The sequence below is a fragment of the Streptomyces sp. NPDC048566 genome, from assembly GCF_043199735.1.
Classification (GTDB): Bacteria; Actinomycetota; Actinomycetes; order Streptomycetales; family Streptomycetaceae; genus Streptomyces.
Genome location: NZ_JBICWL010000019.1, coordinates 57,672 through 115,342 on the forward strand (window position 1 = coordinate 57,672; position 57,671 = coordinate 115,342).

The window sequence follows — 57,671 nt, forward strand, 5'->3', positions numbered from 1 at the left end:
CGTCGACTCGGTGCGGGCGATGATGCAGCAGTCCATCGGGGCGGTCCCCGAGGGGCTGCCCGTCTCGACGGTCGCCATGTCGGACCTGTTCGACCCGGTCGCCATGTGGCTGCGCTCCCAGGCCCGTCCGTTCTACGACCGCGAGGCCCACGCGGCCCCGGCCCAGGCCCCGGTGGCGGGCGGCTACGGCTATCCGCCGGCCCGCGGCGGATACTGAGCGCGTCCCGCATCCCGGACCTGTCGTACGGCAGTACGAGCGCTGCTGGCATCATGTCCTCACGCGCGGCCATCCCGTGTCGTGCGCGCCATGGTGCTGACCTGCGGGGGAGCAGGAGCATGCGGTGGTTGTCCCGATTCGGGGCTTTCTGTGGTCATAGGGGTCGGCGTGGACCCTTCGTGCCCAACTGCCCCTCGTCCGGCTGTCGTTACCCACTGTTCGGATAACGGAATCCACCTACAAGCATCACGGTTGCGCATACTTTCTCCATCAGACCTGGCACGTGATCGTGGCGGCACTGAAGACTCGCCCATCAGACGCGGGGTCATCGATTCCGCGAGCGAGTGCAAGTCGAAGGATCAGCCGGGTCATCGGGCCGCACCATCTGCGGCCGGCTTCCCGGCGAGCAAGTGAACCAAGCCGCAGACAGCGGCAGGCGTAGGCCGGTCACCACCGGCGAGAAGGGTCGGGTCACTGTGACCGCACCGATCGAGACCACCGGGGCGGCGTCGGAGGCACAGCCGGAGGCTGTGCCGACCGGAGCCGACAAGGGGCGGATCGAGGGTCGTTCCCTGGGGCAGATCGCCTGGACGCGCTTCAAGCGCGACAGAGTGGCGGTCGCCGGCGGTGTCATCGTCGTGCTGCTCATCCTGATGGCCGTGCTCGCCCGGCCCATCCAGGCGCTGTTCGGACTCGACCCGAACGCCTTCCACCAGGACCTGATCGACCCCAACACCTCGCTGCCCACCGGTGGGTTCGGCGGCATGAGCGCGGATCACCCGCTCGGCGTGGACCCGAAGTTCGGGCGCGACGTCGCGACCCGCATCCTCGAGGGTTCCTGGGTCTCCCTGGTCGTCGCCTTCGGCGCCACCATCCTGTCGAACGTGATCGGCGCGATCCTCGGCGTCGTCGCGGGGTACTACGGCGGGCGGGTCGACGCGATCATCAGCCGCATGATGGACACCTTCCTCGCCTTCCCCCTCCTGCTCTTCGCGATCGCCATCTCCGCCACCCTCCAGGGCGGCGCGTTCGGCCTCGAAGGGCTCCCGCTCCACCTGAGCGTGCTGATCTTCGTGATCGGCTTCTTCAACTGGCCCTACCTGGGCCGCATCGTCCGAGGCCAGACGCTCGCCCTGCGCGAGCGGGAGTTCGTGGACGCCGCCCGGGGCATGGGCGCCAAGGGCCCCTACATCCTCTTCCGGGAGCTGCTGCCCAACCTGGTCGGCCCGATCATCGTCTACTCGACGCTGCTCATCCCGACGAACATCCTCTTCGAGGCGTCCCTGAGCTTCCTCGGCGTCGGCATCCAGCCCCCGCAGGCGTCGTGGGGCGGCATGCTCCGTGAGGCGGTGACCTTCTACGAGGTCGACCCGCAGTTCATGATCGTGCCCGGCCTCGCCATCTTCGTGACCGTCCTCGCCTTCAACCTGCTGGGCGACGGTCTCCGCGACGCTCTCGACCCGCGCAGTCGCTGATGCCCGACGCGCACCGAGAGACCACCAAGTTTCCGACAATGGAGGGGAACCCGCCCATCATGCGAAGGTCAGCGCTGGCCGCAGTTGCGGCCATCGGCTCCGCGAGCCTGCTCGTCGCAGGCTGCAGCAAGGCCGATGACAACAAGAACGACGACACCGCCAAATCAGCTGGGGCCAACGCAGCGACCAAGGACGTCGTCAACGCCTCCACGAAGAAGGGGGGCACGGTCACGTACGAGTACTCCGACGTGCCGGACTCCTTCGACCCGGGCAACACGTACTACGCGTACATGTACAACCTCAGCCGGCTGTACGCCCGCCCGCTGATGACGTTCCAGCCCGGTGCCGGCGAGAAGGGCAACACCCTCGTCCCCGACCTCGCGGCGAGCAAGGGTGTCCCGAGCGACGGCGGCAAGACCTGGACGTACAAGCTGCGTGCGGGCCTGAAGTACCAGGACGGTTCCCCGATCACGTCCAAGGACGTGAAGTACGCCGTCGAGCGCTCGAACTTCGCGCGTGACGTCCTCTCCCTCGGCCCGAACTACTTCCAGCAGTTCCTGGTCGGCGGCGACAAGTACAAGGGTCCCTACAAGGACAAGAGCGGCAAGGGCCTCTCGTCCATCGAGACCCCGGACGACACCACCGTCGTCTTCCACCTGAAGACCGCGTTCCAGGAGTTCGACTACCTCGTCGCCTCGCCGCAGACCGCTCCGGTCCCGCAGGCGAAGGACAACGGCGTCGACTACGTCAAGAACATCGTTTCCTCGGGCTCCTACAAGTTCAAGAGCTACGCCGACGGCAAGCAGGCCGTCCTGGTGCGCAACGAGAACTGGGACGCCAAGACCGACCCGCTGCGCAAGCAGTACCCGGACAAGATCGTCGTGAACCTCAAGGTGAACGCCGAGACGATCGACAAGGACGTCCTCGCGGGCGACGCGATCGACCTCGGCGGCACCGGCGTCCAGGCCGCCACGCAGGCCCAGGTGCTCGCCTCCGCCGACAAGAAGGCCGACACCGACAACACCTACGGTGGCCGTCTCGTCTACATGGCGATCAACTCCAAGGTGAAGCCGTTCGACAACGTCGCGTGCCGCAAGGCCGTGCAGTTCGCGATCGACAAGGTCTCGGTGCAGACCGCCGAGGGCGGCCCGGTGCGCGGCGACATCGCCTCCACCGTCCTCCCGCCGGACATCCCGGGCTACGAGAAGTCGGACGTCTACGCGTCGGCCGACAACAAGGGTGACGCGGCCAAGGCCAAGGACCAGCTGAAGGCCTGCGGCAAGTCGACCGTCAAGACGAACATCGCCGCGCGCAGCGACCGCCCGCAGGAGATCGACGCCGCCACCGCGATCATCAACTCGCTGAAGAAGGTCGGCATCGACGCCAGCCTGAAGCAGTACCCGTCGGGCAAGTACTTCACCGACTACGCGGGTGTCCCGAAGTTCACCGAGAAGAACAACATCGGTCTGATCATGATGCAGTGGGGTGCCGACTGGCCCTCCGGCTACGGCTTCCTGCAGCAGATCCTGAACGGCAGCGCGATCGGCTCCTCGGGTAACACCAACCTGTCGCAGTACGACAACAAGGACGTCAACTCGCTCCTCGAGAAGGCCATCGGCACGCAGGACGACGCCGCGCGCAACGCCCTGTACACCGAGATCGACAAGAAGACCATGGACGACGCCGTCATCGTCCCGCTGACCTACTTCAAGGTGCTCCTCGCCCGCCCGAAGTACGCCACGAACCTGGTCTCCTCGGCTGCCTTCAGCGGTCAGTACGACTACCTCAACATCGGCACCACGAAGAAGTAGTAGCCCCGGAAGGCAGGTGAAGGCATTGGTGCCCGCGGGCTTTGCGGCCCGCGGGCACCAGCGCCGATCCCCGTGATCTCGTACATCCTCCGTCGGACGGCAGCGGCAGCGATCCTGCTCCTGGTCGTCTCCGCGGTCACCTTCGCCATCTTCTTCCTGCTCCCCAGACTGGCCGGTCAGACCCCCGACCAGCTGGCCCAGCAGTACATCGGGAAGAGCCCGTCGAAGGCCGACATTCTCGCGGTCAAGCACAACCTCGGTCTGGACCAGCCCGTCTACGTCCAGTACTGGCACTTCATCAAGGGGATCGTCACAGGCGCTACCTACGACCTCGGCCCCACCACGGCCCACTGCAGCGCGCCGTGCTTCGGGTACTCCTTCAAGACCCACCAGGCGGTCTGGCCGGAGCTCACCTCCCGCCTTCCGATCACGCTCTCGCTGGCCGGCGGCGCCGCCGTGCTGTGGCTCGTCTCCGGTGTCGCCATCGGCGTCGTCTCCGCGCTCAAGCCCCGCTCGGTCTTCGACCGCACCTTCATGGGCGTCGCGCTCGCCGGTGTCTCGCTGCCCATGTTCTTCACGGGCAACCTGGCGCTGCTGCTCTTCACCTACCAGTGGCCCATCTTCGGCCGCACGTACGTGCCGTTCACCGAGAACCCGGCGCAGTGGGCCAACACCCTCTTCCCGGCCTGGTGTTCCCTCGCTCTGCTGTACTCCGCCATCTACGCCCGGCTCACCCGCTCGGGCATGCTGGAGACGATGAACGAGGACTTCATCCGCACGGCCCGCTCCAAGGGCCTGCGGGAGCGCAGGGTGGTGGTCCGGCACGGACTGCGCGCCGCGCTCACCCCGATCATCACCGTCTTCGGCATGGACCTCGGTCTGCTGCTCGGCGGTGCCGTGATCACCGAGACCGTGTTCTCCCTGGCCGGAGTCGGGCAGTACGCGGTCCAGGGCATCACCGACAACGACCTGCCGAAAATCCTCGGCGTGACGCTGCTCGCCGCCTTCTTCGTCGTCATCGCAAATCTCCTGGTGGACCTGTTGTACGCCGCCGCCGACCCGCGGGTGAGGCTCTCGTGACCGAACTGTCCAAGACCGGCGCCGCGGTCGGCGAGCCCGTCTCCTCCCCCTCGGCCCCGCCGAGCGCCTTCCTCGAAGTGCGCGACCTCAAGGTGCACTTCCCGACCGACGACGGTCTGGTCAAGTCCGTCGACGGCCTGACCTTCTCGGTGGAGAAGGGCAAGACCCTCTCCATCGTGGGCGAGTCCGGCTCCGGCAAGTCCGTCACCTCGCTGGCGATCATGGGCCTGCACCGGCTCGGCGCGCGCGGCAAGAACGTGCGCATGTCCGGCGAGATCTGGCTGGACGGCAAGGAACTGGTCAACGCCGACCCGGACGAGGTGCGCAGGCTGCGCGGCCGCGAGATGGCGATGATCTTCCAGGACCCGCTGTCCGCGATGCACCCGTACTACACGATCGGCAACCAGATCGTGGAGGCGTACCGCGTCCACCACCGGGTCGACAAGAAGACCGCCCGCCGGCGGGCGATCGAGATGCTCGACCGGGTGGGCATCCCCGAGCCGGCCAAGCGCGCCGACAGCTACCCGCACGAGTTCTCCGGCGGTATGCGGCAGCGCGCGATGATCGCCATGGCGCTCGTCAACAACCCCGAACTGCTCATCGCGGACGAGCCGACGACCGCCCTGGACGTCACCGTCCAGGCGCAGATCCTCGACCTCATCCGCGACCTGCAGAAGGAGTTCGGCTCCGCCGTCGTCATCATCACCCACGACCTCGGCGTGGTCGCCGAGATCGCCGACGACGTGCTGGTGATGTACGGCGGGCGCTGCGTGGAGCGCGGCTCCGTCGAGCGGATCTTCGAGCAGCCGCAGCACCCCTACACCTGGGGTCTGCTCGGCTCGATGCCGCGGATCGACCGCGAGACCTCCGACCGGCTCATCCCGGTCAAGGGCCAGCCGCCGAGCCTCATCAACGTCCCCTCGGGCTGCGCCTTCCACCCGCGCTGCCCGTACGCGGACCTGCCCAAGGGCGATGTCACCCGCACCGTGCGCCCCGAACTGCAGCTGATCGGCAGCGGTCACTACACCGCCTGCCACCTCTCGCAGGAGGACCGCACGCGGATCTGGACCGAAGAGATTGCGCCGAAGCTGTGAGTGAGACGAAGAAGACGGACGCCGCCGAAGCGGTGATCCCGCAGCAGGCAGCGGACTCCGACGACCGCGCGGCCGGCGCGAAGTCGCTGGAGGACCGCGAGGTCCTGCTGCGGGTCCAGGGGCTGAAGAAGCACTTCCCGATCCGCAAGGGCGTCCTCCAGCGCCAGGTCGCCGCGGTCAAGGCGGTCGACGGCATCGACTTCGAGGTCCGCAAGGGCGAGACGCTCGGTGTCGTCGGCGAGTCCGGCTGCGGCAAGTCGACCATGGGCCGGGTCATCACCCGGCTCCAGGACCCGACGGGCGGCACCATCGAGTTCGAGGGCCGGGACATCACCCGGCTCAGCGCCTCGGGGATGCGTCCGATGCGCCGCGACATCCAGATGATCTTCCAGGACCCGTACGGGTCGCTGAACCCCCGCCACACCATCGGCTCGATCGTCTCGGCGCCCTTCCGGCTCCAGGACGTCACGCCGGAGGGCGGGGTGAAGAAGGAGGTCCAGCGCCTCCTGGAGCTGGTGGGTCTGAGCCCCGAGCACTACAACCGCTATCCGCACGAGTTCTCCGGCGGCCAGCGCCAGCGCATCGGCATCGCCCGGGCGCTCGCGCTGAAGCCGAAGCTCGTCGTGGCGGACGAGCCGGTCTCGGCCCTCGACGTGTCGATCCAGGCCCAGGTCGTGAACCTGATGGACGACCTGCAGTCCGAACTCGGCCTCACCTACGTGATCATCGCGCACGACCTCTCCGTCGTCCGCCACGTCTCGGACCGCATCGCGGTGATGTACCTCGGCAAGATCGTCGAGCTGGCCGACCGCACCTCGCTGTACGAGGCGCCCATGCACCCGTACACCAAGGCCCTGATGTCGGCCGTGCCGGTGCCGGACCCCAAGCGCCGGGGCGCCAAGAGCGAGCGCATCCTGCTCAAGGGCGACGTGCCCTCGCCGATCGCGCCGCCGAGCGGCTGCCGCTTCCACACCCGCTGCTGGAAGGCCACGGAGATCTGCCGGACGACCGAGCCGGCGCTCGTCGAGCTGAAGCCCGGTCAGCAGGTGGCCTGCCACCACCCGGAGAACTTCGAGGACCAGGCCCCGCACGACACGGTGCTGCTGTCGGCGGCGCGCGAGGCCGTCGAACTCGTCGGTGAGAGCGCGGACGGCACCTCCGGGGAGAAGGCCGTGGCGGAGGCCGAGGCCGCGTCCGCGTCCGTGCCCCCCGCGCGGGCGGCGGCGGCCGGGACGATCGCCGAGGCGCCGAGGGCGGCCGACACCCTGAAGGTCGCCGAGGCCCCGACGCCGGTCGAGCCGGCCGAGGCGGCTGACCCGGTCGAGCCTGCCGAACCGGCCGAGGTGCCGGAGGCGGCCGTCGCCGAGCCCGCCGAGGCTCCCGAGTCCGCCGGGCCGGCGGAGGCGGCGGAGGCTCCGGAGGACGGCAAGAAGTAGCGTGACCGGCCGCCGGGAGTCACCGGGCACAGCCCGTGACGACTTGGCAAAGTCATGAACATGCCCGAACGGGAGAGTGCAGAGTCCTGCGTGTCCGTCTGATCGCATCCGATCGGCACACGTACGAAAGGGACGCTCATGGCACTCTCCCGTTCGGCACGTTTAGGCGCCCTCGCCACCGCGGCGGTCTCCTTCCTCCTGGTCGCCGCCTCCTCCGCCCCCACCCCGGGCGCCGACGGCATCGGTGACACCTATTTCCCCCACCTGGGCAACGGCGGCTTCGACGCCCGCCACTACGCCCTCGACGTCGCGTACGACCCGGCCACCGACCGCCTCGACGGCCGGACCACGCTCACCGCGCGGGCCACCCGGAACCTCTCCTCCTTCGACCTCGACCTCCAGAAGCTGGAGGTCGCCAAGGTCGTGGTGAACGGCAGACGCGCCCGCTTCACGCGGTCCGGCGACGAGATCCGCATCACCCCGCGCGGACCGCTGGCCAAGGGCAGGACCTTCACCGTCGCCGTCACCTACGGCGGTGTCCCCGAGCCCCTCAACGGCCCGATCGTGTTCGGCTCCGACTACGGGTGGATGAAGACCGCCGACGGCGTGTTCGTCGCCTGCGAACCCAACGCCGCCTCCACCTGGTTCCCCTCCAGCGACCACCCGTCCGACAAGGCCACCTACGACATCCGCATCACCGCCCCCAAGGGGCTGACGGCGATCTCCAACGGACGTCTGGTCTCGACGCGCACCAAGGGCGGTTCCACCGTCGCCCACTGGCGCGAGGCCCGGCCCATGGCCACCTATCTCGCGACCGCCACCATCGGGAAGTTCGACGTGCGGACGGGCCGGACGCCCGGGGGGACGCCGATCTACGTGGCCGTCGACCCGGTGCTCGCCGACAGCAGCAGCGTCGACGTGTACGCCGTCACCGCCGCGGCGACCGACTACTGGTCGCGGGTCTTTGGCCCCTACCCGTTCGAGGAGACCGGGGCGATCGTCGACGACATGCCGCAGGCGGGCTTCTCCCTGGAGGTCCAGTCGAAGCCCGCGTACTCCGCGGTGCGCTCGGAGTCGACCATCGTGCACGAGCTGGCCCACCAGTGGTTCGGCGACTCCGTCTCGGTCGCCCGCTGGAAGGACGTCTGGCTGAACGAGGGGTTCGCGACCTACGCCCAGTGGCTGTGGGCGGAGCACCAGGGCGTCCGCTCCGCGCACGACTCCTTCGTCGCCGGGTACGACGCCCGGCCCGCGGGCTCGTCCTTCTGGCAGACCACGGTCGGCGACCCGCAGCGGGACACCATGTTCGCGTCCGCCGTCTACCAGCGGGGTGCGATGACCCTCCAGATGCTGCGCGAACGGATCGGGGACACCGCGTTCTTCAGGCTGCTGCCCGCCTGGACGAGGCTCCACCGCTACGGCAACGCCGACACCGCCGACTTCGTCGCGCTCGCCGAGAAGGTCTCCGGCCGGCAGCTCGACGACCTCTTCCGGACGTGGCTGTTCACTCCGGGGAAACCGGCTCTGTAGACCTTGCTATGTAAGGCGCACGCCCCACGACGGGTGAGAATGTGGGGGTGTTCCAGCAACTGTTCAGCCCCTCCGTCCAGCACACGCTCGACCTGATCGGCATTTTCGTCTTCGCGATCTCCGGCGCCCTGCTGGCCGTCCGGAAGAACTTCGACGTCTTCGGCATCGCGGTCCTCGCGGAGATCACCGCGCTGGGCGGAGGGCTGCTGCGCGACCTCGTCATCGGCGCCGTGCCCCCGGCCGCCTTCACCGACCTGGGGTACTTCACCACGCCGTTCGTCGCCGCGCTGCTGGTGTTCTTCCTGCACCCGCAGGTGGAGCGCATCCAGGTCGGGGTGAACGTCTTCGACGCGGCCGGACTCGGACTGTTCTGCGTCACCGGCACCGTGAAGGCGTACGACTACGGACTCGGCCTCACCGCCTCCGCCGCCCTCGGCCTCGCGACCGCCGTCGGCGGCGGAGTGCTGCGCGACGTCCTGGCCAACGAGGTGCCCTCGCTGCTGCGCTGGGACCGCGACCTGTACGCGGTGCCCGCGATCGTCGGCGCCACCATGGTGGCGCTCTGCATCCGCTACGACGCGCTCACCCCCTTCACCAGCGGCCTCGCCGTGGTGACGGCGTTCGTGCTGAGGCTGCTCGCGATGCGGTTCCACTGGCGTGCACCGCGGGCCTGGAACCGCCGCTCCACGGTCAGCGAGGAAGAGGCCGAGACCCCCTGAACCGGCCTGTTCCGGGAGGCTCCGGGGAGCCGGGAGCGCCGGGGATTCCCCGGGGCCCGTCGGGCGGGTGACCGCCCCGCGTCCGCCCCGCGCACCCCCCCCGTCCGTGTCCGGGATCAGCCCAGCCGCGGCCCACGGGTCCCGGTCTCCTTCGAGAGGGCCCGAGCCCGCTCGTCCACCCATCAAAGCTACCGCTTAGTAATTTCCTGTTGTACCGTTCGGGCATGCCAGAAGCAGCTTCGGTACAGGCCCCGCGGGCCACGATCGGCGACAGCGAGTTCGACCGCGACACCGCGGTCAGCGAGCGCGCCCCCGGCGTCTACGACGTGGACCTCTCCGCCGGGTGGACGATCATCACCGCCGTCAACGGCGGCTACCTGCTGGCCGTCCTCGGCCGCGCGCTCGCCCACGCCCTGCCGCACTCCGACCCGTTCACGGTCTCCGCGCACTACCTGACCGCGTCCCAGCCGGGCCCCGCGACCGTCCGCACGGACGTCGTCCGCACCGGCCGCACCCTGTCGACGGGCCAGGCGTCCCTCTTCCAGTACGACGAGCAGGGCCGCGAGGTCGAGCGCATCCGCGTCCTGGCCTCCTACGGCGACCTGGACGCACTGCCCGACGACGTCCGGACCACCGCCCGGCCGCCCGTCCTCCCGCCGATGGACCAGTGCTTCGGCCCGCAGGACGCGCCCGCCCCGATCCCCGGCAGCTCGGCGATCACCGACCGGCTCTTCCTCAAGCTCGACCCCGCGACGCTGGGCTGGGCGCTCGGCGCACCGTCCGGCAAGGGCGAGATGCGCTCCTGGTTCGGGCTGGCCGACGGCCGCGACGCCGACCCGCTGTCCCTGCTGCTGGCCGTCGACGCGCTCCCGCCGACGGCCTTCGAGATCGGCCTGTCCGGCTGGGTGCCGACCGTGGAGCTGACGGTGCACGTGCGCTGCCGTCCGGCCCCCGGCCCCCTCCGGGTGTCGATCACCACGCGCAACCTCGCGGGCGGCTTCCTGGAGGAGGACGCGGAGGTCTGGGACAGCGCGGACCGGCTGGTCGCGCAGTCCCGGCAGCTCGCCCGGGCGCGCCTCGCCTGACGCGCCGCCCCGGGGCCGTCGGCGGCGCGACCCGCGGGGCGGGACCCCGGTCGGGGGGTCCCGCCCCGCCGGCGCGCCGCCGACGGCGGTCCACCCGCCCGCGCCCTCATCGGGCGTGCGGGGCCTCGTTCGGGTGGGATGCCGTGGCCGCCCGGGTGTGCGGGGCGGGCCGTGTGCCGGTCTGACCGGGCCGCAGGAGGCGCTGTCGCGCGCGCCCCGACGGCCGTTTCAGCCCGTTGCCCGTTGCCCGTTGCCCGTTGGCCGGTCATCGTCCGCCGTTCGCCCGGATCGGCGGCCTCGCGGCGTGTGATGGCCCTGCCGCGTCGGCGTTCCCCGTTGGGCCGTTGGTTGTTGGCCGTTCGCCGGTCATCGTCCGCCGTTCGTTCGGGTCGGCGGCCTCGCGGCGTGTGACGGCCCCTGCCGCGTCGGCGTTCCCCGTTGGGGCGTTGGGGCGTTGGGGCGTTGGGGCGTTGGGGCGTTGGGGCGTTGGGCCGCTGCGCCGCGGGCGCGGCGAGACTGCCGGCGCGGGGGCCGGCCGCCGAGGCCGGTCCGGTCAGCCGAGCCAGTGCCGGCGGCCGATGCTGATCAGCCGCATCTGCCGGCTCGCCACCCGGGCCACCCGTTCCCGCTCCTCCTCGGAGGCGTCCAACGCCTCCAGGAACGCCGAGGCAGCCATGAGCATGTGGTCGACGTACAGGCCCGCCAGCATGAGCAGGTCGTCCGCGCTCCACCCGCGCGACTCGGGATGCCGGGCGAGCGCGTCCCTCACCTCCTCGGCGAACCGCGCCAGTTGCTCGCGGATCGCGTCCCGCACCGACTGCACCCCGCCGTGCCGCTCGCGCGCGATGAAGCGGACGTGCGCGGGGTGCGCCGCGACATGACGGGCAATCAGTTCCACTGCCCGGGCGATGCGTTCGTCGCTGTCGCCGGCCGCGGACACGGTGTCGCCGATCATCGGGTGCAGGCTGCCGAGCGCCTCCTCCACCAGGGCCACACCGAGATCCGCCGTCGAGCGGAAGTGCCGGTAGAAGGCGGTAGGGGCGACTCCCACGGCGCGGGTGACCTCGCGCAGGCCCAGGCTGCTCAGGCTCTGCTCCTCCAGAAGCGCCAACGCGGCGTCCAGCAGCGCCTGTCGGGTCTTCTGCTTCTGCGCCTGCCGGATGCCCAGGGTGTGACTCATGCCATGCAGTTAACAACTGTTCTCCGGAAATTCAAAGCCCCGGACGCGCTAGACTCATAAGTCAGTGAACAACTGTTACTACAACCGTTCACTGAGTCGTCAAGTCCCGGAAACAATGGGGCCTCATCGTCGAGGCACGGGCCCGGGACCGGACCACGAGACTTCTCCGAGAGGCACCTCATGCTGTTCCTCGTCGCCACACTCCTGCTGCTCGGCGTCGTGATGGGCACCGTGGCGCACGCGCCGCTGCCCGTCACGCTGGTCGCCGCGGCCGCCATCGGCGTCTGGCTGGCCGTCTTCGCGCTGCGCGAGCGCGGAGCCCGTCGCCGCCGCGCCTCCGCCGGCTGACCGCCGCGCCGCACCCCCGCCTACCGGCCCGTGATCACCTTCCCGCACCAACCGACCGTTGGGAGCTGACGTCCCTCATGGCACTCACCACGCACACCACCGGCACCACCCGATCCGCCGGCACCACGCACACCACCCGTGACTCCGGCGCCGGCCGCCACGAGGGCGACGCGCGCCCCGCGGCGCCCGCCCCTTCCGCCGCGCCCGAGCGCACCGCCCGCCGGAGCCGCGTCCGCGACGCGGACGGCATGGCCGTGGCCGCCTTCATCCTCGGCCTCGTGGGCCTGCTGGTCCTCAACGTGGTCCTCGGCCCGCTCGCCGTCGTCCTCGCCTCCGTCGCCCTGTGGCGCGGGACCGCCCGCAAGGGCCGCGCCCTCCTCGGCCTCGGCCTGGGCATCGCCGACCTGGTCGTCCTGATCGCCTTCATGCAGGTGGACAGCACGCTGTCCTGGAGCTTCTGACCCCGGCCGCGCAACGCGACGGCCTCCGCGCCCGGCCGGCCGGCGCCGCAAGGACGCGGGAACCACGCCGGTGAGCGGCCTCCGCGGACGTGCCCGGCCCGCGGACCGGGGGAGCGGAACAACCCGCTCCAGGCGGGCGCGCGACACCCCGGCCACCCGCCGGGTCACCGTCGCCGGGGTCCCGCCGGTGGGGGCGGCGGCAGGCGGGCGACGGGCCCGTAGAATCGGGCCCACCATGGCTTACCTCGACCACGCCGCGACCACCCCCATGCTCCCCGAGGCGGTAGAGGCACTGACCGCCCAGCTGAGCGTCACGGGCAACGCCTCCTCCCTCCACGCCGCCGGCCGCCGCGCCCGCAGGACGGTCGAGGAGTCCCGCGAGACCCTGGCGGACGCCCTCGGCGCCCGGCCCAGCGAGGTGGTCCTCACCTCCGGCGGCACCGAGGCCGACAACCTCGCGGTGAAGGGCCTCTACTGGTCCCGCCGCGCCGCGGAGCCGGCCCGCACGCGGGTGCTGGCGAGCCCCGTCGAACACCACGCGGTCCTCGACGCCGTCGACTGGCTCGGCGAGCACGAGGGCGCCACGGTCGAGTACCTCCCCGTCGACGGGTACGGCCGCGTCCACCCCGACGCGCTGTGCGAGGCGATCGCCCGCAACCCCGACGACGTCGCCCTCGCCACCGTGATGTGGGCCAACAACGAGATCGGCACGCTGCTGCCGGTCCGTGAACTGGCCGACGTGGCAGCCGAGTTCGGGGTTCCGCTGCATGCCGACGCCGTCCAGGCATTCGGCCAGGTCCCGGTCGACTTCGCCGCCTCCGGGCTCGCCGCCATGACGGTCTCCGGCCACAAGATCGGCGGCCCGTACGGGATCGGCGCGCTGCTCCTGGGGCGCGCCTACACCCCGGTGCCCGTGCTGCACGGCGGCGGCCAGGAACGGCACGTCCGCTCCGGCACGCTCGACGTGCCCGCGATCGCCTCCTTCGCGGTCGCCGGACGGCTGGCCGCCGAGCGGCGCGCGTGGTTCGCCCGCGAGATCGGCGCCCTGCGCGACGACCTGGTCGACGCCGTCCGCAAGGCCGTGCCCGACGCCATCCTCGGCGGCGACCCCGCACCCGGCGGGCGGCTCCCCGCCAACGCCCACTTCACCTTCCCGGGCTGTGAGGGCGACTCGCTGCTCCTGCTGCTCGACGCACAGGGCATCGAGTGCTCCACCGGCTCGGCCTGCACGGCGGGGGTGGCGCAGCCCAGCCACGTCCTGCTCGCCACCGGCACCGACCCCGACCTCGCCCGCGGCACCCTGCGCTTCTCGCTCGGCCACACCTCCACGGCGGACGACGTCGACGCCGTGGCCCGCGCGATCGGCCCCGCCGTCGAACGGGCGCGCAGCGCGGGCCTCAGCTGACCCGCCCGGCAGGGTCCCGGCGCGCGTCCCGGGGGCACGGACTCCGGGGCGCCCAAGCCGAGAGCCAGGGCCCCGGCGGACGCACGCGCGGCGGGAACCCGGGCGCGCGGACCGGGGCCGCCGCTTCGGGGTCCGGGGCCCGCCGCTGCGGGGTCCGGTCCCGGCGCGAAAGGTCCCGGGCCGCGCTCAGGCCGCAGCCGTCCGCGCCCGCCGCACGAGCCGCAGATACCGGTCCCAGTCCCAGTGCCGGCCCGGGTCGGTGTGATCGGTGCCCGGCACCTCGACGTGGCCGATGATGTGCTCGCGGTCCACCGGAATGCCGTACCGCCCGCATATCCCGGCCGTCAGACGCGCGGACGCCTCGTACATCGCGTCCGTGAACGAGGAGGCCCGCTCGACGAATCCCTCGTGCTCGATGCCGACACTGCGCTCGTTGTAGGAGCGGTTGCCCGCGTGGAACGCCACGTCCAGCTCGCGGATCATCTGGGTGACGTGACCGTCCTTGCGGACGATGTAGTGCGCCGCCGCTCCGTGCCCGGGGTCCTGGAAGACCCGCACCGCGCTCGCGAAACCGCCCTGGGTGACGTGGATGACCACCCGGTCGATCGGATAGTCGTCGGGGCGGTCCGCCCGCCGCCAGTTCGCCCGGGACGCCGCGATCCACTGCGCGCCCCGGAAGTCGACGGCCCCCGCGACCCTCGGCTTGTCCACACCGGGAAGCCGCCACCACAGATGCGACAGGGCCTCCCGCGCGATCGCCGCCGTGCCCACCGCGGCCGCCAGGCCGCCGACGAGCACCACCCGGCGCCCGACCGATCCGTCCGCGTCCTTCGCCGACCCGGCACCACGGGCCCGCGGCGTCCCCTTTTTCTCCCCCATGCGATCTTCAACGGATACGCGCGGGATCCGGTTCCCGCCGCCCCGTACCCTGGAGGCGTTATGACTGACACCTCGCAGCGCCCCCTCCGCGTCCTCGCCGCCATGTCGGGCGGCGTGGACTCCGCCGTAGCCGCCGCCCGAGCCGCCGAGGCCGGGCACGACGTGACGGGCGTGCACCTCGCCCTGTCGGCGAACCCCCAATCGTTCCGGACCGGGGCGCGGGGCTGCTGCACCATCGAGGACTCCCGCGACGCCCGCCGCGCGGCCGACGTCATCGGCATCCCCTTCTACGTCTGGGACCTCGCCGAGCGCTTCCGCGAGGACGTGGTCGAGGACTTCGTCGCCGAGTACGAGGCGGGCCGCACCCCGAACCCGTGCCTGCGCTGCAACGAGAAGATCAAGTTCGCCGCCCTGCTGGACAAGGCGCTCGCGCTCGGCTTCGACGCGGTCTGCACCGGTCACTACGCGCAGGTGATCGTCCGCGAGGACGGCACGCGCGAGCTGCACCGGGCCTCCGACATGGCCAAGGACCAGTCGTACGTCCTCGGCGTCCTCGACGACCGCCAGCTCGCGCACGCCCTGTTCCCGCTCGGCGACACCGTCACCACCAAGGACGAGATCCGGGCCGAGGCCGAGCGCCGGGGTCTCGCCGTCGCCAAGAAGCCCGACTCGCACGACATCTGCTTCATCGCCGACGGCGACACCCAGGGCTTCCTGGCGAACCGCCTGGGCAGGGCCGAGGGCGACATCGTGGACGAGTCCGGTGCGGTCGTCGGCTCCCACGAGGGCGCCTTCGGCTTCACCATCGGCCAGCGCAAGGGCCTGCGCATCGGCACCCCGGCCCCCGACGGCAAGCCGCGCTACGTCCTCGACATCTCGCCCGTGGACAACACCGTCACGGTCGGCCCCGCGGCCTCGCTGGACGTGTCCGCCCTGACCGCCCTCCGCCCCCGCTGGTGCGGGGCCGCGCCCACCGGCCCCGGCACGTACACGGCCCAGCTCCGCGCGCACGGCGGGGAGACCACGGTGGCGGCCGAACTGGTCGACGGCTCGCTCCGGGTGACCTTCGCCGAGCCGGTCCGCGGGGTGGCCCCCGGACAGGCGATCGTGCTGTACGAGGGGACGCGCGTGGTGGGCTCCGCCACCATCGCCACGACCACGCGCGCGACGGCGGGCGTCTGACCCACCCGTCCCGCCCGGTGCTATGGGCGTCCCGCCGGTCCGGCCGTGCGGGCCGCCGCGGCGTCCGTCCGGCGGCGCGACGTCCCGCACGCCGCCCCCCGGCGACGACTCCCGCGCGGCGCCCGGTGGTTCGCCTCGCGCACCCGCGCGCAGGCCGTCCCCGGCGAGGCCGCGGTCCCGCAGGTGGTCCTGGCTCGCGCACCCGCGCGCAGGCCGTCCGGACCGGCGGTCGGGCCGCCGGTTCCGGCGGGGCGCGCGCAGGTCCCGTCCCGCCCCCGGCACACCGCCGGGACGGCCCGGGGTGCGGTGTCCCGGAACCACCCCCGCCGCCCGCACGGCACGGCCCGGACGACCGCACCGCCCGGACGGGGCGAGCGCACGGCTGGACGCACGATCGGCGCGCGGAGCGGCCGGTAAACGCGCGGCCACGCGCAGGACGCGCCCCGCACGGCCAGGCACAGGACGCCCCGGGCCCGCGCCCGCGCGTGACCCGGGTCAGGAGTGGGCCGCGAAGAACTCCGCGAGCACCGGTGCCAGCACCAGGGGGTCGACCATGTGGGTCTGGCCCGCGAGGGAGCGGTACGAGCCGCGCGGGGCCGCGTCCGCGACGACACGGGCCGCCTCACGCATCCACCCGGGGCCGGCGTCGCCCGCGACCGACAGCAGCGGCACCCGCACGGCGGCCAGCGAGTCGAGGGGCACCGGACCGTCCCCCAGCGCGGCGTTGTCGTAGGCCAGCGTCGGTGCGACGGCCTCCAGCGCCGGCCACGCGTGCGACAGCCGCATACCGGCGATCGTCTCCGCAGGCGTGCCGACCCGGGTCAGGAACAGCTCGACCGCGTCGCCCCGCCGGCCCAGGGAGAGCAGTTCCGTCAGCCGCTCGGTGTAGGCGGCGCGCTCGGCGCCGCCCCCGCCGTCGACGGCGAACGGCGTCTCGTAGACCGCGACGCCGCGCACCGGCAGCCCCTCGGCCGCCGCCCTGAGGGCCAGCGCGCCGCCCGACGAGATGCCGTAGAGCCACGCGCCGCCCCCCGCGATCTCGATCAGCGCCGCGATGTCCTCGATCTCGCGGGCGACCGCGAAGGGCGCGGTGTCGCCGCTGGCGCCGCGGCCCCGCCGGTCGTAGCTCACGGCACCGAAGCGGTCCGACAGCGCCCGCGCCAGCGGGGCCAGCGTGGCGCCGGTGCACAGGGCGCCGCCCACGAGGACCACCGCCGGACCGTCACCGAAGCGTTCGTAGGCGATGGGGGTCCCGTCGCGCGAGAGGGTCTTGTCGTCCATGCCGGACAAGACTGCCGCGCGCGCGGGAACTCATCGCGCCGCCACGCCCGCGGGGCGCGGCGCCCACCCGACCTCGGGCCGGGGCCCCGGACGTCAGACCACGTCCGTCTCGTAGAAGCAGAGATGGTCCTTGATCCCGGCGACGCCGGGCTCGGGGTCGGGGTAGGCCCACGCGAGGTCCGCGCCGTCCGGGCGCGACCAGTACGACGCCGTGCCCTTGAACGGGCAGTGGGTGCGGGTGCCGGAGGGCGTCAGCAGGTCGAGGCGGACGTCCTCGGGCGGCAGGTAGTAGCGCACCGGGCAGCCCGTCTCGCGCAGCACCAGGGGGCGTTCGCTCTCCGCCAGGACCTGGCCGCCGTGCACGACGCGGACGTGCCGGGTGCCCTGTTCGATGGTGATCGTGTGTCCTTCAGCCATACCGGGAAAGCGCTCGCGGGCCGTGATTCGTTCCCGCGTACGGTGAGGAACATGAACATCTGCGTCTTCCTCTCCGCCGCCGACCTCGACGACCGCTACACCGGCCCTGCCCGGGAGTTCGCCGAACTGCTCGGCAAGGGAGGCCACACCCTGGTGTGGGGCGGTTCCGACGTCGGGCTGATGAAGGTCGTCGCCGACGCCGTGCAGGAGGCGGGCGGCCGGCTCGTGGGCGTGTCCGTGGACTTCCTCGCCGCCAAGGCCCGCGGCGGCGCCGACGAGATGGTCGTCGCCCGGGACCTGGCCGAGCGCAAGGCGCTGCTGCTGGCGAAGGCGGACGCGGTGGTCGTGATGGTCGGGGGCACCGGCACCCTCGACGAGGCGACCGAGATCCTGGAGCTGAAGAAGCACGGGAAGACCGACATGCCGGTGGTCCTGCTGAACACCGCGGGGTTCTACGACGGCCTCAAGGAGCAGTTCCGCCGCATGGACGCCGAGGGCTTCCTGCCCCGCCCGCTGACCGACCTCGTCCTCTTCGCCGAGGAGCCCGCCGTGGCCCTGGCCCACCTGGAGGAGAGCGTCGGCACGCGGTGACCCCCCGGGCACGGGGCCGGACCCGCCGCCCCGGCAGGACCCGGTGTGGCACCGGCGCGCACTGATGCGAGCATGGCGTCCATGGCTACCCATGTGATCACCGGCGCCGGTTCCGGCATCGGCGCGGCCGTCGCCCGCCGGCTCCACGCGCGCGGGGACGACCTCGTGCTGCACGCGCGCGACGCCGGCCGCGCCAAGGAACTCGCCGCCGCGTTCCCCGGCGCGCAGACCCTGGTCGGCGACCTGGCGGACCCCGACAAGCTGTCCTGGGCGTTCTCCCACCAGTCGCTGCCCGGCCGCGTCGACTCCCTGCTGCACGTCGCGGGCGTCGTCGACCTCGGTCCGGTCGGCGAGCTGACCCCGAAGACCTGGCGCCACCAGCTGAACGTCAACCTGATCGCGCCCGCCGAGCTGACCCGCCACTTCCTGCCGCAGCTCCGCCTCGCCCAGGGGCACGTGCTGTTCGTGAACTCGGGCGCGGGTCTGAGCGCCCACGCCGACTGGGCCGCCTACGCCGCCTCCAAGCACGGCCTGAAGGCCCTCGCGGACTCGCTGCGCCACGAGGAGCACGCCGCCGGCGTGCGGGTCACCTCCGTCTATCCGGGCCGCACCGCGAGCCCCATGCAGGCCAAGGTGCACCGGCAGGAGGGCAAGGAGTACGACGCCGAGCGCTGGATCGATCCCGAGTCGGTCGCCACCACCGTCCTGATGGCGCTCGACCTGCCGCGCGACGCGGAGGTCAACGACCTGATGGTCCGCCCGGGGCGCTGACCGCCCCGCGGGATTCCGTAGGCTTCCGGGGTGAGCGATAACAGCGTGTTCAGCTTCGGTGCGGCCACCGGGGTCGGGTCCATGCCTGGCGGTGACGCCCGGGAGGCCGCGAAGACCGTCACCGGGTCCCTGGAGGACTTCCCCCACCTCGCCGAACTCCCCGCGCGCGGACCGGGCGCCGACATGATCGGCCGGACGGCAGGAATGCTCGTCGAGCTGTACGCGCGCGTGGAGCCCAGCGGCTGGCGGATCGGCGACCGGCCCGGCCGGGACACCCGGCGGGCCCGGTCCTGGCTCGGCGAGGACCTCGACGCCCTGGAGGAGTTCACCCAGGGCTATCAGGGCCTGCTCAAGGTTCAGGCGGTCGGCCCGTGGACGCTGGCCGCGGCCCTGGAGCTGCGCAACGGGGAGTCCGCCCTCTCCGACCCCGGCGCCTGCCGCGACCTGGCCGGCTCGCTGGCGGAGGGACTGCGCGGCCACCTAGCCGAGGTGCGGTCCCGGGTGCCCGGCGCCCGCGTCGTCCTCCAGCTCGACGAGCCCTCCCTCGTCGCCGTGCTGCGCGGCCAGGTCCGTACCGCGAGCGGCTACCGCACCCACCGCGCGGTGGACCGCCAGATCGCCGAGGGCACCCTGCGCGACGTGCTCGGAGCGCACGAGGGCGGCCCCGTCGTGGTCCACTCCTGCGCCCCGGACGTCCCCTTCGCACTGCTGCGCCGGGCGGGCGCGTCGGCGGTCTCCTTCGACTTCTCGCTGCTCACCGAACGTGACGACGAGGCGATCGGCGAGGCCGTCGAGGGCGGGACACGGCTGTTCGCCGGTGTCGTGCCCGGCGTGGACGGCCCGTTGTCCGACCCTGCCGGTAGCGTCAGGGGTGTCAGGACGCTGTGGCGCAGGCTGGGGCTGCGGCCGGGGCTGCTCGCGGAGACCGTCACGCTCACTCCGTCGTGCGGGCTCGCCGGGGCTTCCCCCGACCACGCGCGCAGGGCGCTCGCCCACTGCGTCCGGGCGGCGAGATCCCTCGCGGACAACCCTGAGTAACGGGAGGACACAACGGTGGCCGGCGACAAGCACGCAGAGCCCACATCGGTAGCGGCCGAGGCACGGGAGAAGCACGCGCAGCTCGCCGAGCAGATCGAGGAGCACCGCTTCCGGTACTACGTGAACGACGCCCCGGTCGTCAGCGACGCCGAGTTCGACCGGCTGCTGCGCTCCCTGGAGGCGCTGGAGGAGGAGCATCCCGAGCTGCGCACCCCCGACTCGCCGACCCAGAAGGTCGCGGGCGCGTACGCCACGGAGTTCACGTCGGTGCGGCACCGGCAGCGCATGCTGTCGCTGGACAACGCGTTCTCCGACCTGGAGCTGGCCGCCTGGGCGGAGCGCGTCGCCAAGGACGTCGGCAGTTCGGACCACCACTTCCTGTGCGAGCTGAAGGTCGACGGCCTCGCCGTCAACCTGACGTACGAGCGCGGCCGTCTCACGCGCGCGGCGACCCGCGGCGACGGCCGGACGGGCGAGGACATCACGCCCAACGTCCGCACGATCGAGGAGATCCCGGACCGGCTGACCGGTGAGTGCGTCCCCGACCTGGTGGAGATCCGGGGCGAGGTCTACTTCCCGATGGAGAAGTTCGAGGAGCTCAACGCCCGCCTGGTGGCGGCCGGTGACAAGCCCTTCGCCAACCCGCGCAACGCGGCGGCCGGTTCGCTGCGCCAGAAGGACCCGCGCGTCACCGCGACCCGCCCGCTGCACATGGTCGTCCACGGCATCGGCGAACTGGAGGGCTTCGACGGCCTCGGCCGGCTGTCCGAGGCGTACGAGCTGCTGCGTTCCTGGGGCCTGCCCACCACCCGGTACGCCCGGGTGGTCGACGGCCTCGACGGCGTACGGGAGTTCATCGCCTCCTACGGCGAGAACCGCCACTCGGTGGAGCACGAGATCGACGGCGTGGTCGTCAAGCTCGACGAGATCCCCCTCCAGGGGCGCCTCGGGTCCACCTCGCGCGCGCCGCGCTGGGCGATCGCCTGGAAGTACCCGCCCGAGGAGGTCAACACCCGGCTCGTCGACATCCGGGTGGGGGTGGGCCGCACGGGCCGCGTCACCCCCTACGCCCAGGTCGAGCCGGTCACCGTCGCCGGTTCCGAGGTGGAGTTCGCCACCCTGCACAACCAGGACGTGGTGAAGGCCAAGGGCGTCCTCGTCGGGGACACGGTGGTGCTGCGCAAGGCGGGTGACGTCATCCCGGAGATCCTCGGCCCGGTCGCCGACCTCCGGGACGGCAGCGAGCGGGAGTTCGTGATGCCGGCGCAGTGCCCCGAGTGCGGCACGCCGCTGCGGCCGATGAAGGAGGGCGACGTCGACCTGCGCTGCCCGAACGCGCGGACCTGCCCGGCGCAGTTGCGGGAGCGGCTGTTCTACCTCGCGGGCCGCAAGGCGCTGGACATCGAGCACTTCGGATACGTGGCCGCCGCGGCCCTCACCAAGCCGCTGGAGCCGTCCGAGCCGCCGCTCACCGACGAGGGGGACCTGTTCGACCTCACCATCGACCGGCTGCTGCCCATCAAGGCCTACGTCCTCGACCAGGACAGCGGGCTGCCCAAGCGTGATCCGAAGACCGGCGAGGAGAAGGTCGCCACCATCTTCGCCAACCAGCTGGGCGAGCCCCGCAAGAACGCGCTTGCCATGCTCGACACCATCGCGGCGGCCAAGGACCGGCCCCTGGCGCGGGTGCTCACGGGCCTGTCCATCCGGCACGTCGGGCCGGTCGCGGCCGAGGCCCTGGCCCGCGCGTTCCGCTCCGTCGAGCGGATCGAGCAGGCCACCGAGGAGGAACTCGCCACCACCGAGGGGGTGGGGCCGATCATCGCCGCCTCGCTCAAGGAGTGGTTCGCGGAGGACTGGCACCGCGAGATCCTCCGCAAGTGGCGGGCGGCCGGCGTCCGGATGGAGGACGAGGGCGCGGGCGAGGACCAGGGGCCGCGCCCGCTCGAAGGACTGACGGTCGTCGTCACCGGCACGCTCGAACACCACACGCGGGACGGGGCCAAGGAGCAACTGCAGGGCCGCGGGGCGAAAGTGACCGGTTCTGTCTCGAAGAAGACGTCGTTCGTCGTGGTGGGCGACAATCCGGGATCGAAGTACGACAAGGCGATGCAGCTGAAGGTTCCGGTTCTGAACGAGGACGGCTTCGCGGTGCTCCTCGAACAAGGGCCCGACGCCGCGGCGGACGTCGCACTTCCGGTCGAGGAGTAGCGGTTGAAGGGCACCCGTTCGGCGCATATCAGATGCATACGGGTGACCGGGTCGCATTCGGGCAACCGTGGACGACCGCTGCCCCTGGAAGCCTTCTGCGGCCTACTGTTGAGGTGTGCGCCCGCCGTGCCCGTACGCGGCCGGCGCACCCCCTGCTCCCCGGGAGCCGGGGGAAGGGTTTTCCGACGCGGCTCCGCCCGCAGTTCTCGCCGGCGGCGGACCGCGTGGCGTGGGCACCGCCGGCTGTGAGAGGGACGGGAATGGAACCGACCGAGAGCGCCGCCCCGGACTCCCGGCTGCGCCTGAGCCGGACGACCGGAGGATGGCTGACCGGACTCCGGACCGGGCGGTCCGCGCGGCGTCCCGCCCCCGGCGCCCCGCCCGGAACCCAGGCCCGGCCCGGCACCGGCCCGCACACCGCCGGCCGGCCCGGCGGCGACGCCGAACGCCACCTGCCCCGGCACGCGTTGCCCGCCACCGTCGTCGGCGCGGCCGGACTCGTCCTGGGCGCCGGCTTCCACCGCGCCTTCAGCGACGACCACGCGCTCTTCCCCAGCGGTGCCGTCGGGTGGGCGCTCGCCCTGCTGACCGGCATCATCGTCGGCCACCTGGTCGCGCTCGGCCGCGCCCGCTGGTGGGGCGGCACCGGCTCGGGCGCCGCCCTCACCCTCGCCGTCCTGCTGCTCTACGGCTGGGTCCCCGCCGGCATGGTCAGCCTCACCGTCGTCGTCCTGGTCGGCACCGCCCGCCGCAACCGCTGGCGGCAGGGCGTGCTGCACGGCGCCGTCGACATCCTCGGGATCGGCGCGGGCGCCCTCGTCCTCGCCGCGTTCGGACGCTTCCCGAGTGTCGAGGCCCCCTGGGACGCCACGACCTGGACGTTCTCCGCCGCCCCCGAGGTGGTCCTCGTCGCGGGCGCCTATCTGGCGGTCACCCGTGCCCTGCTGTGGTACCTCCAGGCCCCGCGCGGCGGCGGCCTGCCCACCGTCGCCCGCACGGCGCTGGTCCGGCAGGGGCTCGTCGCGGTGGCGCTGCTCGGCATCGCCCCGCTCGTGTGCGTCGTGGCGACGGCCCAGCCGATGCTGCTGCCCCTGTTCTCGATCCCGCTGATCGCCCTGGACTCCACCCTCTGGATAGCCCGCGCGCGGGCCGAGGAGCAGCTCCGCGACCCGCTCACCGGACTCCCCAACCGGCAGTGGCTGCTGGAGCGGACCTGGACGGCCCTGGACGACGCCGAGCGGATCGGCGCGCGGTCCGCCCTGATGCTGATCGACCTGGACCGATTCCGCTCGGTGAACGACACGCTGGGCCACCTCGCCGGTGACCGCCTCCTGCTCCAGATAGCCGACCGGCTCCGGCTCGCCCTGCCGCGCGGAGCGGAGGCCGCACGGCTCGGCGGGGACGAGTTCGCGGTGTTACTGCCGGTCGCCGACTCCACCACCTCGGCGACCCGCGTCGCCCGCACCCTGGTGGGCGCCCTCGGCTCGCCGCTCGACCTCGACGGCCTCACCCTCGTGCTGGAGGCCAGCGCCGGTCTCGCCGTCTTCCCCGACCACGCGCTCGACGCGGAGGGGCTGCTGCGCCGCGCCGACGTCGCGATGTACCAGGCCAAGCGGGACCGCACCGGCGTCGAGGTGTACGAGTCCAAGCGGGACTCCAACACCCCCGACCGGCTGGGCCTGCTCGGAGACCTGCGCCGCGCGCTCGACGCCGGCGACGTCGAACTGCACTACCAGCCCAAGGTCCGCTTCGACGGCCAGGTCGCCGGCCTGGAGGCGCTGGTTCGCTGGGTGCATCCCGAGCGGGGCAAGGTGCCGCCGGACGAGTTCATCGCCATCGCCGAGTCCTCCGGGCTGATGCCCCACCTCACCGAGTACGTCCTGGAGACCGCCCTCGCCCAGGTCGCCCGCTGGCGGGCCCAGGGACTGCTCGTGCCGGTCGCCGTCAACGTCTCGCCCCGCGACGTGCACACCCCCGGCTTCGCCGGCTCCGTCGCCGCGCGGCTCGCCCGGCACGGCGTGCCCGCGGGAGCGCTCCAACTGGAGATCACCGAGCACGTGCTGCTGGAGGACCCCCAGCGGGCCGCCGACACCCTGGCCGCGCTCACCGGCCACGGCGTGAAGATGTCGCTCGACGACTTCGGCACCGGGTACTCCTCGCTCGTCCACCTGCGCCGGCTGCCCGTCAGCGAGCTGAAGATCGACCGCTCGTTCGTCGCGCGGCTCGCGGTCGACACCGAGGACGCCGAGATCGTGCGCTGCACCGTCGACCTGGCGCACTCCCTCGGGCTGCTCGTCGTCGCGGAGGGTGTCGAGGACGACGAGACGTGGGAGCGGCTGCGGGACCTGGGCTGCGACGCGGTGCAGGGGTGGCTGGTGGCCGCCGCGATGCCCCCGCAGGAGGCCACCGCGTGGCTGCTGGCGCGTGGCTCCCGCGGCTGGCAGCGGCCCCGCGCGGCGCTGCCCGCGGCGGAGTAGCCTCCCCGACCCGGCCACGGACCCGACCCGGACCCCGGTCGGCGGGTGCCGCGGGTGACGCCCGGCAAACCCGGGCGCGGGCATCGGCCCGGGCCCCATAGGATTGGGCCACACCACACGCACTCACCCCAGAGGATCGCTGCATGCCTGGCATCACGCGCGAGGAGGTCGCCCACCTCGCACGGCTGGCGCGTCTGGAGCTGAAGGGCGAAGAACTCGACCACTTCGCAGGCCAGCTCGACGACATCATCGGCGCGGTCGCCCGCGTCAGCGAGGTCGCCGACCAAGACGTACCGCCGACCTCCCATCCGCTGCCGCTGACGAACGTCATGCGCGTGGACGAGGTCCGTCCGTCGCTCACCCCCGAGCAGGCGCTCTCCGGCGCCCCGGCCCAGGAGCAGCAGCGTTTCAAGGTGCCGCAGATCCTGGGGGAGGACTAATCACCATGACGGACACCAACACCGCCATCATCCACCTCACCGCCGCCGAGACCGCCGCGAGGATCGCCGCGGGCGAGCTCACGGCCGTCGAGGTCACCGAGGCCCACCTCGCCCGGATCGAGGCCGTCGACGAGAAGGTGCACGCGTTCCTGCACGTCGACCGCGAGGGCGCCCTCGCGCAGGCCCGCGCCGTGGACGCCAAGCGCGCCGCCGGCGAGAAGCTCGGCCCGCTGGCCGGCGTGCCGCTCGCGCTGAAGGACATCTTCACCACCGAGGGCATCCCGACCACCGTCGGCTCCAAGATCCTCGAAGGCTGGATCCCGCCGTACGACGCGACGCTCACCAAGCGGCTGAAGGCCGCCGACGTCGTGATCCTCGGCAAGACCAACATGGACGAGTTCGCCATGGGGTCCTCCACCGAGAACAGCGCCTACGGCCCCACCGGCAACCCGTGGGACCTCACCCGCATCCCCGGCGGCTCCGGCGGCGGCTCGTCCGCGGCCCTCGCCTCCTACCAGGCGCCGCTCGCGATCGGCACCGACACCGGCGGCTCCATCCGCCAGCCGGCCGCCGTCACCGGCACCGTCGGCGTCAAGCCGACCTACGGCGCCGTGTCGCGGTACGGCATGGTCGCCTTCTCCAGCTCCCTCGACCAGGGCGGGCCCTGCGCCCGGACGGTCCTGGACGCCGCCCTGCTGCACGAGGTGATCGCCGGTCACGACCCGCTGGACTCGACGTCCATCGACGCCCCGGTGCCGCCGGTCGTCGAGGCCGCCCGCAACGGCAGCGTCGCCGGCATGCGCGTCGGCGTCGTCAAGCAGTTCCGCGGCGAGGGCTACCAGGCCGGCGTCGTGCAGCGGTTCGACGAGGCCGTCGCCCTCCTCAAGGAGCTGGGTGCCGAGGTCGTCGAGCTGGACTGCCCGTCCTTCGACCTGGCGCTCTCCGCGTACTACCTGATCGCGCCGTCCGAGTGTTCGAGCAATCTCGCGCGCTTCGACGGCCTGCGCTACGGCGCGCGCGTCGGCGACGACGGCACGCGCTCCGCCGAGGACGTCACCGCCCTCACCCGGGAGGCCGGCTTCGGCCCCGAGGTGAAGCGCCGCATCATGCTCGGCACCTACGCGCTCAGCTCCGGCTACTACGACGCGTACTACGGCAGCGCCCAGAAGGTCCGCACGCTCATCACGCGGGACTTCGAGAAGGCGTTCGAGCAGGTCGACGTGATCGTCTCGCCGACCACGCCCACCACCGCCTTCCCGATCGGCGAGCGCGCCGACGACCCGATGGCGATGTACCTGGCGGACCTGTGCACCATTCCGACCAACCTGGCCGGCAACGCCGCGATGTCGCTGCCCTGCGGCCTGGCCCCGGAGGACAATCTCCCGGTCGGCCTGCAGATCATCGCCCCCGCTCTCCAGGACGACCGGCTCTACAAGGTCGGCGCCGCCGTCGAGGCCGCCTTCGTGGAAAAGTGGGGGCACCCGCTGCTTGAGGAGGCTCCGTCGCTGTGAGCAAGGCAATGTCCAAGGCCAAGGGCTTCAAGAAGACCAAGTCCGGCACCTACCTGTCCATGGCCGGCACGGCCTTCGGCGCGCTCGGCGTGGCCAAGCAGGTCAAGAAGGCCCGCTCCGAGAACGACACGCTGCGCCTGCTCGACGCGGCGGTGTCCGCCGCCGCCATCGTCACCGGCCTCGCCATCCTCTACCGGGAGCTCAAGCGCCTGGGCGACGACGACGTCCTGCTGGGCTGAGAGGGAAGTTTTCACCGTGACCACCACGACCGACCTGGTCTCGTACGAGGACGCACTCGCCTCGTACGACCCCGTCATGGGCCTTGAGGTCCATGTCGAACTCGGCACCAAGACCAAGATGTTCTGCGGCTGTTCGACCGCGCTGGGCGCCGAGCCCAACACGCAGACGTGCCCGACCTGCCTCGGCATGCCCGGCGCGCTCCCGGTCGTCAACGCCACCGGCGTCGAGTCCGCCGTCAAGATCGGCCTCGCGCTGCACTGCGAGATCGCCGAGTGGTGCCGCTTCGCCCGGAAGAACTACTTCTATCCGGACATGCCGAAGAACTTCCAGACCTCGCAGTACGACGAGCCGATCGCCTTCGACGGCTATCTGGACGTCCAGCTGGAGGACGGCGAGGTCTTCCGCGTGCAGATCGAGCGCGCCCACATGGAGGAGGACACCGGCAAGTCGACCCACGTCGGCGGTGCCACCGGCCGCATCCACGGCGCCTCCCACTCGCTGCTCGACTACAACCGCGCGGGCATCCCGCTCATCGAGATCGTCACCAAGCCCATCGAGGGCGCGGGCGAGCGGGCCCCCGAGGTCGCCAAGGCCTACGTCGCCGAGCTGCGCGAACTCATCCGGGCCCTCGGAGTCTCCGAGGCCCGCATGGAGATGGGGCAGATGCGCTGCGACGTGAACCTGTCGCTGCGTCCGCACGGCCGCGAGAAGTTCGGCACGCGCTCCGAGACGAAGAACGTCAACTCGCTGCGGTCCGTGGAGCGCGCCGCCCGCTTCGAGATCCAGCGGCACGCCGCCGTGCTGGACTCCGGCGGCACGATCATCCAGGAGACCCGCCACTTCCACGAGGACACCGGGTCCACGACCTCGGGCCGCGTGAAGGAGGAGGCCGAGGACTACCGGTACTTCCCGGAGCCCGACCTCGTCCCCGTCGCCCCGTCCCGCGACTGGGTGGAGGAGCTGCGTGCCGGGCTGCCCGAGCAGCCGCTGGCCCGCCGCAACCGGCTGCGCGAGGAGTGGGGGGTCAACGCCCACGACATGCAGTCGATCCTCAACGCCGGTGCCATCGACCCGATCGTCGCGACGATCGAGGCCGGTGCCGACGCCGCCTCCGCCCGCAAGTGGTGGATGGGCGAGCTGGCGCGCAGCGCCAACGAGTCCGGGGCGGCCCTGGAGGACCTGCCGATCACCCCGGCGCAGGTCGCCCGGGTGGCCGAGCTGGTCGCGTCCGGCGACCTGAACGACAAGCTGGCCCGCCAGGTCATCGAGGGCGTCCTCGCCGGCGAGGGCACGCCGGACGAGGTCGTCGACAAGCGCGGCCTGAAGGTCGTCTCGGACGAGGGCGCGCTGACCGCCGCCGTCGACGAGGCCATCGCCGGGAACCCGGGCGTCGCCGACAAGATCCGCGGCGGCAAGGTCCAGGCCGCCGGCGCGCTGGTCGGCGCGGTCATGAAGGCCACCCGCGGCCAGGCGGACGCGGCCCGGGTGAAGGAACTGATCCTGCAGAAGCTCGGCGTCGCCGACGGCTGAGGCCGGCTCGTTCCACGCCCCGGGGGGCGCATCGGCGACGATGCGCCCCCCGCGGCCTGTCCGGGCCGCTGCGGAGCGGGCGGTGACACGGCCGGGACGGCCGTGTCACGCGAATGCCGTGGGACAGGAGTGGCGCTTCTGTGAGTAACCCCACGAATGGGACAAAGGATCTTTTCCTGCTGCAAGAGTGATGGCGCAGTGGTCATGCGTTCTTTGCGGGCAGCTCCCGATAAAGATCCTCCGTCCCCCCAAGGGAGCTCGTCCGTGGCAGCCCTCGCACGTTGGTGTGTCCAGCACCGCCTCGTCGCCGTTCTGCTCTGGCTGGCGGCCTTCGGCGGTGTGACCGCCGCCGCCGCCGTCACGGGCTCCGCGTACTCCAACGACTACGAGGCCCCGGGGACCGAGTCCGGCCGTGCCACCCAGCTCCTCGGCGAGGGCTTCCCCGGCCTGGGCGGCGACAACGACACCGTCGTCTGGCACACCGCTCACACCGGCGTCCGCTCCCCGGCCGTCGAACGGTCGATGACCGCCACCCTGGACCGGATCGCCGGGCTCCCGGGAGTCGCCTCCGTCGACAGCCCCTACGTCCGCGGCGGCGAGGACCACATCAGCGAGGACGGCCGCACCGCGTACGCGGACGTCACCTTCACCGACCGCGCCGAGACCGTCGACGGACACGAGGTCCAGGCCGTCGTCGACACCGCCAAGGAGGCCGAGACCACCGGGCTGGACGTCGAACTGGGCGGCAGCGCCGTCGCCCTCACCCAGCCCTCCGGCGGACACGTCGCGGAGATCGTCGGCGTGGTCGTGGCCGCCGTCGTCCTCTTCCTCGCCTTCGGGTCCCTCGCCGCCTCCCTGCTGCCGATCGGCACCGCCCTGGTGGGCGTCGGCACGGCCTACTTCGCCATCGTGCTCCTCGGGCACGCCATGACCGTCGCGGACTTCGCCCCCATGCTCGGCATGCTGATCGGGCTCGGCGTCGGCATCGACTACGCCCTGTTCATCGTCACCCGGCACCGGCGCGGCCTGAAACGGGGCCTGCCGGTGGCCGAGGCCGCGCGCAACGCGGTCGCCACCACCGGCCGCGCGGTCGTCTTCGCCGGCGCCACCGTCTGCATCGCCCTGCTCGGCATGCTGATCCTGCGGCTCGGCTTCCTCAACGGCGTCGCCGTCGCCGCCTCGCTGACCGTCGTCCTCACCGTCGCGGCCTCCGTCACCCTGCTCCCCGCGCTGCTCTCCTTCATCGGCCCCCGTGCCCTGAGCCGCCGCGAGCGGCGCCGGCTGGCGGAGCACGGGCCCGAACCGGAGCTGCCCACCGGCTTCGCCGCCCGCTGGTCGGCCTTCGTCGAACGCCACCCCAAGGTCCTCGGGGCCGTCGCCGTCGCCGTGATGGCGCTGCTCGCCCTGCCCGCCTTCTCCCTCCACCTGGGCACCTCCGACCAGGGCAACGACCCGCGGGCGACGACCACCCGGCAGGCCTACGACCTCATCGGCGAGGGGTTCGGCCCCGGTGTCAACGGGCCGCTGACCCTGGTCACGAAGGTCGGCGGCGCCGAGGACCGGCTCGCGCTCGACAACCTGGACCTCTCGCTGCGGCTCACCCAAGGCGTCGCCTCCGCGACCCCGGTCACGTACAACACCGCGGGGGACACCGCCTACCTCACCGTCGTCCCCGAGTCCGCGCCGCAGTCCAAGGCCACCAGCGAGCTGGTCGACCGGCTGCGCACCGTGGTCCTGCCGCGCGCCGAGGCGGGCACCTCCCTCGACCTCCAGGTCGGCGGGGTGACGGCGAGCTACGACGACTTCGCCGACGTCATCGTCGGCAAGCTGCCGCTGTTCGTCGGCGTCGTCATCGGCCTCGGCTGCGCGCTGCTGCTGCTCGCCTTCCGCTCGATCGGCATCCCCCTGAAGGCGGCCCTGATGAACATCGCCGCCGTCGCCGGGGCCTTCGGCGTGGTCGTCGCGATGTTCCAGTGGGGCTGGGGCAGCGGCCTGCTCGGCCTCGGCCGCGCCGGACCGATCGAGCCGTTCCTGCCGGTGATCATGGTGTCCGTCCTCTTCGGCCTCTCGATGGACTACCAGGTGTTCCTGGTCAGCCGGATGTACGAGGAGTGGCTGGAGACCGGGGACAACCGGCGGGCCGTCCGGGTGGGCCTCGCCGAGACCAGCCGGGTGATCAACTCGGCGGCCGTCATCATGATCTCGGTCTTCCTCGCCTTCGTGCTCAGCGGCGACCGGGTCATCGCGATGTTCGGCGTCGCGCTGGCCGCCGCGGTCGCCCTCGACGCCTTCGTCCTGCGGACACTCCTCGTCCCCGCCCTCATGCACCTGCTCGGCGGCGCGAACTGGTGGCTGCCGGGCTGGCTCGACCGCCGGCTGCCGCGCCTGAGCATCGAGCCACCGGAATGCCGGGCCGCCCATGAGAGGCTGGCCGCCGCGACGGACGCCGATGTGGCGGACGTCCTGGTGACCGCCGGACCGGCGGACGTGATGGCGAAGGAACGGTAGCCGTATGTACGCGATATCCCTGGGGGACGACGGGGCGGAGCTGCGGCCCCTGGAGCCCTGGCACGCCGAGGAGTTCCTCGCGCACCTGGACCGCGGGCGCGAGTTCATCGGCCGGTTCATCCCCTTCGGGTCCGCGTCCACCGACGTGCCGTCCGCGCGGGCCCACCTCCAGCGGTACGCCGACATGCGGGCGGCGGACACCGGCGCGCTGCACGGCCTGTGGCTGGACGGCCGGCTCGTCGGCGGCGTGCTCTTCCTGAACTTCGACGCCGGTCAGGGCACCTGCGAGGTCGGCTGCTGGCTGGAACCGGCCGCGTCCGGCCGCGGACTCGTCACCCGCGCGATGCGGGTGCTCATCGACTGGGCGGTCGAGGGACGCGGCATGCACCGGATCGAGTGGGTCGCCGCGGCCGGCAACGAGCCGAGCCTGAACGTGGCCCGCCGGCTGGGCCTGACGCGCGACGGAGTGCTGCGCGGGAAGCACCTGCACCACGGGGCCCGCCACGACCTGGAGGTGTGGTCGGTGCTCGCTGCCGAGTGGCGCGCCGCCCGCGCGGGGGCGCCGGCGCAGCGCGCCGACGCGCACAAGGATCATTAAGGAACCTCTCAGACGGCGTCCGTACGGTGCGGGACATGGGAACCACGACAGTCGACGAAAACGGCGCCGGGAGCGGCGCCGCGGCGCCGCGCGACGACCGGGCCGCGGACGCCACCGGGAACGAGGCGGCGGCCCCGCACGAGGTGACCGCCACCGCTGCCGGGCGGGACGGGGCCGCTCCGGCCGACGAGGCCGGAGCGGCGGACACCGGGACCGGCCGGAACGAAGCCGGGGCGCCGGAGGACGACGGCACCCCCGCCGTACAGCCGGAGGGCGACGAGCCCGCCGGGGCCGGGCCGGCCGGCGTGGGCCAGGGCGCCGCCGCCGTGGTGTCGGCGGCACTCGGCGTCGTGTCGCTGACCGGCAGCTGGGTGTCCACCGTCGCCGCCGCCCGCGAGACGCTCATCGGCCAGCTCCGCACCTCGTCGAGCGCCAGCGTCGCCCAGCAGGTCAAGGCGGTCTACGGCGACGCCTGGGCGACGACCGCCCTGATCGGCGGCCTCTTCGCCCTGGCCGCCCTGATCGTCGGGGTCGTCGTCCTCGTACGACCCGCGTTCGGCGCTCCGGGCCGGCCGCAGGCCGCCTGGATCAAATCGGTCGCCTGGGCGGGCGTCTCGCTCGGCGTGATCGGGCTGGTGCTCGCCGTCGCCAAGTACACCGACCTCCTTCTCGGGCTGCCCTCGGCCGGCTGAGAACCCACCACGCTGAGGGGCCTTAGGGCCGGCGCCGCCCGAAGGACGCCCGCCCTAAGGCCCCTCGCGTGCGCAAGATGCGGAACTCTCCCGATGTGGCGCACCCCCCTGGCGAACGAGGGTGGAGTCATCGCCGGCGACGACGCCGGGACCGACTCTCCACCAGGGGTACGAGATGTTCGAGTACGAGATGCACCAGATCCGCACCGCGGACCTGATCCGCGAGGCGCGGGACCACCGGCTCGCCCAGGAGGTCCTCCGCGGCCGCCGGGCGGCCCGCCGCGCGGCCCGCGCCGCGTCGGCACGCCAGGACCCGGAGGGAGGGGCCCAAGGCGCCGGTCCGCGCCGCCGGCCCTCCACCCGCGCCGCGTGACCGGCGTGGCACCCGGCGGCGGCCTGGCGCCCTGCGGCCCGCCGCCGGGTGCGCGGGAGGCGGCCTCCGGTGAGGCCGTCCTCCTCCCGCCGGTCGCCGCCGGGCCCGCCGGGGCCGGCACCCGACCGCCGACGGCCGGTGCCGCGCCGCCGGCGCCCTGTGCGATGCTCGGGCCCGTGCAGACGCGGTCCGTGAGCCCGGTGTTCGTCGGACGCACCGCCGAACTGGGGGTGTTGACCGACGCGCTCTCCCGTGCCGCCACGGGAGAGCCGCAGGCGTTGCTGCTCGGCGGCGAGGCCGGCGTCGGCAAGACCCGCCTCCTGGAGGAGTTCACCGCCTCCGCCGCCCGCGAGGGCGCCGTCGTCGCCGTCGGCGGCTGCGTCGAGATCGGCGCCGACAACCTCCCCTTCGCGCCCTTCTCCACCGCCCTGCGCGCCCTGCGCCGCGTCCTGGCCGACGAACTCGCCGCCGCCGCGGCCGGCCAGGAGGAGGAACTGGCCCGCCTGCTCCCCGAACTCGCCGGCACCGCCCCCGGCAGACGCTGGGACGAGCAGGGCATGGCCCGCCTGTTCGAACTCACCGCCCGCCTCCTGGAACGCGTCGCCGCCGACCGCACCATCGTCGTCGTGCTGGAGGACCTGCACTGGTCCGACGCCTCCACCCGCCACCTGCTCGCCTACCTGTTCCGCACCCTGTCCGCCGGCCGGCTCGTCGTGATCGCCACCTACCGGTCCGACGACATCCACCGCCGCCACCCGCTGCGCCCCCTGCTCGCCGAACTCGACCGGCTGCGCACCGTCCGGCGTCTGGAACTGGCCCGTTTCAGCAGGGCCGAGGCCGGCCGCCAGATCGCCGGCATCCTCGACCGCGAGCCCGACCCGGCCCAGGCCGACGAGATCTTCGCGCGCTCCGACGGCAACGCCTTCTTCGTCGAGGAACTCGCCGTCGCCGCGGTCGAGGGCTGCCGCACCGGACTCACCGACTCCCTGCGCGACCTGCTGCTCGTCCGCGTCGAGCGGCTCCCGGAGAGCGCCCAGCGGGTCGCCCGGCTGGTCGCCGAGGGAGGCTCCACCGTGGAGTACGCGCTCCTCGCGGCCGTGGCACGGCTCGCCGAGGACGACCTCCTCGAAGCCCTGCGCGCCTGCGTCGGCGCCAACATCCTGCTCGCCTCTCCCACGGGGGAGGGGTACCGCTTCCGCCACTCGCTGGTCCGCGAGGCGGTCGGCGACGACCTGCTGCCCGGCGAGCGCTCCCGCTTCCACCGCCGCTACGCCGAGGCACTGGAGGCCGACCCGGCCCTCGTCCCGCCGGACCAGCGCCTCACCCGCCTGGCCAGCTACTGGTACCACGCCCACGACGCGGCCAAGGCGCTGCCCGCGGTCCTGGACGCCGCGGCGGAGGCCCGCCGGCGGCACGCCCACTCCGAACAACTGCGGCTGCTGGAAAGGGCGATGGAGCTGTGGGAGGTCGCTCCGGACACCGTGCGCGCAGCGCTGCGGCCCATCGACTACGTGGAGGCCTACCCGTCCGGCGGCTCCGGTCCCCGCACGGCCCCGCTGAGCTATCTCGACCTGATGGCGGAGGCGGCCGTCGCGGGACGGCTGTGCGGAGAGCGCGAGCGCGCCCTGAAGACCACCCGGCGCGCGCTGCGCCTGCTTCAGGACGCGGGCGATCCGCTGCGTGCCGCCTGGTTCCGCGTCCAGCGCTCCCGGCTGGTCCAGGCCCTGGCCCGCGGCGACGGCTGGGAGGAACTCGCCACCGCCAGGGAACTCGTCCGAGGCCTCCCGCCCTCCGAGGTGCACGCCGAGGTGCTCTCCACGGTCGCCGCCTGGTGCATGCTGCACGAACCGGGGCCCGGAGCCCTGTCCGCCGCCGAGCGCGCGGTGGAGTACGCGCGGATGGTGGGCGCCCGCGACGTCGAGCTCAACGCCCGGCTCACCCTCGGTGGCCTGATGGTCGACGCGGGCGAGGCCGAGGCCGGGATGGCCGCGATGTACGAGGTCAAGGAGGAGGCGCTGCGGCACGGCGCCGCGTACGTCGTCGGCCGGCTGCACATCAATCTGCCCTCCCATCTGGAATCCGTCGGACGGTCCCGCGAGGCGGTCGTGATCCTGCGCGAGGGCGTCGAACTGGCGCGCCGGAACGGGCTGTCGGACACCCTGGCCTGGGTGTGGGGCAACCTCGCCGAGTCGCTGTACGTCCTCGGCCGCTGGAACGAGGCGGTCGAGGCCGCGCGGAACGCGCTGGGCGTCGGACTGGGCGGCAAGGCGTCCGGCGTGGCCGCCGGCCGCCTCGCGCCGATCGCCCTCGCCCGCGGCGACCTCGCCGAGGCGTCCCGCCGGCTGGCCGACGCACGGGCCCACTTCGGTACCCACGACCCGATGCCCCAGCACTCCCTCCAACTGCTCTGCACCGCCATCGGCATCGCCGCCGGCGAGGGCCGCCTGCCCGCCGCCCGGGCCGCTCTGGGGCAGGCGCTGGACGCGGGCTTCCCGCCCGGCACCCAGCGCTACGGCTGGCCCCTGCTGCTCGCCGCCGCCACCGCGGAGGCCGACGCCCGCGACCTGCCCGCCGCCGCGGCGGACCGTGCCCCCACCCTGCGGCGCATCCGCGAGGCCGCGAACCGGCTCGCGACGGGCGCGCCCGTCTGGCACGCCCACGCCCGATGGGTGCGCGCCGAACTCGCCCGGGCGGACGCCGCGGACACCGCGGACGACTGGTGCGAGGTGGTCGCCGCCCTCGAACCCCTGGAACGGCCCTACGACCTGGCCCGGGTCCGCCTCCGGCTCGCCGGCGCCCTGCTCGGGCCCGGCACGCGGGACGACGGCCGCGCCCGCGCCACGGAGCTGCTCCGGCTGTCCCGCGCCGCCGCCGAGCACCTCGCGGCCCGCCCGCTCGCCGACGCCGTCGCGCTGCTCGCCCGGCGCGCGCGGCTGCCGCTGGACCACGCTCCGGGGCAGCCTCCCGCACCGGCGGACCCCGTGCGGTCCCTCGGCCTCACCGGCCGCGAGCACGAGGTGCTGCGGCTCGTGGCGGCCGGCCGCAGCAACCGCCAGATCGCCGCGGAACTCTTCATCTCCCCGAAGACGGCCAGCGTCCACGTCTCGAACATCCTGGCCAAACTGGAGGTCTCGGGCCGGGGCGAGGCAGCCGCGCTGGCGCACCGGCTGAGCCTCTTCCCTCCGGAGCCCGCTCCGGCTCCGGAGCCGGAGCGGGGTCTACGCTGAAGGGGATTCGGGCCGAGGGAGGCACCGTGTTCAACCCGTTCGAGGAACTCTTCGCGCCGGGCCGCAAGCACACCGACGACGAGCGCAGACGGCTGGAACTGACGCGGGTCGACCTGAACGACGGCGATCCGGGCCACGGCCCCATAGACCTCTCCTCCGGCAGCGTCGTCGTCCGGCCCCGTCACCGCCCCGGAGACGAGGCCCCGGACGCGGAGGCCCCGGACACGGAGGCCCCGGACGCGGAGGCCCCGGACACGGACGGCCCCGACGCGGACCGGGAGAAGCGCGACGAGGACGGGCACCGGGGCCCGGGCCGGGCGGGGAGAGGGCGGGGCGGGCCCGGCCGGGGCCCCGCCCGCCCCGCGTGATCAGCTCACCTCGATCTCCAGGAGCCGGTCGTCGCCCTTCTCCGGGCTGCCGCGGCCGTCGGTCTCGCTCGTCGTCAGCCAGAGCCGGTCCCCGCCCGCGGACACCACGGTGCGCAGCCGCCCGTAGGCGCCCTTGAGGAAGTCCTCGGGGTCGGCCGAGGTCGTCGTGCCGTTCAGCGGGACGCGCCACAGCCGCTCGCCCTTGAGGCCCGCCATCCACAGCGACCCGTCGGCGTAGGCGAGCCCGCTCGGCGAGGCGTCGTCGGTGTGCCACTGCGCCACCGGATCGCGGTACCGGGAGTCCTTCCCGATCCCCTCGACCACCGGCCAGCCGTAGTTGCCGCCGGGCTCGACCAGGTTCAGTTCGTCCCAGGTGTCCTGGCCGAACTCGGAGGCCCACAGCCGCTGTTTCGCGTCCCAGGCGAGGCCCTGGACGTTGCGGTGCCCCAGCGAGTACACGACCGAGCCGGGGAAGGGGTTGCCGGGCGCGGGCTCGCCCTCCGGGGTCATCCGCAGGATCTTGCCACCGAGCGCCTTGCGGTCCTGGGCCTGGCCCCGGTCGCCCGTCTCGCCCGCACCGGCGTAGAGCATCCCGTCCGGTCCGAACGCGATCCTCCCGCCGTTGTGGATCATCCCCTTCGGGATGCCCTTGAAGACGGTGTCCGGCGCGCCGAGCTGTTCCCCCGCGGGCTTGTTGGCGTCGTACAGCATGCGGACGACCCGGTTGTCCGACTCCGTGGTCATGTACGCGTAGACCATGTGGTCGGAGGCGTAGTCGGGGGAGAGGGCGATGCCCAGCAGGCCGCCCTCCCCGGCCGGGGCCACGCCGGGCACCTCGCCCAGCACCGTCTTGGCGCCGGTCTTCTCGTCGACGCGGGTGACCGTGGCCGCGTCCCGCGAGGACACCAGCAGGCCGCCCTCCGGCAGGACGGCGAGGCCCCAGGGGCTGTCCAGGCCCTCGGCGACGGTGCGCAGCACCTTCACCGAGCCCTCGGCGGGCGGGGTCGACGCCGCGCCGGGGTTCCGCGGGGCGGGTGAGCGCGCCGCGCCGCCGCCCGGGGACGCCCCGTCGTCGCCCGAGCCGCCTCCGCCCGAGGAGCAGCCCGCCGTCACCAGCATCACCGTCGCGGCCAACACGGCCGTCACTGCTCGACGTTGCACCATCAGTGTCCCTTCGACGCGGCGGTCCACCTGTTCATACTCCGCACGCGCCCTGCGGGTTCCCGGTCCCGGACGCGCGTCCGGGACGCGGCCCGCGGACGTGCCTCAGTCCCAGGATCCCAGGGCCCCCGGCAGACCCGCCACCTCCGCCAGATCCTCCGGCGTCAGCCGCAGCTCCGCCGCCCCCGCGTTCTCGTGCACCCAGCGCTCCCGCTTGGCCCCCGGCACCGGCACCACCTGCGGTCCCTGCGCCAGGACCCAGGCGAGCGCCACCTGGGCCGGCGTCACGGGGCGGTCCGCCCCGCCGTGCCGCCGGGCGATGCGCCGCAGCCCGACGACGATCGGCTGGTTCGCCGCCATCATCTCGGCGGTGAACCGGGGATGCCGGGCCCGTACGTCGTCCGGCTCGAAGCCTTCGCCGGGCGTCAGCGTCCCGGTCAAAAAGCCGTTGCCCAGCGGCATCGCGGCGAGGAAGCCGACGCCACGCGCCGCGCACCACGGCAGCAGCGACTCCAGCGCCTCCGGCGACCACACCGACAGCTCGGCCTCCACGGCGCTCACCGGGAACACCTGCTGCACCCGCTCCAGCTGCCGGATCGTTCCGTCGTGCAGCCGCGCCCCCGGGCGCCGGCCCGACCGGGCCCCCACCGCGCACAGTCCCAGGGAGCGCACCTTCCCCGCCGTGACCAGCTCGGCCATCGCGCCCCAGGTCTCCTCGACGGGCACCTCGGGGTCCGCCCGGTGCAGCTGGTACAGGTCGATCACGTCCGTCTGGAGCCGGCGCAGCGAGGCGTCGCACGCCCGCTTCACGTACCCGGGACGGCCGTTGGCCACGATGTGCTGATCACCCACCAGCAGGCCGACCTTGGTCGACACGACGGCCTCCGCGCGGCGCCGCGCGAGCGCCCGGCCGAGCAGCAGCTCGTTGGTGAAGGGGCCGTACATGTCGGCCGTGTCGAGCAGCGTCGACCCCAGGTCGAGCGCCGCGTGCACCGCGCGCAGCGACTCCTCGCCGCGCTGCCGCGAACCGGTGTAGGCCCAGGTCATCGGCATGCAGCCGAGGCCGACCGCCCCGACGCCGAGCGCCGCGGCCCCGATCGTTCTGCGCTTCACCTGGTCGTGATCCTCCCTCTGCCGGCACCCCAACCTAACCTCTGCGCGCACGGGCCCCTGGCATAGCCTCCCGACCATGACTTGCGATGTGTGGCTGCCGTTTCACGCCGACGAGATCGAGGGGCTCCCGCAGGGACCGCGGTACCGCTTCTGGGACGGCGGCCTGGACTTTCCCGCCGACCCGGCCGACTGCGCGTTCTACTGCGTGCCCTACCTGAAGCCGCCCGCCGTCGCGCGGCGCCCGCTGCCGGAGATGACGTCGGTCCGGGCCGTGCAGACCCTCTCCGCGGGAGTCGACCACGTCCTGCCCGGCCTCGCCTCCCTCCGGCCCGGCGTCGCGCTGTGCAACGCCCGCGGGGTGCACGAGGCGAGCACGGCGGAGCTGGCCCTCACCCTCGTCCTCGCCTCCCTGCGCGGCATCCCCGACTTCGTGCGCGGCCAGGACGCCGAGGAGTGGCGCACGGGCTTCCGGCCCTCGCTGGCCGACAAGTCCGTCCTCATCGTGGGGTACGGCGCGATCGGGTCGGCCATCGAGGACCGGCTCGCGCCCTTCGAGCTCGCGCGGGTGGCGCGCGTCGCGCGCTCCGCCCGCGCCACGGAGCGCGGCCCGGTGCACCCACTCGCCGAACTGCCCGAACTGCTGCCGCACTTCGACGTCGTCGTCCTGTCCACCCCGCTCACCGAGAGCACCCGGGGCCTGGTCGACGCCGCCTTCCTGGCCCGGATGAAGGACGGCGCCCTGCTGGTGAACGTCGCCCGCGGACCCGTGGTGGACACCGGTGCGCTCCTCGCCGAACTGGAGCGCGGGCGCATCACCGCCGCCCTCGACGTCACCGACCCCGAACCGCTCCCGCCGGGGCACCCGCTGTGGCACGCGCCCGGTGTCCTCGTCAGCCCGCACGTCGGCGGCCCCACGTCGGCGTTCCGGCCGCGGGCCGAGCGGCTGCTGGCCCGGCAGCTGACCCTCTTCGTGAACCGCGAGCCGTTGCGCAACGTGGTACTGACCACCGGCCGTTGAGCGGCACGGCTCCCGGCGGCGCCCGCCGCCGTCACCCTCCGCGGTCTCCCGGGCGCGGCCGGTTCCGGCATAGTCGCTGGTCGTCACGGAGCGTAGAGGAACTATGTCCCTGAGTGACGACACTGGTGTATCGTCCCCGACAGGGGCTGCGCCGCGCACCGTTCGGCGCCGGGGACGGACATGGAGACTGCGAGGGGGGCGACGGGCGATGCACGGCCTATGGACCAACGATCCGACGCGGCGGGGCCGCCGCCGACGACCCCGGCGCGCGACCACGCGCCGGGGCGGCCCCTGCTGCCCCGCCTGCCGTCTGCACCGCCGGCATCCGGGCCGCCGCAGGCAGACCCCGCCCGCGCCCGGCGACAGGCCCGGGGCGCGGACCGGGTGGGCCCGGTGAGTTCCCCGGGGGCGCTGCTCGCCCGCCGTCCGCTCCTCGACGGCGGGACCGGTCTGTTCTCACAACTCACCCTGGCCGTGCTGTGCGGGGGCTACGCCGTCGGGTCCGCGCTCGGCTGGGGCTCCGCGCGCCTCGCGCTGTTCATGGGCGACTTCGGGCTGAGCGTCGCGGCGGGCGCCGCCGCCGTCTCGTGCTTCCTCTACGCCCGGGGCCGGTGCAGCCGCTTCCGACCGGCGTGGCTGCTGTTTTCCCTGTCCTCGGCGATGGCCTCGCTCGGCAACCTGGTCTGGGGCTGGTACGAGGTGGTGCTGGACCGTCCGGTCCCCAGCCCGAGCTACGCCGACCTGTTCTTCCTCTGCTTCGCGCCGCCCGCGATCGTCGGCCTGCTGGTGCTCGCCAAGCGGCCGGTCACCAGGGCCGGCTGGGTGTGCCTCGCGCTGGACGCCTGGCTGATCGGCGGTTCCCTGCTCACCCTGTCCTGGTCGCTGGCGCTGGCCCAGGCGGCCCGCTTCGACGGACCCAGCGTCGCCCACACCGCGCTGTCGCTGGCCTATCCGCTGCTGGACATCGCGCTGGTCAGCATGGTCCTCGCGCTGCACTTCCGGCGCTCCTCGGTGAACCGGTCGGCGGTGAACACCGCGATCGGCGCGCTCGCCCTGACCGTGATGTGCGACGCCCTGTTCACCTCGCCCCTGCTGCACAACAGCTACCACTCGGGCCAGCTGCTCGACGCCGGCTGGTTCGCCGGCTCCCTGCTGCTCGCCTACGCGCCCTGGGCGGCCACCCGCGGCGGCCGTCCCGAGTCCGAGGAGGACGGCATGCGCGAGCAGGCCCCGGACCGCACCGTGCCCGACCTGCGCGACCGCATCCCCGGACAGCGCCGGGCCGGCCACCTCGGCGCGCCGGGGTCCGCCGGGCCCCGCGGGGCGGACGCGGGCCACGAGACGCCGGGAGCGTCCGCGATCCCCGGCGGACCCGGGGAGCGCCCGGGGCGGCCGCCGGCGCCGGAGCACGGGCCGGACCGGCCGCGCGAGGGGCAGCAGCGGACCGCTCCGCAGGCCCCCGGGCACGGCCGGTACCCGCTCACCCGCCCCATCGCCGGCTCCCTGGCCGCCCTGACGCCGTACCTCGCCGCCGCCGTCTGCACGCTGGGCATCCTCTACAACATCCTGAACGGGCGCAGGGTGGACCGCGTGGTGCTCCTGACCGCCGGGCTCGTCGTCCTCGCCCTGGTGGTCCGGCAGGGCATCATGCTCCTCGACAACATCACCCTCACCCAGGAACTGGCCCAGAAGGAGAACCACTTCCGCTCCCTGGTGCAGGGGTCGAGCGACGTCATCATGATCGCCGCCCCGAACGGCATCCTGCGCTACGTGAGCCCCGCCGCCGCCGGCGTCTACGGCCGCGACGCGGAGGAACTCGTCGGCTCCGAGCTGGCCTCGCTCATCCATCCGGAGGATCTCGGCTGCGTGGTCCACGAGGTGCGGCGGTTCCTCGCCGCCAGCCAGGCCGAGGAGCCCACCACCCGGATCGAGTGCAGGTTCCGGTCCGGCGGCGGGGGCTGGCTGAACGTGGAGTCCACCGTCAACCGGCACCACGGCGGCCTCATCTTCAACAGCCGCGACGTCACCGAACGGGTACGTCTGCAAGCGCAGTTGCAGCACAACGCCGAGCACGACCCGCTGACCGACCTGCCCAACCGCGCGCTGTTCACCCGGCGCGTCCAGCAGGCCCTGTCCGGGCGCCGCTCCTCGGACCGCGGGACCGCCGTCCTCTTCATCGACCTCGACGGCTTCAAGGCGGTCAACGACACCATCGGCCACCAGGCGGGCGACGAACTCCTCGTCCAGGCCGCCCGCCGCCTCCAGGACTCCGTACGGCACGGAGACACCGCCGCCCGGCTGGGCGGGGACGAGTTCGCGGCGCTGATCGTCGGGGACGGCGGACGCGACCGCACGGCCCGCGAGCGGCAGATAGTGGACCTGGCCGACCGGCTGCGGGTCAGGCTCTCCCAGCCGTACCTCATCGACGGCAACGATGTCCGGGTCGCCGCCTCCATCGGCGTCGGGTTCGCCGAACCCGGCCTCGGCGCCGGCGAGTTGCTGCGCAACGCCGACCTGGCCATGTACCGGGCCAAGGCCGCGGGCAAGGGCCGCGTGGAGCTGTACGCGCCGCAGATGCAGCAGGACGTGGTCCGCAGGGCCGAACTGGCGACCCGGCTGCGCTCCGCACTCCAGGACGGCGAGTTCACCCTGCTGCACCAACCCGTGGTGTCGCTGGAGAACGGCCGGATCTCGTCGGTCGCCGCACAGGCGCGCTGGCGTTCCTCCCAGGGGGTGCTCTTCACGCCCGCCGAGTTCCTGCGGGTCGCCGAGGACGGCGACCGCACGGCCGAGCTGGGCCGCTGGATGCTCGACGAGGCCGTCGCGCAGGCGGCCGAGCGCACCGCCGCGGGCATCGCGGTGCCGGTGGCCGTGCGGATGACCGCCCGGCGGCTGCTCGACCGCTCCATGCCGCTCGGCTCCGTCGAGTCGCTGCTCACCCGGCACGGGCTCGCGTCCGGCGGCCTGATCGTCGAGCTGTCGGACACCGATCCGCGTATCCCGCTGGACGAGCTGGAGCGCCGCCTGAACGCCCTCCGGCGCCTCGGCGTCCGGATCGCCCTGGACGGCTTCGGCAGCGGCTACGCGGCGATCACGGCGCTGCGCCGGCTCCCCGTGGACATCCTGCGGCTCGACCGCGGCCTGATCGAGGGGGTGGTCGAGTCCGCCCGGCTGCACAAGATCACCAGCGGGCTGCTGCGGATCGCCACCGACCTGGGCCTGCAGTCCGTGGCGGACGGCGTGGACCTCCCGGAACAGGTGACGGCGCTGCGGGCGATGGGCTGCACCCACGGGCAGGGCATGGCGTTCTCCGGGCCGCTGGACGAGTACCGGCTGCGCCGGGCGCTGTCCTCGGGCCGCTTCCCGGTGCCGAACGAACCGGCCGAGCCGGTCCTCGCGGGCGGCGGAGCGGGGGTGTACACGGGGGGAGTGCCGGCCGTCCTCGGAGGCGGGACGGCCCTCCGCTCACATAATGAGACTCCCGTCCCACCTACTTGACAGTCGGTGCGTGCCGGGGGGAGGGTCAATGCCATGCGCACCCGAATTCTCGTACTTGGACAGCGCGTCGGCTGAAGCTAGGTGGTCACCGGAGAATCCGGAACGCCCAGCGACCGCACCCGGCGCGCTCCCCTCGCTTGCCTCCCGGCACGAGGGGTTTTTTGTTGCACCAGCGCCTTTCGACCAGCAAACGCACCCCGCACAAACGTCGCAAAAACCCTCAGCATCGAGAAGAGAATGCCGATGACCGAGCAGGCCACCGGGGCCCACCATCCGCACCCGCGGCCCCGTTCCGGAGGACAGCAGTCCGCACCCGAGCACGTCACGGGCGCGCAGTCCCTCATCCGCTCGCTCGAGGAGGTCGGGGCCGAGACCGTATTCGGCATTCCCGGCGGTGCGATCCTCCCGGCCTACGACCCGCTGATGGACTCCAGCCGGGTGCGGCACGTGCTCGTCCGGCACGAGCAGGGCGCCGGCCACGCGGCCACCGGATACGCCCAGGCCACCGGCAAGGTCGGCGTCTGCATGGCGACCAGCGGCCCCGGTGCGACCAACCTGGTCACGCCGATCGCGGACGCCCACATGGACTCGGTGCCGCTCGTGGCGATCACCGGGCAGGTCGCCTCGAAGGCCATCGGCACGGACGCCTTCCAGGAGGCGGACATCGTCGGCATCACCATGCCGGTCACCAAGCACAACTTCCTGGTCACCAAGGCCGAGGACATCCCCCGGACGATCGCGGAGGCCTTCCACATCGCCTCCACGGGCCGCCCCGGCCCCGTCCTCGTCGACATCGCCAAGGACGCCCTCCAGGCGCGGACCACCTTCCAGTGGCCGCCCACCCAGGACCTGCCCGGTTACCGCCCGGTGACCAAGCCGCACGCCAAGCAGATCCGCGAGGCCGCCAAGCTGATCACCCAGGCCAGGCGGCCGGTGCTCTACGTCGGCGGCGGCGTCCTCAAGGCGCGGGCCACCGCGGAGCTGAAGGTCCTCGCCGAACTCACCGGAGCGCCCGTCACCACCACCCTGATGGCGCTCGGCGCGTTCCCCGACAGCCACCCGCTGCACGTGGGAATGCCGGGCATGCACGGTGCGGTCACCGCCGTCACCGCGCTGCAGAAGGCCGACCTGATCGTCGCCCTCGGAGCCCGCTTCGACGACCGCGTCACCGGCAAGCTGGACAGCTTCGCCCCCTTCGCCAAGGTCGTCCACGCCGACATCGACCCGGCCGAGATCGGCAAGAACCGCGCCGCCGACGTGCCGATCGTCGGTGACGCCCGCGAGGTCATCGCCGACCTGGTGCAGGCGGTGCAGAAGGAGCACAGCGAGGGCCACACCGGCGACTACAGCGCCTGGTGGAAGGACCTCGACCGCTGGCGCCGGACCTACCCGCTCGGCTACGAGCAGCCCGACAACGGCTCGCTCTCGCCCCAGCAGGTCATCGAGCGTATCGGCCGACTCGCCCCGGAGGGGACCATCTTCGCGGCCGGCGTCGGCCAGCACCAGATGTGGGCCGCGCACTACATCCAGTACGAGCAGCCCGCGACCTGGCTGAACTCCGGCGGCGCCGGGACGATGGGCTACGCGGTCCCGGCCGCGATGGGCGCCAAGGCGGGGCAGCCGGACCGCACGGTCTGGGCGGTCGACGGCGACGGCTGCTTCCAGATGACCAACCAGGAGCTCACCACCTGCGCCCTGAACAACATCCCGATCAAGGTCGCCGTCATCAACAACGGCGCCCTCGGGATGGTCCGCCAGTGGCAGACCCTCTTCTACAACCAGCGCTACTCCAACACCGTGCTGCACAGCGGACCCGGCGCGGACGGCAAGCAGCCCAGCGCCGGCACCCGCGTCCCCGACTTCGTCAAGCTGTCGGAGGCCATGGGCTGCCACGCGATCCGCTGCGAGTCCCCGGACGACCTCGACAAGGTGATCGAGGAGGCGAACGCGATCAACGACCGCCCGGTCGTGGTCGACTTCATCGTGCACGAGGACGCGATGGTGTGGCCGATGGTCGCCGCCGGCACCTCCAACGACGAGGTCATGTTCGCCCGGGACGTCCGCCCCGACTTCGGCGACAACGAAGACGACTGAGAGAGAGCCGAGTCAGACCATGAGCAAGCACACCCTCTCCGTCCTCGTCGAGAACAAGCCCGGAGTCCTCGCCCGGATCACCGCCCTGTTCTCCCGGCGCGGCTTCAACATCGACTCGCTCGCCGTCGGCGTCACCGAGCACCCGGAGATCTCCCGCATCACCATCGTGGTGAACGTGATCGAGGCGCTCCCGCTCGAACAGGTCACCAAGCAGCTCAACAAGCTCGTCAACGTGCTGAAGATCGTCGAACTGGAACCGGGCTCCGCCGTGCAGCGCGAACTCGTTCTGGTGAAGGTGCGCGCCGACAACGAGACCCGCTCCCAGATCGTCGAGATCGTCCAGCTGTTCCGCGCCAAGACCGTCGACGTGTCCCCGGAGGCCGTCACCATCGAGGCCACCGGCGGCGCCGACAAGCTGGAGGCCATGCTCAAGATGCTGGAGCCCTTCGGCATCAAGGAGCTCGTCCAGTCCGGCACCATCGCGATCGGCCGCGGCGCGCGATCGATCACCGACCGGTCGCTGCGCGCGCTCGACCGCTCGGCCTGAGCGCCGGCGGACGACACCGGTACACGGGCGGGCGGCACCCGCGGCCCGCCCGCATACCGAGACCGGAGAACTTCCCCGACCCCGCCCGCCGTACGGTGGGACGCAACACCGGCAATACCGGATAACAAGGAGAACCCAGTGGCCGAGCTGTTCTACGACGACGACGCCGACCTGTCCATCATCCAGGGCCGCAAGGTCGCGGTCATCGGCTACGGCAGCCAGGGCCACGCCCACGCGCTGTCGCTGCGCGACTCGGGTGTCGACGTCCGCGTCGGTCTGCACGAGGGCTCCACGTCCCGGGCGAAGGCCGAGGAGCAGGGCCTGCGCGTCGTCACGCCGTCCGAGGCCGCGGCCGAGGCCGACGTCATCATGATCCTGGTGCCGGACCCGATCCAGGCCCAGGTCTACGAGGAGTCCGTCAAGGACAACCTCAAGGACGGCGACGCGCTGTTCTTCGGCCACGGCCTGAACATCCGCTACGGCTTCATCAAGCCGCCGGCCGGTATCGACGTGTGCATGGTCGCCCCCAAGGGCCCGGGCCACCTCGTGCGCCGGCAGTACGAGGAAGGCCGCGGCGTTCCCTGCATCGCGGCCGTCGAGCAGGACGCGACCGGCAACGGCTTCGCCCTCGCCCTCTCGTACGCCAAGGGCATCGGCGGCACCCGCGCCGGCGTCATCAAGACGACCTTCACCGAGGAGACCGAGACCGACCTGTTCGGTGAGCAGGCCGTTCTCTGCGGTGGTACCGCCGCCCTGGTCAAGGCCGGTTTCGAGACGCTGACCGAGGCCGGCTACCAGCCGGAGATCGCCTACTTCGAGTGCCTCCACGAGCTGAAGCTCATCGTGGACCTCATGTACGAGGGCGGCCTGGAGAAGATGCGCTGGTCGGTCTCCGAGACCGCCGAGTGGGGCGACTACGTCACCGGCCCGCGCATCATCACGGACGCCACGAAGGCCGAGATGAAGAAGGTCCTCGCGGAGATCCAGGACGGCACCTTCGCCAAGAACTGGATGGACGAGTACCACTCGGGCCTGAAGAAGTACAACGAGTACAAGAGCCAGGACGAGAAGAGCCTGCTGGAGACCACCGGCAAGGAGCTGCGCAAGCTCATGTCGTGGGTGAACGACGACGAGGCGTAGGCCGCGCGGGAGGGGCCGGAGCGCATGCTCCGGCCCCTTCGCCGAACCACGGGTAACCCCCGGGGCCGCGGTGTTGTCCATCCCGTCCAGCCACGGACGGGTGATCCTTCCGCCAAGGCACAGGACGACCGCTCCGGCGCCACTACACTGCTGCACATCACCAACGCGTCAGGCCCACAGCGTCGTGCGTCTTCCACGCGGCTCGAGCGGCTCCCCAGAAGTGCCGGCACACCCCGGGGCCGCTGTAAACCCTCCACCGCCTGCGGCCGTCGGGACGGCCGTCCGCATTGGACTTGTGAGGACACACGTGAGCTCGAAACCTGTCGTACTCATCGCCGAAGAGCTGTCGCCCGCGACCGTGGACGCCCTGGGCCCGGACTTCGAGATCCGGCACGCGAACGGCGCGGACCGCGCCGAGCTGCTGCCCGCCATCGCCGACGTCGACGCCATCCTCATCCGCTCGGCCACCAAGGTCGACGCCGAGGCCGTCGCCGCCGCCAAGAAGCTGAAGGTCGTCGCACGAGCCGGCGTCGGCCTGGACAACGTGGACGTCTCCGCCGCCACCAAGGCCGGCGTGATGGTCGTCAACGCCCCCACCTCGAACATCGTGACCGCGGCCGAGCTGGCCTGCGGTCTGCTCCTCGCCACCGCGCGCCACATCCCGCAGGCCAACACGGCGCTGAAGAACGGCGAGTGGAAGCGCAGCAAGTACACCGGTGTCGAGCTGGCCGAGAAGACCCTCGGCGTCGTCGGCCTCGGCCGCATCGGCGCGCTCGTCGCGCAGCGCATGTCGGCCTTCGGCATGAAGGTCGTCGCCTACGACCCCTACGTCCAGCCGGCCCGCGCCGCGCAGATGGGCGTGAAGGTCCTCTCCCTCGACGAGCTGCTCGAGGTCGCCGACTTCATCACCGTGCACCTTCCGAAGACCCCCGAGACCCTCGGCCTCATCGGCGACGAGGCGCTGCACAAGGTCAAGCCGACCGTGCGCATCGTCAACGCCGCGCGCGGCGGGATCGTCGACGAGGAGGCGCTGTACGCGGCGCTCAAGGAGGGCCGCGTCGCCGGCGCCGGCCTCGACGTGTACGCGAAGGAGCCCTGCACGGACTCCCCGCTGTTCGAGCTCGACGAGGTCGTCTGCACCCCGCACCTCGGCGCCTCCACGGACGAGGCCCAGGAGAAGGCCGGCATCTCGGTCGCCCGCTCGGTGCGCCTGGCCCTCGCCGGCGAGCTGGTGCCGGACGCGGTCAACGTCCAGGGCGGCGTCATCGCCGAGGACGTCAAGCCCGGCCTGCCGCTCGCCGAGAAGCTCGGCCGCATCTTCACCGCCCTCGCGGGCGAGGTCGCGGTCCGCCTCGACGTCGAGGTGTACGGCGAGATCACCCAGCACGACGTGAAGGTGCTCGAACTCTCCGCCCTCAAGGGCGTGTTCGAGGACGTCGTCGACGAGACGGTCAGCTACGTCAACGCCCCGCTGTTCGCGCAGGAGCGCGGTGTCGAGGTCCGCCTGACCACCAGCTCCGAGTCGCCCGACCACCGCAACGTGGTCACCGTGCGCGGCACCCTCGGCGACGGCCAGGAGGTCTCGGTGTCCGGCACGCTGGCCGGCCCCAAGCACCTCCAGAAGATCGTCGCCGTCGGCCCCTACGACGTGGACCTCGCGCTCGCCGAGCACATGGTCGTGCTCGGCTACGAGGACCGTCCCGGCGTCGTCGGCACGGTGGGCCGCATCCTCGGCGGGGCCGGCATCAACATCGCCGGCATGCAGGTGGCCCGCGCGACCGTCGGCGGGGAGGCCCTCGCGGTCCTGACCGTCGACGACACGGTTCCGCAGACTGTCCTGTCCGAGGTCGCCGAGGAGATCGGCGCCACCTCGGCGCGCTCCGTCAACCTCGTCTGAGGCGGCCGGCGGCTCCCGGGCGGAGCCCGCCGCGCCGATGCCGCACAGCGGCCGAGGGCCGGGTCACCCGTCGGGTGACCCGGCCCTCGCGCGTCCGCCCGGCCGGTCCGGGACCGGCCGCGCCTCAGGCCGACGCGGTCGCCTCCGGCTCGATCAGCCCCTCGCGGTAGGCGATGGCCACGGCCTCGGTCCGGCTCGCGGCGCCCAGCTTGGCGAGGATGTTCGACACGTGGACGCTCGCCGTCTTGCCGCTGATGAACAGCTCCTCGCCGATCTGCCGGTTGGTGCGCCCGCGGCCGAGCAGCCGCAGCACGTCGCTCTCCCGGGCGGTCAGCGCCGCGATGCGGTCCCCGGCCGCCGCGCCGGAGAGACGGCCGCGCCGGACGAGGGCGTCCAGTGCCTCCCGCAGCGGTACCGCGCCCAGCCGCACGGCGGTCTCCCGGGCCGCGCGGGCCTGTTCGGCTGCCTCCTCGCGCCGGTCGGCGACGAGCAGGGCCTCGGCGAGCCGTCTGCGGCAGCGCGCCAGCTCGTAGGGGTCGCCGTAGCCGAACGCGTCGACCGCCCGCTCCCAGGCGTCGACGTCGGGGCCGGCGGCGGCCCGCACCCCCTCGGCCTCGGCACGGGCCAGCCAGGCCAGCCCCTCGGGCCCCTGCCGGGTGCCGTCCTCGCCCCGGCCGGCCGTGCTCCGGGCCAGCTCGACCAGGTCACCGGCGGTCTCCGCCCAGCGTCCGGCCGCCGCGGCGTCGCCGGACAGGCGGGACTGCTCGGCCGCGTCCGCGACGGCCGCGAGCGTGAGCGCGGCGAGCCGCACCGCCGCGTCGGGACGGTCCGCGCCCGAGGCGTCCGAGAGCGCCTCCATCGCCGCGCGCATCCGGCGGACCGCGTCCTCGGCGTCGCCGTGCAGCGCGGCCGCGTCGGTCAGCACCACGCTCGCGACCAGGGTCGCCATCCAGTCGAAGGGGCGGTCGAGCAGGGCCCGGGCCCCGGCGGCGGCGACGTCGTACTCCCCGCGTCCCAGGGCCACGTACAGCGCGGGTCCGGTCGTGAACCCGCCCGCCGCCGGGAGGAGTTCGGCGTTCTCGGCGGCAGACCGCGCGCACTCGTCCCAGCGGCCGAGCGTGTAGAGGAGAAGGGACTGGAGGTAGCGCAGCTCCATCGCGTACGGGGAGGAGAGGAGGCCGCCGCGGCGGGCGCGGTCGAGGCCGTCGACGATCCAGGTCAGGCACTCGTCCAGGTCGCCGGACTCGTAGCAGCCGATGGCCAGGTTGAACAGGGCGCGCATCTCCACCGGGAGGTTCCCGGCGGCGCGCGACAGCTCGCGTGCCCGGCGCAGCCGGTCCCGGCCCGGTCCGGTCCGCCGGTTGTGGGGCTCCATGCCGACCAGCGAGATCATCAGGTCGGCCCGGGCGTCGCCCAGGCGCAGCGTCTCGGCGATCTCCAGCGCCTGCCGGCCGACCCGTTCGGCGTCCTCGTCGCGCCCCACGTACCGCGCGGCCATCACGTGGGTGGCCGCCGCCCACACCCAGGTGGGGGAGGGGGGCTCGGCGGGGATCAGCGCGAGCGCCTCGCTGCTGTACGTGAAGGCGTCCTTCAGGCTGTCGATCCGCATCAGGTTGCCCGCGAGGGTGTAGCGCACCCGCGCGGCGAGTTCGGAGTCGGTGTCGGCTCCGGCCCGGGCGAGCGCCGAGCGGGTGCGCTGGACCGCGCGATGAGGGTCACCGGCGTGCGCGGCGGCGGCCGAGGCGCGCAGGGTGAGGCCGACGGTGCCGCCGGTGCGGGGGCGGGCGGACTCCTCCACCGACGCCCACAGGTCGAGCGCCGTCTCCAGGTGACGCAGTTCCTCGGCGGGAGCGCCCACGCGGTGGGCGTGGTCGGCGGCTTCGAGGGAGGCGGCCAGCGCGTCGGCGAGGTCGTGGCTCTCCCGCGAGTGGTGGGCCCGCTCCGCCGCGCTCCCGGGAGAGCGGCCCTGCGCGGCGAGGAGCCGGGCGAACAGCCCGTGCAGCCGGACCCGTTCGCCCGGCAGCAGGTCCGCAAGGACGGCCTCGCGGGTGAGGGCGTGCCGGAACGCGTAGGCCCCGTCGTCGCCGGGCACCAGGAGCTGCCGCCCGACCGCCTCCCGCAGCGCCGACTCCAGTTCCTCCTCGGGCAGCTGGACGGCGTCCCGCAGCAGCTCGTGTCCGACACGGCGCCCCGCGACGGCCGCCGTGCGCAGCACCTGCTGGGCCGTCTCGGACAGCTGCTCGATCCGGATGAGGAGCAGGTCGGCGAGGCCGCCGGGCAGCGCGGGGGAACCGGGGCCGTCGTCGCCCGGCAGCGCGGCGAGCAGCTCCTCCGCGTAGAAGGCGTTTCCCTCGGCGCCCTCGACGACCCGGCGGACCGTCCGGTCGGACACCGGGCCGGTGTGCAGCGCGCGGACCAGCCGGGCCACGTCGGCGTCGGCCAGCGGGCGCAGCTCCAGCCGGTCCACGGCGGGCAGCCGGATCAGCTCCGCGAGCAGCGGCCGCAAGGGGTGGCGGCGGTGCAGGTCGTCGGCGCGGTAGGAGGCGAGGACGGCGATGCGGCGGGGCGGGCCACCGGGGGAGGGCCGCTGGAGGACACCCCGGCTGAGCAGGAAGCGGAGCAGGTCGCGGGAGGACTGGTCCGCCCAGTGCAGGTCCTCCAGGACGAGCAGCAGCGGGGTCAGGTCGGCGAGGTCGGCGAGGAGCCCCGCGACGCCCTCGAAGAGCTGGAGGCGGCTGCCGGGGTCGGGAGCGGTGTCGTCGCCGGTCGTCCGGCCGGTCAGCCGGTCCACCGCGGGGTGGGCGGCGAAGGCCGGCGCGAGCCGGTCGTCCGCGGCGGCGGCGCCGAGGATCTCGGTGAACGGCAGGTACGGCAGGCCCACGTCGCCGAGGTCCACGCAGTGGCCGGTCAGCACGGTCATGCCGGCTGCCGCGGCGTGCGCGGCGGCCTCCGTCAGGGTGCGGGTCTTGCCCACTCCGGCGTCCCCGGCGAGCAGGACGGCGCGCGGGTCGCCCGCGGTGGCCCGCTCCAGCACGCCGGTGAGCCGGGCGAGTTCGTCCTCCCGGCCGATGAACGGCGTGCCGCTTGTCTGTCCCACGTGCCCATCCTGGCACGCCCCGCCGACAGCGCCGGGTGAGTTTCCCGTGCCGTCCGGCGGCTGCCCGCGGCCACGCCGCGCGGGGGCCGGAGCCGCCGGTCCGCCCCCGGCGCGCGGGCGGGCGCCCTCCGGCGCGGAGCCGGCGGGCGCGTGCGGCTGCGTGCGGCTGCGGTGGCACGTCGACCCGGACTCGGCGGCGAACGCCCGCGACCCGGCCGAGGGGCCGCGGCCGGTCATCGCGGGGGTGGCGGAGGCGGGGAGCCGAGCGCGTCCCGCAGCCGTGCCCCCTTCAGCGCCATGTGCAGCAGCAGGCGGTCCTCGCCGTCGTCCAGGTCGAGGCCGGTGAGCCGTTCGACGCGGGACAGCCGGTAGTAGAGGGTCTGGCGGTGGATGCCCAGCTCGGCCGCGGTGCGGCCCGCCTGGCCCGCCAGGTCGAGGAACACCTCCGCGGTGCGGGCGAGTTCGCGGTGGGCGGGGGCCAGCAGCGTCCGCACGACGGGATCGTGGGCCGCCTCCGGGGGCAGCGCGGTGAGCAGCCGGAACGGCCCGATGGCGGCCCATTCGGCGACCGGCCCCAGCCGGGGTTCGGCCAGCACCGCCCGGGCGGCCGAGGCCGCCTCCCGCCAGGCCGCTCCCAGCTCGCCGAGCCCGCCGCGCGCGGCGGAGACCCCGGCCGCGGCCCGGCTCGCCGGAGAGGGCCCGCCGGTGCCGCCACCGCCCGTACCGGCCCCCGCGGCCTCGCCGCGCCCGGCCCCCGCCTCCCGGACGAACCGGCCCGCCGCGGTCAGCGCCGGCGTCAGGACCTCCGGTGAACGCAGCCGGACCAGCAGCGCCAGACTCTGCCCGGCGGCACCCCAGGGGAGGGTGCACAGCGCGGTCGCGCCGGGCACGGTGCGCGCCGAGGGGGCGTCGTCCGGGTCGGCCGACGGCCAGGGCGCGACGCACACCACCGTGTGCGGGCCCTCGCCGCGCGCCCCGAGCGCCGTCCGCAGCTCGGCCACGGCCATGTCCTGCTGCCAGCCGCGCTCGGCGGTCAGCACCGCCCGCAGCTCCCGGGTCAGGTCGGCGCCCGCCTGGGCCTCGTCCGCGAGGAGGGCCCCGATGCGCGACGTCACCTGCATGGCCGCCGCCAGCTGGGCGTCGCCGGGACCCGGGTCGTCGTCGAGCAGCCACACGTAGCCGAGGACGACACCCCGATGGCGGACCGGAAGGCAGATCCGCCCCCGGTGCACGCCCGCCTCCGGGGTCCGCGGGATGCGGACCGGGCCGGTGGCGCGGGTGATGCCGAACCCCTCGAACCAGGTCCGGACCGCGGTGGTGGAGCGGCGGGTCAGGATCGACCGGGTGCGCACCGGGTCCAGGGCCGACGCGTCGAGGTCGCCCTCACTGTCGTACGCCCCGAACGCGATCAGCTCGAAATCACGGTTCTCCAGCGTCGCGGGGACGCCGAGGAGCGCCGAGATCTCGTCGACGAGCTCCTGGTAGTCGCCTCTGTGGTCACCGCTCACCCCGGCATTCTCCCGCATGTCCGCGGGTCCCTCATACAGATGTCTGAGATCCGGGGAACGGATGCGTGACAGGTGTCGATGGCCCACGATCGAAGAGATCCCTAGGTTTCACGGTGGTTCTCCGTGCCGTACCCGAAGCGTCGGGATGCGGCCTCCCGCTGTCCTTGTTGTGGAGGTGCCCCGTGCTGGGTCCCGTGATTCTCGCCGCCTCGCGCAGCGACAGGATGCGCCGCCTGATCTCGGCCGCCCCGGTGACCAAGCCGGTCGTCGACCGCTTCATCCCCGGCGAGACCGTCGACCAGGTCGTCCCGATCATCGAGGACCTCACGGCCAAGGGCCTGGAACTGACCATGGACGTCGTCGGCGAGGACATCACGACGCCCGAGCAGGCCGCCGCCGCCCGGGACGCCTACCTGGCGCTCGTGGACCGCCTGAAGGAGCTGGACCTCGGCACCCGCGCCGAGATGTCCGTCAAGCTGTCCATGTTCGGCCAGGCGCTGGAGGGCGGCCACGAACTGGCTCTCGCCAACGTCCGCCCGGTCGTCGAGGCCGCCGCCGCCATCGGCACCACGGTGACGCTGGACGCCGAGGACCACACCACCCTCGACTCGATGTTCGCCATCCACGAGGAACTGCGGAAGGACTTCCCGCAGACCGGCTGCGTGATCCAGGCCTACCTGTTCCGCACCGAGGCCGACGCCCGCCGCCTCGCCGCGAACGGCAGCCGCGTCCGGCTGGTGAAGGGCGCCTACAAGGAGCCGGCCGAGGTCGCCTACCAGCAGAAGGCCGAGACCGACAAGGCGTACGTGCGCATCCTGGGAATCCTGATGGAGGGCGAGGGGTACCCGATGATCGGGTCCCACGACCCGCGGATCATCTCCATCGCACAGGAGCTCGCCCGCCGCGCCGGGCGCAAACTGGACGAGTACGAGTTCCAGATGCTCTACGGCATCCGCAGCGACGAGCACCTGCGGCTCGCCGCGGAGGGCCACCGCATGCGGGTCTACACCGCGTACGGCACCGACTGGTACGGCTACTTCATGCGGCGCCTCGCGGAGAAGCCGGCGAACCTGCGCTTCTTCGCCCGTTCGGTCCTCACCAAGGGCTGACGGACGACAGCCGCACGGGCCGCGGGCCGGGGTCCGGAGGCCGTCCCCCCCCGGGGAGCCGCGGCACGCGGCGCCTCGCGGAGCAGCCGGCGGACCCGCCGTTCTTCGCCCGTCCGGTCCTCACCGAGGGCCGGTGACCGCCCGGCCCGGTGGCCCGACAACCGAAACACCCGCCCGACTCAAGGAGTTACGGAACCCATGGACGCTGTGACCCAGGTCCCCGCCCCCGTCAACGAGCCGGTGCACGGCTACGCCCCCGGCTCGCCCGAGCGCGCCCGGCTGGAGGCCAAGCTCAAGGAGCTGGCCGAGAACCCGATCGAGCTGTCGATGACCATCGGCGGCGAGAAGCGGCTCGGCGGCGGTGAGCGCTTCGAGGTCGTGCAGCCGCACAACCACAAGGCCGTCATCGGTACCGGCGCGCACGCCACCCGGCAGGACGCGCAGGACGCGATCGACGCCGCCCTCGCCGCGGCCCCGGCCTGGCGCGCGATGGCCTTCGACGACCGGGCGGCGATCATCCTGCGCGCCGCCGAACTGCTGGCCGGCCCCTGGCGCGAGACGCTGGCCGCCTCGACGATGCTCGGCCAGTCGAAGACCGCCCAGCAGGCCGAGATCGACACGCCCTGCGAGCTCGTCGACTTCTGGCGCTTCAACGTCAAGTACGCCCGCGACCTGCTGGCCGAGCAGCCGCCGGCCAACTCCCCGGGCGTCTGGAACCGTCTGGACCACCGTCCGCTGGAGGGCTTCGTCTACGCGATCACGCCCTTCAACTTCACGGCGATCGCGGGCAACCTCCCCACCGCCCCGGCGCTCATGGGCAACGTCGTCGTCTGGAAGCCGTCCCCGACGCAGACCCACGCCGCCGTGCTGCTGATGCAGCTCCTGGAGGAGGCCGGCCTGCCCAAGGGCGTCATCAACCTCGTCACCGGTGACGGCATCGAGGTCTCCGAGATCGCCCTGGTCCACCGCGACCTCGCCGGCATCCACTTCACCGGCTCGACCAAGACCTTCCAGTACCTGTGGAAGACGGTCGGCAACAACATCGAGAAGTACCGCGCCTACCCGCGCCTCGTCGGCGAGACCGGCGGCAAGGACTTCCTCGTCGCCCACCCGTCCGCCGACCGCGCCGTCCTCAAGACCGCCCTGACCCGCGGTGCCTTCGAGTACCAGGGCCAGAAGTGCTCGGCGACCTCGCGCGCCTACATCCCGGCCTCCATCTGGAACTCCGGCTTCAAGGAGGAGTTCGCGGCCGAGGTCGACTACCTGACCATGGGTGACGTCACCGACCTGTCGAACTTCATGGGCGCCGTCATCGACGAGCGCGCGTTCGCCAAGAACAAGGCGGCCATCGACCGCGCCACGTCCGACCCGGCCTGCACGATCGTCGCGGGCGGCTCGTACGACGACTCCGTCGGCTACTTCGTCCGCCCGACCGTCGTCGAGTGCTCGGACCCGGAGAACGAGGTCTTCAAGACCGAGTACTTCGGCCCGTTCCTCGCCGTGCACGTCTACGAGGACGACGCCTACGACGCCATGCTGACCCAGATGGAGTCGGCGTCCGACTACGCGCTCACCGGCTCCGTCGTCGCGGGCGACCGCGCCGCCGCCGCGTACACGATGGACAAGCTCCGCTACGCGGCGGGCAACTTCTACATCAACGACAAGTCGACCGGCGCCGTCGTCGGCCAGCAGCCCTTCGGCGGCGGCCGCGCCTCCGGCACCAACGACAAGGCGGGCGCCCCGCAGAACCTGATGCGCTGGACGCTGACCCGCGCCATCAAGGAGACGCTGGTCCCGCCGACCGACTACGGCTACCCGCACATGGGCTGACGGCCCGCACCGGCTCCGCCCCCGCCCACGGTCTCCCCCGTCCGTGGACGGGGGCGGTTTCCATGACGCCGTCCGGACCCGGCGCCGCCGTACCCCGCCACGCCGGGGGTCCCCGCGGCGCGCCGCGTGAATACTGGCCGCATGGCCATCCGACTGCGGACCGCCCCCACCGCGGACCTCGCCCCCGCCGAACTCCGCGCCGCCCGCGCCCTCCTGGAGAACGCCTTCGAGGGCGACTTCGGGGCCGAGGACTGGGACCACGCCCTCGGCGGCCTGCATGTCCTCGTCCACGACGACCGCGGTCTCGCCGCGCACGGCTCGGTCGTGCAGCGGCGCGTCCTGCACGGCGGCCGCTCGCTGCGCGTCGGCTACGTGGAGGCGGTCGGCGTCCGCGCCGACGCGCGCCGCGCGGGGCTCGGCGGCGCGGTCATGGCCGAACTGGAGCGGCTCGTCGAGGGCGGCTACCGGCTCGGCGCGCTCTCCGCGAGCGAGGACGGCGCCGCCCTCTACGCCGCACGCGGCTGGCGGCCCTGGACGGGCCGTGTGGCCGTCCTCGCCCCGGACGGCGTGGTCCGGCTGCCCGGCGAGGAGGGCACCACCTACCTCCGCGCCGGCGCCGCCCTCGGCCCCCTCGACCCCGCGCACGACCTCGTCTTCGACTGGCGCGACGGCGACGTGCTCTGACCGTCCCGATGCCGTCCCGGCGGGTTCGGCCGGGAGCGGGGGCCCGGCCGGCCGCACCCGCCGGACGGTGTCGCCCCTGGTGGGAGCGGTGTGCGGAGGCCCGCCGTCTCAGATAGTAGGAAGTCCGAGTAATGGTGGAGACAGATGCCCGGTCCTCGCCTAGCTTGGTAGGAGCCGAACGCATCGCTCGACCCAGCGAATGGCGGTCGTGAGCCGGAGCCCCCTGGCAGGCAACCCCTGCGGCACCGCTCCCCGCCCCTTCCGGCGTCTCGTAAAGACCTCACCGCACTTCCGGAACGCCCCCGCGCGGGCTCGCCCGGAAGCAAAGGAGTCGATTCATCATGGCCGAGACGACCGTCCGCCGAGTCCGTCACCACTCTCGTTCGAGCAGCGAGTCCGACCGCAAGAACGCCGCCGCCGCGCTCCAGCGCGCCCTCGACCGCAGGGACAACGGCGGCGAAGCGGGTCACTGAGACCCGCCGCCCCGACCGGGAGCCGCCCGCCGGAGGTGCGGTGCGCGGGAAGCCGCGCGCCGCACCCCGGACCCCTGTCCGCGGACCGTCCGGCCCGTTCCGTGCGCGTCGCCGCCGGTCGCCGGCCTCCGCCGCGGTCAGGTTCCGCGCCGCACCACGAAGTGGTCGATCCGCTCACCGCTCTGCGTGAGCGCCGACACCGTGAGCCGCGACGCGGGTGCGGGCTCCGCCTCCACCGAGAGGAAGGAGTAGCCCGTGTACCGCACCCGCGACCACTCGACCGTGTCCGGCCTCCGCTTCCTCGACGCCGTCCAGTGGAAGGTCTCG

At 73.2% G+C, this 57,671-nt stretch carries 47 protein-coding genes (2 of these 47 cut by a window edge); 38 read left to right on the forward strand and 9 right to left on the reverse strand.

Translation table 11 applies throughout. The features are described from left to right. From ACGFS9_RS24745 to ACGFS9_RS24785, 9 genes are all read left to right on the forward strand, one after another. Positions 1–217, forward strand: the final stretch of a protein-coding gene (locus tag ACGFS9_RS24745; protein ID WP_393256250.1) for an enhanced serine sensitivity protein SseB C-terminal domain-containing protein. Its footprint begins 584 nt before the window's first position; 217 of the gene's 801 nt are visible here — the last part of the coding sequence; its start codon lies beyond the left edge, outside the window; it ends in the stop codon at positions 215–217. Positions 218–693: 476 nt separating this feature from the next. Further along, positions 694–1,692, forward strand: a complete 999-nt coding sequence (locus tag ACGFS9_RS24750; protein WP_393256251.1) for an ABC transporter permease — start codon at positions 694–696, stop codon at positions 1,690–1,692. Positions 1,693–1,730: 38 nt separating this feature from the next. Then, a complete protein-coding gene (locus ACGFS9_RS24755; RefSeq protein ID WP_393256252.1) occupies positions 1,731–3,503 on the forward strand; it encodes an ABC transporter substrate-binding protein in 1,773 nt (590 codons plus the stop codon). Between the two features lie 72 nt (positions 3,504–3,575). Further along, on the forward strand, positions 3,576–4,583 hold the full coding sequence (locus ACGFS9_RS24760) for an ABC transporter permease (RefSeq protein ID WP_393256254.1): 1,008 nt from the start codon (positions 3,576–3,578) through the stop codon (positions 4,581–4,583). After that, a complete protein-coding gene (locus ACGFS9_RS24765) occupies positions 4,580–5,677 on the forward strand; it encodes an ABC transporter ATP-binding protein (protein WP_393256255.1) in 1,098 nt (365 codons plus the stop codon). The genes ACGFS9_RS24760 and ACGFS9_RS24765 overlap by 4 nt, the downstream gene beginning before the upstream one ends. Beyond that, positions 5,674–7,113 carry an ABC transporter ATP-binding protein gene (locus ACGFS9_RS24770; RefSeq protein WP_393256257.1) on the forward strand — a complete coding sequence of 480 codons (1,440 nt, stop codon included), beginning with the start codon at positions 5,674–5,676 and terminating at the stop codon, positions 7,111–7,113. Before ACGFS9_RS24765 ends, ACGFS9_RS24770 begins: the two co-directional genes overlap by 4 nt. A gap of 138 nt (positions 7,114–7,251) precedes the next feature. After that, the gene (locus tag ACGFS9_RS24775) at positions 7,252–8,643 is read left to right on the forward strand and encodes a M1 family metallopeptidase (RefSeq protein WP_393256259.1); all 1,392 of its coding nucleotides are present in this window, start codon (positions 7,252–7,254) and stop codon (positions 8,641–8,643) included. A gap of 47 nt (positions 8,644–8,690) precedes the next feature. Further along, positions 8,691–9,362, forward strand: a complete 672-nt coding sequence (locus tag ACGFS9_RS24780) for a trimeric intracellular cation channel family protein (protein ID WP_393256261.1) — start codon at positions 8,691–8,693, stop codon at positions 9,360–9,362. Between the two features lie 224 nt (positions 9,363–9,586). Next, on the forward strand, positions 9,587–10,447 hold the full coding sequence (locus ACGFS9_RS24785) for a thioesterase family protein (RefSeq protein WP_393256262.1): 861 nt from the start codon (positions 9,587–9,589) through the stop codon (positions 10,445–10,447). A 553-nt stretch (positions 10,448–11,000) separates the two neighbouring features. Here ACGFS9_RS24785 and ACGFS9_RS24790 read toward each other — a convergent pair. Continuing rightward, positions 11,001–11,627, reverse strand: a complete 627-nt coding sequence (locus tag ACGFS9_RS24790) for a TetR family transcriptional regulator (RefSeq protein WP_393256263.1) — start codon at positions 11,625–11,627, stop codon at positions 11,001–11,003. A 180-nt stretch (positions 11,628–11,807) separates the two neighbouring features. On the opposite strand from ACGFS9_RS24790, the gene ACGFS9_RS24795 reads away from it, so the two are divergent. The 3 genes from ACGFS9_RS24795 (at position 11,808) to ACGFS9_RS24805 (ending at position 13,841) form a co-directional block, all read left to right on the forward strand. Further along, entirely contained in the window at positions 11,808–11,975 is a 168-nt protein-coding gene (locus ACGFS9_RS24795) for a hypothetical protein (protein ID WP_393256264.1), read from the forward strand. A gap of 248 nt (positions 11,976–12,223) precedes the next feature. Continuing rightward, positions 12,224–12,436 (forward strand): DUF4190 domain-containing protein, encoded by a 213-nt coding sequence (locus tag ACGFS9_RS24800; protein ID WP_393256335.1) that lies wholly within the window; start codon positions 12,224–12,226, stop codon positions 12,434–12,436. Positions 12,437–12,671: 235 nt separating this feature from the next. After that, the gene (locus ACGFS9_RS24805; protein WP_393256265.1) at positions 12,672–13,841 is read left to right on the forward strand and encodes a cysteine desulfurase family protein; all 1,170 of its coding nucleotides are present in this window, start codon (positions 12,672–12,674) and stop codon (positions 13,839–13,841) included. 186 nt (positions 13,842–14,027) lie between these two features. Here ACGFS9_RS24805 and ACGFS9_RS24810 read toward each other — a convergent pair whose 3' ends face one another. Further along, the gene (locus ACGFS9_RS24810) at positions 14,028–14,720 is read right to left on the reverse strand and encodes an N-acetylmuramoyl-L-alanine amidase (RefSeq protein ID WP_393256267.1); all 693 of its coding nucleotides are present in this window, start codon (positions 14,718–14,720) and stop codon (positions 14,028–14,030) included. Between the two features lie 60 nt (positions 14,721–14,780). Between ACGFS9_RS24810 and mnmA the strand changes: the two genes are divergently transcribed. Beyond that, the gene (gene mnmA, locus ACGFS9_RS24815; RefSeq protein WP_393256268.1) at positions 14,781–15,902 is read left to right on the forward strand and encodes a tRNA 2-thiouridine(34) synthase MnmA; all 1,122 of its coding nucleotides are present in this window, start codon (positions 14,781–14,783) and stop codon (positions 15,900–15,902) included. A gap of 495 nt (positions 15,903–16,397) precedes the next feature. Here the strand turns inward: mnmA and ACGFS9_RS24820 are convergent, their stop codons facing one another. Further along, the gene (locus ACGFS9_RS24820) at positions 16,398–17,183 is read right to left on the reverse strand and encodes an alpha/beta fold hydrolase (RefSeq protein WP_393256270.1); all 786 of its coding nucleotides are present in this window, start codon (positions 17,181–17,183) and stop codon (positions 16,398–16,400) included. Positions 17,184–17,276: 93 nt separating this feature from the next. After that, positions 17,277–17,600, reverse strand: coding sequence for a DUF427 domain-containing protein (locus ACGFS9_RS24825; RefSeq protein WP_393256271.1), 324 nt, complete (start codon positions 17,598–17,600; stop codon positions 17,277–17,279). A 51-nt stretch (positions 17,601–17,651) separates the two neighbouring features. On the opposite strand from ACGFS9_RS24825, the gene ACGFS9_RS24830 reads away from it, so the two are divergent. From ACGFS9_RS24830 to ACGFS9_RS24900, 15 genes are all read left to right on the forward strand, one after another. Continuing rightward, positions 17,652–18,191, forward strand: coding sequence for a TIGR00730 family Rossman fold protein (locus tag ACGFS9_RS24830; RefSeq protein ID WP_393256272.1), 540 nt, complete (start codon positions 17,652–17,654; stop codon positions 18,189–18,191). Between the two features lie 72 nt (positions 18,192–18,263). After that, entirely contained in the window at positions 18,264–18,962 is a 699-nt protein-coding gene (locus ACGFS9_RS24835) for an SDR family oxidoreductase (RefSeq protein WP_393256274.1), read from the forward strand. Between the two features lie 30 nt (positions 18,963–18,992). Further along, a complete protein-coding gene (locus ACGFS9_RS24840) occupies positions 18,993–20,000 on the forward strand; it encodes a methionine synthase (RefSeq protein ID WP_393256276.1) in 1,008 nt (335 codons plus the stop codon). Between the two features lie 15 nt (positions 20,001–20,015). Then, positions 20,016–22,211 (forward strand): NAD-dependent DNA ligase LigA, encoded by a 2,196-nt coding sequence (gene ligA, locus ACGFS9_RS24845; protein ID WP_393256277.1) that lies wholly within the window; start codon positions 20,016–20,018, stop codon positions 22,209–22,211. A 260-nt stretch (positions 22,212–22,471) separates the two neighbouring features. Then, the gene (locus tag ACGFS9_RS24850) at positions 22,472–24,688 is read left to right on the forward strand and encodes a putative bifunctional diguanylate cyclase/phosphodiesterase (protein ID WP_393256278.1); all 2,217 of its coding nucleotides are present in this window, start codon (positions 22,472–22,474) and stop codon (positions 24,686–24,688) included. A 143-nt stretch (positions 24,689–24,831) separates the two neighbouring features. Beyond that, positions 24,832–25,128: an Asp-tRNA(Asn)/Glu-tRNA(Gln) amidotransferase subunit GatC gene (gatC, locus tag ACGFS9_RS24855; RefSeq protein WP_037622623.1), complete on the forward strand. Its 297-nt coding sequence runs from the start codon at positions 24,832–24,834 to the stop codon at positions 25,126–25,128. 5 nt (positions 25,129–25,133) lie between these two features. Next, complete coding sequence (gene gatA / locus ACGFS9_RS24860) at positions 25,134–26,639, forward strand: Asp-tRNA(Asn)/Glu-tRNA(Gln) amidotransferase subunit GatA (RefSeq protein ID WP_393256280.1); 1,506 nt, start codon at positions 25,134–25,136, stop codon at positions 26,637–26,639. Positions 26,640–26,647: 8 nt separating this feature from the next. Further along, a complete protein-coding gene (locus ACGFS9_RS24865; RefSeq protein WP_393256337.1) occupies positions 26,648–26,878 on the forward strand; it encodes a hypothetical protein in 231 nt (76 codons plus the stop codon). A gap of 16 nt (positions 26,879–26,894) precedes the next feature. Continuing rightward, positions 26,895–28,409, forward strand: coding sequence for an Asp-tRNA(Asn)/Glu-tRNA(Gln) amidotransferase subunit GatB (gatB, locus tag ACGFS9_RS24870; protein WP_393256281.1), 1,515 nt, complete (start codon positions 26,895–26,897; stop codon positions 28,407–28,409). A gap of 264 nt (positions 28,410–28,673) precedes the next feature. Beyond that, positions 28,674–30,917, forward strand: a complete 2,244-nt coding sequence (locus ACGFS9_RS24875; protein ID WP_393256282.1) for an MMPL family transporter — start codon at positions 28,674–28,676, stop codon at positions 30,915–30,917. 4 nt (positions 30,918–30,921) lie between these two features. Beyond that, positions 30,922–31,515, forward strand: a complete 594-nt coding sequence (locus ACGFS9_RS24880) for a GNAT family N-acetyltransferase (RefSeq protein WP_393256284.1) — start codon at positions 30,922–30,924, stop codon at positions 31,513–31,515. Between the two features lie 35 nt (positions 31,516–31,550). Next, complete coding sequence (locus ACGFS9_RS24885) at positions 31,551–32,207, forward strand: hypothetical protein (RefSeq protein ID WP_393256286.1); 657 nt, start codon at positions 31,551–31,553, stop codon at positions 32,205–32,207. Between the two features lie 175 nt (positions 32,208–32,382). After that, positions 32,383–32,580, forward strand: a complete 198-nt coding sequence (locus tag ACGFS9_RS24890) for a hypothetical protein (protein ID WP_393256287.1) — start codon at positions 32,383–32,385, stop codon at positions 32,578–32,580. A gap of 164 nt (positions 32,581–32,744) precedes the next feature. Beyond that, complete coding sequence (locus ACGFS9_RS24895) at positions 32,745–35,807, forward strand: AAA family ATPase (RefSeq protein WP_393256289.1); 3,063 nt, start codon at positions 32,745–32,747, stop codon at positions 35,805–35,807. Positions 35,808–35,833: 26 nt separating this feature from the next. Continuing rightward, positions 35,834–36,175, forward strand: a complete 342-nt coding sequence (locus ACGFS9_RS24900; protein WP_393256290.1) for a DUF6191 domain-containing protein — start codon at positions 35,834–35,836, stop codon at positions 36,173–36,175. On the opposite strand, the gene ACGFS9_RS24905 is transcribed toward ACGFS9_RS24900, so the two are convergent. Next, entirely contained in the window at positions 36,176–37,339 is a 1,164-nt protein-coding gene (locus ACGFS9_RS24905) for a PQQ-dependent sugar dehydrogenase (RefSeq protein ID WP_393256291.1), read from the reverse strand. A 102-nt stretch (positions 37,340–37,441) separates the two neighbouring features. Beyond that, positions 37,442–38,449: an aldo/keto reductase gene (locus ACGFS9_RS24910; RefSeq protein ID WP_393256292.1), complete on the reverse strand. Its 1,008-nt coding sequence runs from the start codon at positions 38,447–38,449 to the stop codon at positions 37,442–37,444. A gap of 76 nt (positions 38,450–38,525) precedes the next feature. On the opposite strand from ACGFS9_RS24910, the gene ACGFS9_RS24915 reads away from it, so the two are divergent. From ACGFS9_RS24915 to serA, 6 genes are all read left to right on the forward strand, one after another. Continuing rightward, a complete protein-coding gene (locus tag ACGFS9_RS24915; protein WP_393256294.1) occupies positions 38,526–39,467 on the forward strand; it encodes a 2-hydroxyacid dehydrogenase in 942 nt (313 codons plus the stop codon). Between the two features lie 393 nt (positions 39,468–39,860). Continuing rightward, positions 39,861–42,965 (forward strand): EAL domain-containing protein, encoded by a 3,105-nt coding sequence (locus ACGFS9_RS24920; protein ID WP_393256295.1) that lies wholly within the window; start codon positions 39,861–39,863, stop codon positions 42,963–42,965. A 237-nt stretch (positions 42,966–43,202) separates the two neighbouring features. Further along, entirely contained in the window at positions 43,203–45,059 is a 1,857-nt protein-coding gene (locus tag ACGFS9_RS24925) for an acetolactate synthase large subunit (protein WP_393256297.1), read from the forward strand. 19 nt (positions 45,060–45,078) lie between these two features. Next, positions 45,079–45,606 carry an acetolactate synthase small subunit gene (gene ilvN / locus ACGFS9_RS24930; RefSeq protein WP_266763065.1) on the forward strand — a complete coding sequence of 176 codons (528 nt, stop codon included), beginning with the start codon at positions 45,079–45,081 and terminating at the stop codon, positions 45,604–45,606. 138 nt (positions 45,607–45,744) lie between these two features. Next, complete coding sequence (gene ilvC, locus ACGFS9_RS24935; protein WP_393256298.1) at positions 45,745–46,746, forward strand: ketol-acid reductoisomerase; 1,002 nt, start codon at positions 45,745–45,747, stop codon at positions 46,744–46,746. A gap of 307 nt (positions 46,747–47,053) precedes the next feature. Beyond that, on the forward strand, positions 47,054–48,643 hold the full coding sequence (gene serA / locus ACGFS9_RS24940; RefSeq protein ID WP_393256299.1) for a phosphoglycerate dehydrogenase: 1,590 nt from the start codon (positions 47,054–47,056) through the stop codon (positions 48,641–48,643). Between the two features lie 124 nt (positions 48,644–48,767). Here serA and ACGFS9_RS24945 read toward each other — a convergent pair whose 3' ends face one another. Both ACGFS9_RS24945 and ACGFS9_RS24950 read right to left on the reverse strand, forming a co-directional pair. After that, on the reverse strand, positions 48,768–51,740 hold the full coding sequence (locus ACGFS9_RS24945; RefSeq protein WP_393256300.1) for a helix-turn-helix transcriptional regulator: 2,973 nt from the start codon (positions 51,738–51,740) through the stop codon (positions 48,768–48,770). 233 nt (positions 51,741–51,973) lie between these two features. Beyond that, positions 51,974–53,266, reverse strand: coding sequence for a PucR family transcriptional regulator (locus tag ACGFS9_RS24950; protein ID WP_393256302.1), 1,293 nt, complete (start codon positions 53,264–53,266; stop codon positions 51,974–51,976). Between the two features lie 164 nt (positions 53,267–53,430). On the opposite strand from ACGFS9_RS24950, the gene ACGFS9_RS24955 reads away from it, so the two are divergent. From ACGFS9_RS24955 to ACGFS9_RS24970, 4 genes are all read left to right on the forward strand, one after another. Further along, positions 53,431–54,357 (forward strand): proline dehydrogenase family protein, encoded by a 927-nt coding sequence (locus tag ACGFS9_RS24955; RefSeq protein ID WP_393256303.1) that lies wholly within the window; start codon positions 53,431–53,433, stop codon positions 54,355–54,357. Between the two features lie 198 nt (positions 54,358–54,555). Then, positions 54,556–56,187, forward strand: coding sequence for an L-glutamate gamma-semialdehyde dehydrogenase (gene pruA / locus ACGFS9_RS24960; protein WP_393256305.1), 1,632 nt, complete (start codon positions 54,556–54,558; stop codon positions 56,185–56,187). Positions 56,188–56,328: 141 nt separating this feature from the next. After that, positions 56,329–56,871: a GNAT family N-acetyltransferase gene (locus ACGFS9_RS24965; protein ID WP_393256306.1), complete on the forward strand. Its 543-nt coding sequence runs from the start codon at positions 56,329–56,331 to the stop codon at positions 56,869–56,871. Between the two features lie 341 nt (positions 56,872–57,212). Then, complete coding sequence (locus ACGFS9_RS24970) at positions 57,213–57,344, forward strand: hypothetical protein (protein ID WP_393256308.1); 132 nt, start codon at positions 57,213–57,215, stop codon at positions 57,342–57,344. A gap of 137 nt (positions 57,345–57,481) precedes the next feature. On the opposite strand, the gene ACGFS9_RS24975 is transcribed toward ACGFS9_RS24970, so the two are convergent. Further along, positions 57,482–57,671: the 3' end of a purple acid phosphatase family protein gene (locus tag ACGFS9_RS24975; protein WP_393256309.1), read on the reverse strand. The gene runs 1,406 nt beyond the window's last position; the window shows 190 of its 1,596 coding nt (coding positions 1,407–1,596); its start codon lies off the right edge, out of view; it ends in the stop codon at positions 57,482–57,484.

What these genes read in the sequence shown, in the direction of transcription:
- ACGFS9_RS24755 (WP_393256252.1), top strand. Translation starts at nt 1,731, where the DNA reads ATGGAGGGGAACCCGCCCATCATGCGAAGGTCAGCGCTGGCCGCAGTT.
- ACGFS9_RS24795 (WP_393256264.1), top strand. Translation starts at nt 11,808, where the DNA reads ATGCTGTTCCTCGTCGCCACACTCCTGCTGCTCGGCGTCGTGATGGGC.
- ACGFS9_RS24820 (WP_393256270.1), bottom strand. Translation starts at nt 17,183, where the DNA reads ATGGACGACAAGACCCTCTCGCGCGACGGGACCCCCATCGCCTACGAA.
- ACGFS9_RS24925 (WP_393256297.1), top strand. Translation starts at nt 43,203, where the DNA reads ATGCCGATGACCGAGCAGGCCACCGGGGCCCACCATCCGCACCCGCGG.
- gatC (WP_037622623.1), top strand. Translation starts at nt 24,832, where the DNA reads ATGCCTGGCATCACGCGCGAGGAGGTCGCCCACCTCGCACGGCTGGCG.
- ACGFS9_RS24880 (WP_393256284.1), top strand. Translation starts at nt 30,922, where the DNA reads ATGTACGCGATATCCCTGGGGGACGACGGGGCGGAGCTGCGGCCCCTG.
- ACGFS9_RS24800 (WP_393256335.1), top strand. Translation starts at nt 12,224, where the DNA reads ATGGCCGTGGCCGCCTTCATCCTCGGCCTCGTGGGCCTGCTGGTCCTC.
- ACGFS9_RS24825 (WP_393256271.1), bottom strand. Translation starts at nt 17,600, where the DNA reads ATGGCTGAAGGACACACGATCACCATCGAACAGGGCACCCGGCACGTC.
- ACGFS9_RS24970 (WP_393256308.1), top strand. Translation starts at nt 57,213, where the DNA reads ATGGCCGAGACGACCGTCCGCCGAGTCCGTCACCACTCTCGTTCGAGC.
- ACGFS9_RS24895 (WP_393256289.1), top strand. Translation starts at nt 32,745, where the DNA reads ATGCTCGGGCCCGTGCAGACGCGGTCCGTGAGCCCGGTGTTCGTCGGA.
- ACGFS9_RS24805 (WP_393256265.1), top strand. Translation starts at nt 12,672, where the DNA reads ATGGCTTACCTCGACCACGCCGCGACCACCCCCATGCTCCCCGAGGCG.
- ACGFS9_RS24810 (WP_393256267.1), bottom strand. Translation starts at nt 14,720, where the DNA reads ATGGGGGAGAAAAAGGGGACGCCGCGGGCCCGTGGTGCCGGGTCGGCG.
- ACGFS9_RS24785 (WP_393256262.1), top strand. Translation starts at nt 9,587, where the DNA reads ATGCCAGAAGCAGCTTCGGTACAGGCCCCGCGGGCCACGATCGGCGAC.
- ACGFS9_RS24905 (WP_393256291.1), bottom strand. Translation starts at nt 37,339, where the DNA reads ATGGTGCAACGTCGAGCAGTGACGGCCGTGTTGGCCGCGACGGTGATG.
- ACGFS9_RS24950 (WP_393256302.1), bottom strand. Translation starts at nt 53,266, where the DNA reads ATGCGGGAGAATGCCGGGGTGAGCGGTGACCACAGAGGCGACTACCAG.
- ACGFS9_RS24850 (WP_393256278.1), top strand. Translation starts at nt 22,472, where the DNA reads ATGGAACCGACCGAGAGCGCCGCCCCGGACTCCCGGCTGCGCCTGAGC.
- ACGFS9_RS24885 (WP_393256286.1), top strand. Translation starts at nt 31,551, where the DNA reads ATGGGAACCACGACAGTCGACGAAAACGGCGCCGGGAGCGGCGCCGCG.
- ACGFS9_RS24865 (WP_393256337.1), top strand. Translation starts at nt 26,648, where the DNA reads ATGTCCAAGGCCAAGGGCTTCAAGAAGACCAAGTCCGGCACCTACCTG.
- ACGFS9_RS24790 (WP_393256263.1), bottom strand. Translation starts at nt 11,627, where the DNA reads ATGAGTCACACCCTGGGCATCCGGCAGGCGCAGAAGCAGAAGACCCGA.
- pruA (WP_393256305.1), top strand. Translation starts at nt 54,556, where the DNA reads ATGGACGCTGTGACCCAGGTCCCCGCCCCCGTCAACGAGCCGGTGCAC.
- gatA (WP_393256280.1), top strand. Translation starts at nt 25,134, where the DNA reads ATGACGGACACCAACACCGCCATCATCCACCTCACCGCCGCCGAGACC.
- ACGFS9_RS24890 (WP_393256287.1), top strand. Translation starts at nt 32,383, where the DNA reads ATGTTCGAGTACGAGATGCACCAGATCCGCACCGCGGACCTGATCCGC.
- ACGFS9_RS24915 (WP_393256294.1), top strand. Translation starts at nt 38,526, where the DNA reads ATGACTTGCGATGTGTGGCTGCCGTTTCACGCCGACGAGATCGAGGGG.
- ilvN (WP_266763065.1), top strand. Translation starts at nt 45,079, where the DNA reads ATGAGCAAGCACACCCTCTCCGTCCTCGTCGAGAACAAGCCCGGAGTC.
- ACGFS9_RS24965 (WP_393256306.1), top strand. Translation starts at nt 56,329, where the DNA reads ATGGCCATCCGACTGCGGACCGCCCCCACCGCGGACCTCGCCCCCGCC.
- ACGFS9_RS24775 (WP_393256259.1), top strand. Translation starts at nt 7,252, where the DNA reads ATGGCACTCTCCCGTTCGGCACGTTTAGGCGCCCTCGCCACCGCGGCG.
- ACGFS9_RS24835 (WP_393256274.1), top strand. Translation starts at nt 18,264, where the DNA reads ATGGCGTCCATGGCTACCCATGTGATCACCGGCGCCGGTTCCGGCATC.
- mnmA (WP_393256268.1), top strand. Translation starts at nt 14,781, where the DNA reads ATGACTGACACCTCGCAGCGCCCCCTCCGCGTCCTCGCCGCCATGTCG.
- ACGFS9_RS24830 (WP_393256272.1), top strand. Translation starts at nt 17,652, where the DNA reads ATGAACATCTGCGTCTTCCTCTCCGCCGCCGACCTCGACGACCGCTAC.